This window comes from Pedobacter sp. AK013 (assembly GCF_014205835.1).
Classification (GTDB): Bacteria; Bacteroidota; Bacteroidia; order Sphingobacteriales; family Sphingobacteriaceae; genus Pedobacter.
On record NZ_JACHCQ010000020.1, the window covers coordinates 57,672 to 115,342 of the forward strand.

Consider the following 57,671-nt stretch of genomic DNA (forward strand, 5'->3'; position numbering starts at 1 on the left):
AACTTGTCTGGTAGTTTTACGAGCAATAAAGAGGTTACCGATATTTTGGTTTATATGGATCCTAACGTAAACAACGAAGGAACAGGGGTGAATAAAGATTATAATGCCGTTACCTGGAGGTTTGCACCTGGAACAGGAAATACCATTGCCGGTAGTATTCCACTAAGCGAACTTTATTATAAAGCTAATGAGCCGTACGAGTTAAAGGCTAAACTTTTACTTAAAAATGGAAACGTAGTTACTCAAACTTATACTTTCTCATTTTTAAACGGAGTGCCGCAGATCGGTGCAAACGGTTCTGCTAAATTTTTCCAGAATGCCAGTTACGGAGGTTATGGCGTATCATTACCTGTTGGGCAGTACACAACAGCCGATCTGATCAGCCGTGGCATTAGCAATAACGATGTCTCATCTGTTAATATAGGTTTAGGGGTAAAAGTAATTATGTATGATGGTGATAATTTTACCGGTAGCAGTATCGAGTTAACCTCATCGAGTAGTTACGTTTCTACTTTTAACGATAAAGCATCATCTATAAAAGTGATTGCCCTGTAATCATTATCTTTAAAACAGACTTAATGATAAACATTTCAAAATATAATCAAAAATGAGAAAATCGCTTTTTTTTAGTCTGTTTTTTGTACTGTTTGCCCAGCTTCTGTTTGGGCAAACAGTGCAAAATAATGCATTAGAGCAGTTTAAAGATGAAAAATTTGGTATGTTTTTACATTGGGGATTGTATGCGCAAACTGCTGGCGATTGGCAAGGCCATAAAGTTAAAGGAGGTGAACATTTTATGCTGTACGAGCGCATTCCCGTAAACGAATATGCAACCATTGCCAACCAATTCAATCCAATTCAATTCGATGCAGATCTCTGGGTTAAACAAGCCAAAGAAACAGGTATGAAGTATATTGTTTTTACGGCGAAACACCATGATGGTTTTGCGATGTACAATTCGGCCAGTAGCGATTATAACATTGTAAAAAGAAGCCCCTTTAAGCGAGATCCAATTTCAGAGTTGGCAAAAGCCTGCAAAAAATACAAAATCCAACTTTGCCTTTATTATTCTTTAGGAAGAGATTGGCAAGATCCCGATGTGCCAACAAATTGGCCTGTAAAAGCGGGCAGAAGTAATACCTGGGATTACCCTAATGAAGATGCAAAGGTTTTTAACCGTTATTTTGAAAGAAAAGTTAAACCGCAGTTAACTGAACTTTTAAGCAACTATGGCCCAATTGGTGCAATTTGGTTCGATACGCCCGAACTGATCAGTAAAATGGAGAGTACAGCACTTAAAGCGTTAGTTAATAAATTACAGCCAAATTGCCTGATTAACAATATAATTGGAAATGGCTATGGTGATTTTTCAATTTCTGAGCAGTCTTTGTCACCATCATCAAAAAAAGCGTGGGAATCTTGTTTAACCATTGGCCAAAACTGGGGCTACAACAAACACGATAGCGTTTGGAAATCGCCAGAAATGCTGGTAAGGCACTTGGTAGAAGTAGTGGCTAATGGTGGCAATCTGTTGTTAAATGTTGGCCCTAAAGGCGACGGTACATTTCCAGATTGGGCAATAGCCCGATTAAAAGCGGTAGGTAAATGGATGGATATTAATCACGAGGCCATTTACGCCAGCCAACCTTGGTTAGCTGTAAAAGAAAATAGTACCCAAAAGAGCGATAATATCTCCATCGAAGAAAGTAAAAATGCCATTAAAGATGCTGTTTTTGATGGTACACCAAAATCTGTAACACCAGATATTTATTATACTGCAAAAGATAAGAACGTATATGTTTTTTTAAGAAGCTGGCAAAAGCCAGGTGTACTGTTAAAACAGATAAACAAGAGCAGATTGTCTGTTAAAAATATTGAGCTCCTGGGAAACAGTAAGAAAATCAAATGGACAATAAACAATGAGGGACTTAGCCTTGATTTGCCAAGTGATTATGACAAAGGAATTCAAATTCCTGTTTATGTACTAAAAATAACAACCAATTAATGAGGTTACTATATATATTATCTGGGCTGCTTATTTATTCAACAGCATTAGCACAGCAACCTGGAATTATCCCGGTGCCACTGCAATTTGCAAAAGGCAATGGCTATTATACCCTAAATAATTACAGTAGCATTAGTTACAATAACGAAGCGCTAAAAACGATTGCTTATTATTTTCAGAATGAATTATTAAGCCAAAAAGGAATTACCCTTCAGCAGAAAGCAAAGTCGGCAAATATTGTGCTATTGCTAAAAGCCGGAAAGAAACATACAGATTCCTGCGCTTATCAGATCAGTATCAAACCCGAACAGGTTACTGTTTCCGCTACACATCCCAATGGTATTTTTTACGGAGTGGTTTCGCTGTTGCAATTGGTAATAACCAATAAAAATAACCAGCTTCCCGTTGCTGAAATAAATGATGCACCAGCTTATGGCTGGCGTGGTTTTATGCTCGACGAATCGCGTCATTTTTTTGGCAAACAAAAAGTAAAATCCATTTTAAACTGGATGGCTTTTTATAAACTGAATACCTTTCACTGGCATTTAACTGATGAACCTGCTTGGCGCTTAGCGATTAAGAAGTATCCTGATTTAGCCCTTATTGGTGGCATTGGTGATTATTTAAACCCCAATTTGCCAGCTCAGTTTTACACACAGGCCGATATTAACGAAATTGTGGCTTACGCTGCAGCGCGATACATTAAAGTAATACCAGAAATTGATATGCCTGGGCATGCTACCGCGGCCAATAAAGCCTATCCCGAATATTCAGGAGGAGGGTCAATAGGGCACCCAGAGTTTACCTTTAACCCTGGGCTGGAAAAAACCTATGGTTATTTAACCGATATCCTAAAAGAAACCAATGTGCTATTCCCGTCAGGATTAATTCATTTAGGAGGAGATGAAGTGAGTTATGGAAATGAAAAATGGAAAAGTAATCCGGATATTTTAAGACTCCTTGAGCGCGAAAAGCTAAAAGATGATGCTGCGGTAGAACATTATTTTATGAAACGCATGGTCGATTCGCTCTATCAATTAAATGCCAGAGCTATTTTTTGGGACGAAATGGCAGAAGCCGACCTCCCGAAAGAGAAAACCATTATATTTTGGTGGCGTCAGGAAAAACCTGCTCAGCTCCGCACTGCTTTAAGTAAGGGATATCAAACCGTTTTATGTCCACGATTGCCATTGTATTTCGATTTTGTTCAGGATAGTACCCATCAATACGGTCGGAAATGGAACAAACTGTACAGCCCCATTGAGCAGGTATACCAGTTCGATGCCCAGTCTTTTACCGAAAATGAAAAAGAAAAACAACTTATTTTAGGTATTCAGGCTAACCTGTGGACAGAAACAGTAGATAGTGAAAACCGTTTAGATTATTTACTTTTTCCGCGTATTGCTGCCCTGGCAGAAGCCGCATGGACGCCGCAAAAACACAAAGATTTTAAAGCATTCAGTAATAATTTAAATCAACATTTGGTGCTTTATAGTAAAGCAGGGCTTTATTATTATAATCCTTCAAAACCCTTACAAAATCCAGAAATTCCGGTTAGGAGAAAGAAACCATTAAATTATAAAGATTAAAAAGAACGAGAATAAATTTAAACAGATGAAAAATATATTAAAGTTTGCCTTGGTTACCCTTGCCACTATAGCTGCAGTAAACCCTGCAGATGCGCAGTGGACGGGACCAAAAAGCAAACCTACAAAAGAGGTTGAAGTTAAATACGGAAGCTTAACACCACCACACCGTACCGATGCGGATATGGAAGCCTTTCGCAGTTATGGTTTAGGGCAGTTTATCCACTGGGGAATTTATTCTATTGCGGGTAACGAATGGAATGGAGTAAGCGCAAGGGGAGGTGCAGCAGCATCAGAATGGATCCGCTCATGGGGTGGACCTACAGCGCCAAAAGATTGGACCGAAACTTACGATAACCTATACAAACAGTTTAACCCGAAGAATTTCGATGCCAAACGTTGGGCTAAACAAGCTAAAGATATGGGGGCTAAGTATGTGATTTTTACTACCAAACACCATGATGGTTTTGCAATGTGGCCTACAAAATATTCTGACTATAATATTTCTAAAACACCATATAAAAAAGATATCGTAAAACAGATTGTAGATGCCTATACCGCCGAAGGTATTGATGTGTATCTCTATTTCTCTATTTTAGAATGGAACAACCCAAATTATATGGGTAAAGCCCCAAAAACAGATGAAGAGAAAGAAAAATTTGGTAAATTTTTAGCTTATACCCGAAACCAACTTTTAGAGCAGCTGGATAACTATCCGAAAATTAAAGGTTTTTGGTTTGATGGTACTTGGGATGCCTCGTGGAAAAGCGCCTACGAGTTTACCTATAATCTAGAAAAAGAACTGCGCGAAAAACATCCCGGATTAATTATTGGCTCACGTTTCCGTAATGATGAACACGGCGCGCGCCACTTCGATTCGAATGGCAATATTTTGGGCGATTATGAACAAGGCTGGGAGCGTAAACTACCAGCAGAATTTGAATGGCTGAATGGTAATGATTGGGATGCGGTAATGACTATTCCACCAAACGGTTGGGGTTATATGAAAGATTGGTCGGGAATTTATACCAAAACTGCAGATGATTTATTGGACATGCTGATGCATTCGGTATCAATGAATGGCAATTTTGTATTAAATTTTGGCCCTGATGGTAATGGAAATATGCACCCAGAGGAAGATAAAATTGCAAAAGAAATTGGCGAATGGGTAAAACTAAATGCAGAGGCAGTGTATGGTGTGCGTCATGCTGCATTAACACCTTCTAAGTTGGGCTACTTTACACAAAAAGATGATAACCTTTATTTAACTGTTTTTAATCAACCTGTAAATGGAATGGTGCGCATTGCCGTGCCTAAAAACGCCAAACAGGTTCCGGGTACTGCCGCACTTTTGGTTAACAACAAAAATTTAACGCTAAAACAATCAGACATTGGCTTAGATCTCGATAAAAATACCTATTACGATGTAATGCTGCCAAAAGATTTTCAAGCCAACAAGGCATTTGTAATCAAAATGAAACTGGTAGTGCCAAAAGCCACAACAACAAAGTTAATGGATGCGAAAATGTAGCTAAGCTGATGCTTTACTTCGTTAATCTTGTGCGATTTAAAACAAACCTTGTTGTTATAAGCTATCAAAACCTGGTTTGATTTAAGAATTAAATGTAAACGATAGGGTAATGAATAGGTTGATTAGTGCCTGAATTATTCCGTCTATACTAAGTGTGTGCGTTAGACTGGTTATCTGATGTTACACCTGGTAAATACATTTACTTGGTTAGTTAGTGATTGCGTAGCGACGGATGTTTCTACGCAATCTTAATCCTAATCTAGTGAAGATGAACATCGATATTATAACTTACCAAACCAGATGATCTTAAGTGGTTGATATACTTAATGTTGGGTTAAAATTGCAGTGTAATTTTAACAATTTCATAATGCTAGCTAATCATCTTACTAATAACAGCTGTTCATCTTTGTTTAAAAGGCTTTAACCAAGTAATAAGACGATTTAAACACAATGATATGAGATTGATTTCTTGCGTGGCACTATTAATGGTTATACCAGCAATTGGGCTTTTAACCAAAGCGAATAAATTTACCGACAAAAAAAGGCCTGATATGCCAGTGCATGAGCAGCTTGTCAATGATTCTACTTCATTTAGTTTGTTTAAAGGAGTTGGTACAGCTGCTAAGTTTGATCAGAAGCCCGCTGTATTTACAACTAATAATCAATCGAGTTTTTTTAAGCCCGTATATCTTAACTCAGCCCCTTTATTTACCATTAATAAATGAAGGAATCTTAAAGCAAATTTAATTTATTTGTTATGTGATGTCAGATATTTCTATCTGACACCTGGTTAGTTTTATTCAATGTTTTTCTCTGTCAGATGGTAACATCTTACAGCAAATTAACTTTGATTTATACTATTGACTAACAACTTGGCACTTAGGACTCCAAACTCCCAACTATTTGCCTTCCCACCAAGTTAACGGAAACTTTATTTCATCAACAGAGCTTGCAACCATATCGGGTTTAAAAGCATAATGACCTAGGCGATCTTTGCTTGATATGCCCGAAAGTACCAGAATGGTTTTATATCCCATCTGAACGCCTCCTTGTATATCAGTTTCCATGGTATCGCCAATAACAGTAGTTTCACTGGTTTCCAACCCTAGAAATTTACGTGCCGAGCGCATCATCACCGGACTTGGTTTACCTGTAACAAACGCTTTTCTGCCGGTCGCTTCCTCAATCATTGCGGTGGTTGCTGCGATACCAAGGTTGTTCCATCCTGGTTTTTTGGGAGACGGATCTCTGTTGGTGGTAATAAATTTAGCTCCTGCAAGAATCATATCAACGGCGCGTTGCACCATTTCGAGCGTAAAGTTTCTACCTTCTCCTAGTACTACAAATTCGGGATCAGTGTTTACTAAAGTAATACCATGATCATGTAAGCTACTTAATAAGCCACCTTCTCCCAGTACATAAGCAGTACCATTTGGGCTTTGATCAGAAAGAAATTTTCCGGTAGCCATTGCACTCGTATAAACATGGCTTTCTTCTACTTTTATGCCCAGTCCTTTTAGTTTACGTACAACTTCTAAAGCCGTTCTTTGGCTGTTGTTGGTCATAAATGCAAAGGGAATATCTTCTTCAATTAAGTTTTTAATGAATTTATCAGCACCAAATATCAATTCTTCCCCACTATAAATCACCCCATCCATATCTATTAACAATCCTTGTTTCATATATTTTGTAGATTTAATCTGTTTATGTACAAACTTAATATTTTCTTGTTCAATCAATGTTAAAATTAAGTCTACTGGCCGTCAGTTTTAGAAATTAATTATCTGTTGTTTTATAGCGATATCTGCTGGCTTTTTTTGCGCAGAGGGTTGCTAGCGGAAGGATTGTAGACCATTATTACTATGGTTAAAGGAATATCGTTTCAGAACATTACGGAATGTTATAAGTAGAGATTAAAACATGATGTGAAACTAAGAAGTGATTTAGGATAAATACTAAATGTATATAGGTACCATTTTTCGCCAGTAATGGGGGCGGTGTGCATTGCTTTCCCAGGTGTGGAACTGATTGGGTACACCTTTTTCCCATAGTAAACTACTCAAATGTTGGTTTCCGGTTAAAAACGGATCGGTTTCGCCTACTGCCAAAATAATTTCCATACTTCTAACTGCCGATAACAACCGGTCATCATTTAGGTTGGCTATATACTGTGCTGGCATATTAAAGTAAACTTCATCGCTGTGAAATCCGTTTAACAGATCCCTAAAATCACCTATGTTGTCAGTAAGGTCATATCTTCCACTAATACCAACCGCTTTTTTAAATAACCAGGGGTATTTCATGGCCAGGTTTATAGCGTGATAGGCGCCCATACTACAGCCTGCAGTTTCTACATAATCGCCATCATTTTTCTGATTAATAAGCGATAGTACTTCTTCTAGCAGATATTTTTCGTACTGTAAATGCCGGTCTATCCGTACCGATGGAAATACCTCGTCGTTATAAAAGCTTTCTCCATCTATACTATCCACGCAGAAAATTTGAAGCTCTCCATTTTCAATCTGCATACTTAAAGAAGCTATAATTCCCCAGTTTTCGTAATCGTAAAACCTGGCCATACGGGTAGGGAAAAAGATTACTGCTCTTCCTGCATGTCCGAAAACCAATAGTTCCATATCCCGTTGAAGATTATGGCTGAACCATTTATGATATTCCCTGTTCATTAGCTTTAATTCTTTTGCGGAAAATTAAGGCATCTATGTTATCGGGATATTAATTAAGCGTAATGATTAACCTAATTTCTCTTTAACAGTACTTGTCCATAAACGATAACCCTCTTCACTTAGGTGAAGTCCGTCGTTATCGTAAAGCGTAGGGTTCGGATTACCTTCTTTGTTGAGCATTTTCTTAAAAACATCAATAAATTTCCAATGATTATTGAGTTTAATGATTTCGCTTTCGATAAGGTTATTGGTATATCTGAACTGATCGGCCATTTGCCAACGCGTAAGACTAGGTTTTAAGGAAATAAAATAACATGGCAGTATGCCAAACCGTTGGTTAACTTTAACCATCAACTGCAGGAAAAAAATAAATATCTCCTCTGGGTTTCTACCATCGCCAAGGTCGTTATCACCGGCATATACCACAAATGCCTTTGGCCTGTAGTCCATCATAATCCGCTCAAAAAACCATACACATGCTGCTAGTGTAGAGCCACCAAAGCCTAAATTGGTTACTTTCATGTAATCAAAATCATCTTCGAGACTATTCCACAACCGGATAGATGAGCTGCCATAGAAAATAACGCCCGGGTGCTCGCGATCTAAGCGATGTGCCCTTTCCAATTGTTTAACTTCTTCTTCGTACCAGTACATATCGCTAAAGATAAAAATATCTGCCTCTTGAAGAAATGTATTGTATGTTAAGTTTATGTTATGAGGTGCAGGTTATTGGTTCATTAGTCATTTGTTTATGGTTGATCGCCAAATTGTTTTTAGCGACCGTTTAAATCTTTTTTCTGTTAACTTCTTAATGGTAATGAGTATGGAAACTGGTTAATTGGTGATTTGTTCATTGGTACATTCATAAAAAGCCCAGACATAATGCCTTGAATTTCTTAATGGTTAGGAAATAAAAATGCAGAGAATAGAGTCAAGCTTATTTTTTTCCTGAGTCATCCCACTATTATAAGGAATGGCTAATCATTTAACAGAAAATTGCTAACTGTTAATTGGTAAACTGACTGTAGATTTTTTTAATTCATGCGCGTTGCCTCCCGAGCAATTTTCAGCTGGGATTTTAAACTTTAACTAGTTAAAGACTACTCACTGTAGTTCCTCTTATTAGCAGCATAAATATGGTACCAGATGTACAGAATCCATATTAACACCACTGTGCTATAAACCAATTCGGGCTCAAATGAATCCCTTGTAGTTAATAACGCAATGGAGGAGATCAGGGCAGCCAGGAAGAAATAAAGAATATTTTTCATAACGTACTGATTTAATGAATGTTGGATTTAGTAAATATAATAAAATATCTCCTTAGAATCAATTGTTTGTGGAAATAAATTACTAGAATATGATAAAATGACTTAATTATCTCTTTTATTTGGTGTTTTATGTTCATTTGTCTGTATTTTAATTAGTTAAGAGCTTAATAATTGATTGATTGTGGTGCTGAAATACTTGAATTTTAGTTTTGAACCGAATTTAAAACAAGCTTCAATTTAGAAGACGTTTGTAAAGCTGTTTTACTTTAAAATCAAGCGAAAAATTAATTTAAAATTGAGGATTATTATGCTGTTGATAGATCAAAACAGATAGTTGGTTTTAATTCGGTGAAAAATGAGGTAATTGGATAATAAGTGGGTAGAACATCATAAAATTGTGGCATTGGGAGATTTATAATTTTTTGTAAGTTTACCCGACACAACCAACCAAGAAACAAGAACACACACAAATGATTAAATTTTCTTTAAGCTTAATTTCTTTTACACTAGTTTTTTTTGGATTAAAAAACTTTTTTAGCGAACCAAAGATACAACGCGTATCACCTCCCGAATTAACGATAACCAACTTTGCCGGACCAGATGTTACACCCAGCCCAGCCTGTTTAGCGGTAGCACCAACCGGAGAAGTATATGTTGGTGTTGATATGATCGGCTCTTTAGGTAAAGATCCCGGTAAAGGACATATCCTTAAATTGATAGATAAGGATAACGATGGTAAAATGGACGAACATGTAGATTTTGCTGAAGTAGATAATCCACGTGGCATTATTGTTCAAGGCAATCAGGTTTACGTATTACATACCACTTTTTCTAAAGAAACAAAACAAGCTACGGGCATGAATTTGGTTGTTTTTGAAGATAAAGATGGCGACGGAAAAGCCGATGGACCCGAAAAACCGCTTATTGAGCATATTAGTAATGCCAAATATATTCGCGAACGTGGTACCGATCATGCTACGAATGGTATAAGGATGGGCATTGATGGATGGATTTACATTTCTGTAGGAGATTTTGGATTCCATGATGCGGTAGATCGTTCTGGTAAAAAATTAACCATGTTAGGCGGCGGGATTATACGTGTTCGCCCTGACGGAACTGAAATGGAAGTATATACACACGGTACACGTAATGTTTATGATGTAGCTATCGACCCTTACATGAACGTTTTTACGAGAGAAAACACCAATGACGGCGGCGGATGGAATGTTCGTTTCTCTCATCACATACAATCTGGCGAATATGGCTATCCGGTTTTATTTCAGAATTTTACCGACGAAATTATTCCGGCACTTGCCGATTTGGGTGGAGGTTCGGGTACTGGGGCATTATATATGGATGAACCAAACTGGCCTGAACAATATAACCATGTACCAATGATGGCCGATTGGGGCAGAAGCATGCTTTATATTCATCGAGTAACTACTGATGGTCCAACTTTTACGCAAAAAGACGAAGAATTTATTAAACTACCGCAGATAACAGACCTTGATGTAGATGGCTCAGGAAGACTATATCTGTCGGCTTGGGATGGTGCAGGTTATTCTGGCAGTCCGAATAAAGGCTACGTTGTTCGTGCAGTGCCAAACAATTGGACCTACAAAGCTTTTCCTGATGTTAAAAAAGCTTCAATTAAAAAACTAACTGAACTACTTAAATCCAATAGTGCAGTGGGCCGTTTAACGGCTTCGCAAGAATTGGTTTCGCGCAATGATAAACAAGCTGTTTCAGCAGCTTTAAAAGTTGCTTCCGATCAGAGTTTAGCACTCGATGTCCGTATAGCTGGCCTGTATACCTATGCACAGCTGACCAAAGAAAATGGTATTACAACCTTAGTTGAATTTACTAAAGATAAAGCAATTAAGGAATTTGCGTTAAAAGCACTTGCTGATCGTAAAGCCAATATAGATAAAGTGCCGGTTGAACCATTTTTAGAAGGATTAAAAGATCCTTCTCTTCGTGTTCAGGCAGCTTCTGTAATTGGTTTAAACCGTTTGGGCAGGGTAGAAGTTGCCAATGTACTTTTACAAACCAAGGTGCCCGCTTCATTTACAGCACCTGAAAAAGGTACCGAAGGACCGCATGCAACACCAAATTCAGCCATTATTTTACCCCATTTAGCGGTTAGGGCTTTAGTTGATCTTCAAGCAGTAGATGCTTTACTTGCAGCAGTTAAAACCGAAAATGCTACCCTGGCGCTTTGGGCATTACGTTATATGCATACCGAAAAAGTGGTTAACGGACTGATCGAAAACTATAAACAATCGTCTGATGAAAAATTAAAACAGCAGATCTTGGTTACCTTGGGCCGTTTGTATAAAAAAGAAATCGCCTACGATGCTACCTGGTGGTGGGGTACACGTCCCGATTCACACGGACCATATTTTAAGGCCGTTTCATGGGAAGGTTCTCCTATTATTGAGAAATTCCTGAAAGAAGAGGCTACAAAAGCCGGAGCGAAGGGAAAACAATTTTATGTTGATTTGAATGCCCGCCAAAGGATGGATATCCCTGAATTTGCCGAAGAAGAAAAAGTAGCTACAGCCGAAGAGCCAAAAATTGATCTGGATAAAATTAAAAACAAAAAAGGTCAGGTGGGTAAATCATCTATCGAAGATGTATTGCTGGCCATCAATAAATTACAGGGCGATCCCTTAAAAGGAAGAAACATCTTTAATAACCAGGGATGTATTGCCTGCCATAGTTTAAGTAAAAGCGAGAAAATGAAAGGTCCTTTTATGGGGCAGATTGGTTCTATTATGAACCGTGAGCAGATTGCAGAATCGATATTAAAACCCAATGCTTCTATCTCTCAGGGCTTTGCAACTGTAATGATTACTGCAAAAGGCGATCGTACCTATATGGGCTTTATTACGGAAGAAACAGCTGCTAAAGTAGTGGTTCGTAATATTGCAGGAGAAGTTTTTACCATTAAAGCGGGCGATATCCTGTCGAGAAAAGAAATGGAAACTTCGATGATGCCTGAAGGCTTAGCTAATTCATTATCGTACGAAGAACTGGCTTCGCTAGTTTCTTTCTTATCTGAGCAGAAGAAATAGTTTCACGTAGTTAAATTTGATAAGTATGGTAGCGCCTATTAAAAAAAATCAGCTTGTCACAATTATATTTACCATTATAACCTTGTTTTGCTCAACGCTTGCAGTAGGGCAAAACAAGGAAATTGATTCCGCTTTTCAGATGCCTTCGCATCCAAGGTTGTTGATGAGCTATGACCTTGAAAAACAGATATTAGAAAATGTAAAACACGATGGTAAGTTTAAACAAATCCATCAAGCCATACTATCAGAAGCAGATCGCGTTTTAAATAAATCGGTATTGGAGCGGGTAATGATCGGTAAACGTTTGCTTGATGTATCAAGAGAAGCACTTAAAAGGATTTATTACCTTTCTTATGCTTTTAGGCTTAGCCACAATAAAAAGTATGCTGCAAGAGCAGAAAAAGAATTGCTTGCGGTATCGGGCTTTAAAGATTGGAATCCAAGTCATTTTCTGGATGTTGGTGAAATGACAATGGCTTTGTCAATAGGCTACGATTGGTTATATCAGGATTTACCACAATCAACAAGAAATATAGTCGCCCTTGCCATTCTCGAAAAAGGAATACAGCCTTCAACAGACAATAAGTATAATAACTGGTTAAATATTACCAATAACTGGAATCAGGTATGCAATGCGGGCATTTCATTTGGTGCAATAGCTACTTTTGAAGAACACCCAGCCTTATCGGCTAAACTTATTAACCGGGCAATAAAAAGTGTAATCTTACCCATGAAACAATATGCTCCGGATGGTGCTTATCCCGAAGGCTATGGGTACTGGGAATATGGTACTACTTTTAATGTGATGTTTATCAGTGCATTGGAAGGTGTTTTTCATCAGGATTTTGACTTAAGCACTCAGCCTGGTTTTCTTAAAACGGCTGATTACCTGGATAATATGATGGCCCCTTCGGGCAGGCCTTTTAATTATTCAGACAGCGGACCCAATGCTGAATTTAATCCTGCACTTTTTTGGTTTGCATCAAAATTGAACGATCCTGGTATACTCTGGATAACCCAAAAACAACTTGATGAGCAAATGCCATTAAAGAATAGGTTATTGCCATCAGCAATGATATGGGGTGCAAAACTATCGCTGAACAACATTCGTCCTAAAAATACTAAATTTTGGATCGGAAATGGTCCAAATCCGGTTGCCTTGATGCGAAGTTCGTGGACAGATCCGCTGGCTACCTTTGTGGGCTTTAAAGCTGGTTCGCCATCAGTTAGTCATGGTCATATGGATGTGGGATCTTTCATCATGGAATCGCAAGGTATACGTTGGGCAATGGATTTTGGAATGCAGAATTATGAATCTCTCGAATCAAAGGGTATTAACCTGTGGGACAGTAAACAAAATGCGCAGCGATGGAAGATATTCCGTTATAATAATTTTGCACACAATACCCTTTCAATCGATAGTACTTTGCAAAATGTTAGGGGAGATGCTGCTTTTATCAGCTATTCAGATAATAACCAGTTTATGAACGCAGTTGCCGATCTGAGCGCCTTATATGCCGATAAACTAAAGAAATCGATAAGAGGCGTAGCCTTGATCGATAAAAAAACGGTGCTGATCCGCGATGAAATAACTGTAGGAAATACTGATGTTACACTTCGGTGGTCGATGGTTACGCCTGCAACAGTGCAAATTATTAACGAGCATACCATTGAATTAAGTTATAAAAACAAAAAATGTTATCTCACTGTGGATGCCGAAAGCGAAGTTAAAATGAAAACCTGGTCAACAGACCCAGTTACAGATTATGATGCTAAAAATCCGGGAACTTCTATTGCAGGATTCGAAGTAAGACTCAAAGCCGATAGTAAACAGGCCATATCTGTTTTTCTGGATGCAGGGAATCTACCAGAAAAAAACTTTTCTGCTAAACTAATTGTCAGCTGGGCCAAAAAATAAATAAGCGCAATTGCTAATGTGTTCCAGCGCTACGTGCTAAGGCTTGATTTACTGATAATTCTTTTTAAAAGTATACTAATAAATATTTTATTGTTATCGTCGAGCAATTTTTATCATAAAAATGCACCGGTTGTTTTGGTTTAAAAAAACAAAACTTACATTTAGCGATTAAATCTATATACCCAGTCGATGAGCAGATCGGGCAGGTATAACCACCAGTTATGGAAGACCATTTTTTTAAACAAATTATTAAGAATCCTCTTGAACAACCAAATATTCCGCCCAATGAAGTAATATCCCTATGGGCAGAAAAGCTAATTCAAGTACTTTTTCCTGAAAATTCCCCTAAAGTATTTTCGACGATTATAGAAGTAAAGAAATACATTACTGTTTTGGAGCTTGAGCTTTACGATATCATATCAGCAAGTTGTAAGCTTAAAAATAATGAATGTAAAAATGCAGCCGGTCAGTTTTTTGAAAAACTACCAGAGCTTTACCGTGTATTGAATACCGACATTGTAGCCATTTACGAAGGTGATCCGGCAGCACAAAGCAGGTTTGAGGTAATTAGAACCTACCCTGGATTTTATGCCATCTGTTTCTATAGGATTGCCCATATGCTTTATAATTTTAGTATACCGTTGGTTCCGAGGATACTTACCGAATATGCCCATTCTAAAACAGGTATTGATATTCATCCTGCAGCCAGTATTGGCGAGTACTTTCATATTGATCATGGAACTGGGATTGTTATTGGCGAAACCACTACAATAGGCCGTTATGTGAAACTTTATCAGGGGGTAACACTTGGTGCTTTGAGTGTTAAAAAAACATTGGCAGGTAGCAAACGTCACCCAACAGTAGAAGATAGAGTAGTTATCTACTCAGGTGCAACCATATTGGGGGGCGAAACCATCATCGGGCACGATAGTATCATCGGGGGTAACGTATGGCTTACAGAGAGTATCCCGGCTTTTTCTACGGCTTACCATTCTCCAATAATTACCATTAGAAACCATAAAGAAACCAATTAAATATTAAAATATGGCAGGAATAATCGATCTGATCGGAAATACACCAATGGCTGAACTTCAAAAGCTGAATATTAACCCCGCTGTACGGGTATTTGCCAAATTAGAAGGGAACAATCCGGGCGGTAGTGTTAAAGACAGGGCGTCGCTCAATATGATCAGAAGTGCAATAGAACGTGGCGATGTAGCTCCCGGAACTAAATTGGTGGAGGCCACAAGTGGTAATACCGGAATCGCATTAGCCATGATTGCAAGTTTATATAACTTAGAAATTGAACTGGTTATGCCAGCCAATTCTACGCGCGAACGTAAAGTAACTATGGAAGCTTTTGGCGCAAAAGTAACGTTGTTAGAAAGTATAGAAGAATGCAGAGATTATGCAGAAGAAAAAGGCATTTCAAAAGGGTATTTTTTATTAAATCAATTTGCAAATCCGGATAATTATATGGCGCATTATAAAACAACCGGACCAGAAATATGGAGAGATACCGAAGGGCAGGTTACACATTTTGTAAGCGCTATGGGAACAACAGGAACCATTATGGGCTGTTCGAGATTTTTTAAGGAAAAAAATAATAATATTCAGATTGTGGGCTGCCAACCTACTGAAGGGGCTTCTATTCCAGGTATCAGGCGTTGGCCTGAAGAATATTTACCAAAAATATTCGATCCGCTGAGGGTAGATCGTGTAATGGATATTGCGCAGGAAGAAGCAACTTTAATGTCGAGAAGAATGGCTAAAGAAGAAGGTTTATTTGCAGGTATGAGCTCTGGAGGTGCCTGCGCAGCTGCTTTGAAGCTTGCTGGCGAGCTGGATAAGGGAACCATTGTTTTTATCGCCTGCGATCGGGGAGATCGCTACCTAAGCAGCGATCTTTTTGGTTAAGCAAAAATTATTAATCTTGTTGGGCCTTTTTTGATAAAAGCATCCGAACCCTTTGAGTAATGGCATCCATTTCAAAGGGTTTTTCTATATAATCATCCCAATGTGTTTTGTAATAAGCGCTATTATGAATGCCATTGCGTGCCGACATGAGTAGGATAGGAATGGAACTATGAACAGATAGCTTTAATTCTGTACATATCGCCCTTCCATCGGTCACGCCAAGCAAAGTATCCATTAAAATAATATCGGGTTGGAAGGCAGCAATTTTGGCGTGTAAATCCATCGCATTGGAAAGATTCATGGTAATATAGCCCTCAAATTCGAAGATCATCTTTATGGCATCAAGTGTTGCAGGGTGATCTTCGATAATTAATATTTTTGGTTGGGATATTGAGAACATTTTTTTGTATTAGTAATTAAGGAAAGCTAAGATTACCTGTTCCTCGTTTTTTTAACAATAACTCAAATATTTTCGAGTCCGTTCTGGTAAGGCTATCAAGAGAATTACGCAAGCTCTGGTTCACCAAACTTAAATTGGTGAACATGGTTCTGAGCGTTTCGTTTTCATCCCTTAGTTCTAAAAGTTCATTGGCGATGCTGCCGAAATCTCTAATCCAGCTGTCGAAACAATTTTTATCAATTTCTAGAGCAATACAAATTTCCTCGGGATCTCTGCCGTTGTAAAATTCTTGGATGCTGCCAATAATTTTAGCAGGTGTGTTGTTCGGTTTCATGGTTGGTTTCTGGATGCTGTTGTGCAGAAGGCTAAACCGTCCCCTGTCTAGACCTCCTGCGGCACAGCATTTTATTTTAAAAATTTTCGTTAAGGGATAGGGACAAAGAAATATAGCGTTTAAGGCTTATCAAAATTTTTGTCTACGCAGTTATACGCATCAACTTTAAGTGTTTGTTTTTCAGTAAGAAAGATAAAATGTAATTGGTGTTTGGTTCATTATATATAGTTTTTGATGAATTAGCGTTCTAAATAAGCCATGCCGTCAGGCGTGTAACAAATCATCCCGGAAAAGACCGTTTCTGTCGACATGGCTAAAATATAAGTACAACCCAGACAAAAGCATTAAGTCTGTTCGGTTAAAAAACGGTATCGCACCGCGTGCACTCTATATAGCTATATGCAAAGAGGGTGCGGCAGGTTGTTTTGGTTGATACTCATTTCTACGCATGAGTATATAAGTTATTGTAATATAGGATGTTATATTGTTTTTGATATTTTTTTATTAAGATAATAGCAAGGAAAAAACTATTTATTTTTGTATATTATTTAGGACGATTGGTGAGGTCTAACATCCAAGTATACATATTTGTTTCGCCATCTATTCCCAGTTTTTTCCTGATTCTATATTTTCGGCTTTCTACAGCACGTACACTTAATTTACAGGTTCTGGCTATCTCTTTAGTATCGAAATTTAACCTGATGTAAGCACAAAGCGTTAATTCTGCGGGTAGTAGTTGAGGCGAAACCTGAAGAAGCCGCTCGATAAAGATAGATTCAGCCTCGCTAAATCGCTTCATAAATGATGGATCTCTGGCATGCGCAAGTTCGATTATTGCTTTTAAAGAAAGATGTTCAACAGGTTTTTCTGGTTTTGCATCGAGCTGTTTACGGTAACCCTCTACCTGTTCTTGGAGCAGGATACGTTGTCTCCTAAAATGCGCATTATGTCTTGTTAATAACCTTAACCTTTGTCCATAAAGACCAAGGCTAATGAGTATTGCTTCAATTATACTGGCCAAAGTGAGTAAATTAAAACTATAAGGTTGAAAGGGAATGAGCTTCGTTAGGCAAAAAACAAGGTAGATAGATGTAAGCGCCACAGGAATCCATCCAAATACGTAACACCAGATGAGCGTATTGTTTTTGGCATACCCGCGAATGATAATAACTTTAACACTACTGAACAGAAAAAGTAAAGAAGTTAATAAAAATAAAATTTGCGTAAGCATATTGGTAATGCTTCTGGCGTCCCATAACGAGCAGATTAGGATTAAACTCCATCCAAACATTATTGCCCTAAAGAATTTATAAAGTTGTGGGAGCTGCCGTTTGAGTTTTAAAAAATAACTGTTAAACAGAATGGTAGAAATATAGCCGAGAGCGATAAAAAAATGTGCATGAACTAAAATAAACCTGGCTATTGGTTGGCCCAGTAGCAAGCCATAGCCCTGAAGATAACAAACCATCACAATGAAATAAAGCAAAATAATCCGAGCTATATAAAGGGCAAAGAGTTTACTCCGTGTAACAACAAACATAAAAACATGGAAAATAAGGATCATCAGTGCAATACCCATATAAATAGGCTGTAAACTATGCGCATTAAATAGGGCATGGTTTAATACTGACTCAGTTACCAGTTTAACAGGCACAATTAAAGTATTCATCGCCCTCATCCGCACATATACTTCACCAATAGGGGTTTTTACTTGTTGTAAGGGAAACACATAGCCCGTACCCAGAATATTATCATCTCGTTTCAGGTTGAACATACCGGAGTTAATCTGGTTTATCTTCCCTTGTTCATCACGATAAAATACATCGATAGTATCGATATTTGCGTAGTCGATATACAGATAAGGAGTAGTTTGGTTGTTTTTTATAAAACTGAGTTTCATCCACCATAGTTTTCCACTGGTTCCGCCATTAAAAATTGCTGATTTACCTTTCGAAAAACGTTCTGCCTTAAATTGTTCTACCTTTTCAAAAGATGTTGTTCCGGAAGCGTCCTGCCAAAAGTATCCTGCTTTGCCAACGTTAACAAAAGTTTGTTTTTCTACCTGGATTAACGGTTGTGCCATGCAAAGGCTGCCTTCTATTAAGAAAGCAATAAGAATAAAAATGGTCTTCATTAATTAAACCAATGTAAAAGAGCTGGGATGACTTATTACAAGGGAGAAATTATAGTTTTATAATAGAAAATCCAAATTTTATCTGAAAAAAGAATACAATCTTAATGGCTTGGCATTCGCTTCAAATTTGTATTTTAGACCAAGCCCAAAATGATATGCACCAACTGATTATACAATACGCTTTCTTGCTTGCAATTATTCTATTTGTGGTAATGCTGGCACAAAAAATCCGTGTGGCGTATCCTATTTTGTTGGTAATTGCGGGTTTAGCATTGAGTTTTTTGCCCATACTTCGCAATATTGAAATTGAACCGGAGCTTATTTTTGTAATCTTTTTGCCGCCATTGTTATATGAAGCCGCATGGAATACTTCCTGGAAAGATTTCTGGAAGTGGCGCAGAGTGATCAGCAGTTTTGCTTTTCCAATTGTTATTCTTACTTCCAGTATCGTAGCTTTAATTTCTCAAAGTTTAATTCCTGGCTTTACATGGGCGTTGGGTTTTTTATTAGGCGGTATTATTTCTCCACCAGATGCGGTATCAGCATCAGCCATACTTAAAAGTGTTAAAGTGCCAAAAAGGCTTACCACAATTATAGAAGGCGAAAGTTTACTAAACGATGCATCCAGTTTAGTGGTGTTCCGCTTTGCATTAGCTGCAGTAATGACTGGTAGTTTCGTGTTTAGTAAGGCTGCAGGCAATTTTGTACTGGTTATTGTAATGGGTATTTTAATAGGGATTGCAGTGGCTTTAGTTTTTTACGCGTTACACCGATGGCTGCCCACCACTACAAATATTGATATTATTCTTACTTTTTTAACGCCATACGTTATGTACATCACCGCAGAGGAGTTTGAGTTTTCTGGTGTTTTGGCTGTAGTAAGTGGTGGTCTGTTTCTTTCAGCCCGCAGAGACCAAATTCTTACCCATCGAAGCCGCTTGCAGGGCGTAAATGTTTGGGAAGCCGTAGCTTTTGTACTGAATGGCTTTGTTTTTTTGTTAATTGGCTTAGAATTTCCAGTAATTATTCGTGGTTTGGGCAGCGATGGTCTTTTGCCGGCTATTCGTTACAGTGCCATTATTTGCCTGGTTTTAATCGTTACAAGGTTTGCGAGTACCTATGGCGCTTTGTATTTTACACGTTTCATTAGCCGCTATATTACTACGGCCGACCCCAATCCAAACTTGAAAGCACCTTTACTTTTTGGCTGGGCAGGAATGAGAGGAGTGGTTTCTTTAGCTGCAGCGCTTTCTATTCCGATAGCTTTAAAATCAGGTGAAGCTTTTCCTCAGCGTAACTTAATCTTGTTTATCACTTTTAGTGTGATACTGGTTACCTTGGTTTTACAAGGCTTAACATTACCTGCATTAATAAAATGGGTAGACATGCCCGATCCGGATTATACGGTTTCTTTCGAACAGCAAAAACAAATGGTAAGAAAGAAATTATCCATGTTATCGCTTAAAATCCTGGATGAAAAATACCACAAAGACTTATTGCATAACGATATGATCAGGTCGATAAAAATCCGCATTGAGGCAGAAATGGAATTGTTGAGAGATTGGGAAAAAGAAGAGAACATTTCAAGGTCTGAAGGATTTTATCACGACTATCGTGTTGCGCTTGAAGATATTATGGCCGAACAGCGTATTTTGCTGAAAGGATTAAATAAAAAAGAGCAGATTAATGACGAACTGATCAGAGAACAATTAGAGCTGCTCGATCTTGAGGAAGAAAAACTCCGCAGGCATTTTAGTCATAGAGATATATAGATACTCTTTTAGCACACTAAAACGGGCTAATTTATTCTATGTGCATAACTCACTATAAGTAACACCCGAAATGATTAAAATATAATGATATATTTGCTAATTAATTTAGTAATTATGTCGGTAAAGGTTAATATCACTTCGAAGGGAATACAAAAGGTACTTAAGAACTATAATGAAAAGCAGGCCATTGCAGAGTACATTTGGAACGGTTTTGATGCCAATGCAAATACAATCCACGTAGATTATATAACTAATCCACTTGGCCTTTTAGCACAGTTAACTATTGCTGATAATGGTTATGGAATTAATTTTGACCGCTTACAACAAAAATTCGATCCTTTTTTTGAATCTGAAAAATCCATTCAGATTGTAGCGCCCAAACATACCTCCAAAATGCATGGTCGTAATGGGGTGGGGCGGCTTACCTTTTTTACCTTTGCGCATGATGCCGTTTGGCGCACTACTTATCAATCAGAAAAAGGGTTCCGTTATGGCGAAATACACATTAACACGGGTGGTTTAAACAGTTATAGTCACGATTTTTCCACCGCTCAGAGCAATACTGGTGAGACTGGAACAATTGTTTCTTTTACTAATTTAAGGATCAGTCAACAAGACGTAGAAGAAACAGTACTTCCTTTTTTGATAAACGAATTCTGTTGGTTTATTGAATTGAATAAACACAAAAAATACTCGATTATTGTAAATGGAGAAGCATTAGATTTTAGCAGCAATGTTAAAACCATAGAAGAATTTAATCTTTTTTATCCTGATACCGCCGTTACTTTTAAGATTAAATATGTTCATTGGAAAGAAAACCTGCACAAAGAACTGTCTAAATACTACTTTTTGGCCGGTGGAGAAGAAATTTATAAAGATTACACCACCTTAAATAAAAAGAGCGACGATTATTTCCATAGCGTTTATATCGATAGTGATTTTTTCCGTGACTTCGATTTTAAGAGTTTCGAAAATGAAGGACAGGTGGCCATATTTGGTGCCGCTAAATCTTCGGCAGAGTACCGTTTTCTAATTAAAGCATTAACAGAATATCTTAAAAGCAAACGTAAACCTTTTTTAAAAGAATATGCTAACCGCCTGATTGAAACTTATGAACAGGATGAGATATTTCCGGTTTATGCTACCGAGAGAGAAAAGGAATTGAGGAAACCAGCGTTGGTTGATTTAATTAAGGCATTATATGAAATTGAGCCGAAATTATTTAGTAGTTTAAATACCGATCAGAAGAAAATTTTTGTGCGTTTGATCGATCTTTTAATGCACGCTAACCTATGTAATGAAATTTTTGAAATGTTCAATGGAATGATCGAATTAGAAGCCGAAGAACGGGATGAGTTATTGAAATTAATAAAAGGCCTTGAAGCGACGAAAAATTAGACTGATATTAATCAGTAATTTAGTAATTTGTTGCTGATAAAACAGCATTATATGACCTATTATCGAAATCTTTGCGATTGTGATAATATATAGCCATTTTTATAGCTGCAGTTTAGTTGTTAAGCCCGTTTTATGAAGATCATTTTTTATTAAATCTTACTGTTTTTGTATGAATGAGCAGGTAGGATATTTTGGAGCCAATATTCCGATAAAAATTTATGGGTTAAGCGAAAAATCGGTTACTATAACATTTGGAACGGCAATCGATAACGATTTGTTGGCACTGATTACCGATTTTAATCGATTACTGTTACAAAATCCTTTTTCTGGTTTAATTACCACGGTTCCAGCTTATGCTACATTAACTGTTTTTTTTGATCCCTTAAGTGTAATGTTATCAGATCTTCCTGGTGAAGTTTGTTTCGAAAAGGTATCCGCACATTTAAATAAAATTGCACAAACAAAAAGAGAAAAATCAAAGCTAATAGCTAATAAACTGGTTATTCCAGTATGTTATGGCGGGGATTTTGGTCGGGATCTTTTAACAGTAGCCCGCACTAATAAGCTCACCGAAGCGGAGGTAATCGATATTCATACGGCTGGGGAATATGTTGTCTTCATGATCGGATTTGTACCAGGTTTCGCCTATATGGGTGGAATGGATGCCAGGTTATCGACTCCTAGAAAAGAAGTTCCTGATGCTAAAATACCTACCGGATCTGTAGGCATTGCAGGCAACCAAACTGGTATTTATCCTATGGAAACACCTGGCGGATGGCAGGTTATTGGCAGAACACCATTAAAAATGTTTAATGTAAACCGTTTGCAGCCATCACTTTTAAAGGGAGGCGATACGGTTGTTTTTAAAGCCATCGATATAAATGAGTTTAATGCTTCTATCGGGATATGAGTATGAAGATCAGCATCATTAAGCCTGGCTTGTTAAGTACCATTCAAGATATGGGGCGGTACCGATATCTTTCGCAAGCAGTACCTGTTTCTGGCGCTATGGATGAGTTGGCTCACCGGTTAGCCAATAAGGCAGTCGGTAACGATGATAACAGTGCTACCATTGAGTTTACCTATGCTGATGCTTCATTTAAAGCAGAAACACCCATTCTAATTTCTTATTCGGGCGATGGTGCATTTTTAGTTTACAATAATGAGTTAATGCCTGCAGAAAAGCCACTGTTTTTTCCGGCAGGTTCCATTATAAAGTTGATTAATAATCCTATTGGGGTGCGTACCTATTTGGCTATTGCCGGTGGGTGGGATGTGCCAGATATAATGGAAAGTAAAAGCACTTATGTTACCGCTGCTTTTGGTGGCTTTAAGGGAAGAGCGTTACAAAAAGCTGATGTTTTGGTTGGCGGTACTTTACTTAGCGAAGTATCAAATAGAATATTGAGTCAATTGATCGAACAATCGTTAACCTATCCAAATTGGCGCATTTCGAGAGAAAGTTTACTGCCAGAAAAAAGACAAAGCATTAGAATTGTACTTGCTAATGAAATCAATTGGTTCGATGCAACATCCATTATTTCGTTTTTAACCGGTACCTACATGATAGATAGAAGGAGTAACCGCATGGGTTACCATTTATCAGGAAAGCCATTGGCAAGGAAAGTTAAAAAAGAATTGCTCAGCACGGCAGTAACGCCTGGGATTATCCAGGTAACTGGGAGCGGAGATTTGGTTATACTTATGGCCGACTGTCAAACAACGGGTGGTTACCCACGTATTGCTCATGTTGCAGCTGTCGATTTGCCTTTATGTGCCCAGTTTAAACCCGGCGATGCAATTCACTTTTCTGAAATTTCGAGAGATGAGGCAGAAGAACTTTATCTTGAACGTGAACACGATTTATCATTGATTACCATGGCAATAAGCCTTAAATATATTAAAACATGAAGATGATCGATCTTAATTGTGATATGGGAGAAGCATTTGGAAACTATGCCATGCCCAATGATGAAAAACTGATGGATTATATTTCATCGGCAAATATTGCCTGTGGTTTTCATGCCGGCGATCCGGCTGTAATGCAACAGACTGTAACTTTAGCACTAAAAAAAGGAGTTGCCATAGGGGCGCACCCCGGTTTGCCTGATTTGCAAGGTTTTGGCCGTAGAGAAATGAAAATTAGCCCAAATGAGGCCTATCAGCTTACTTTATACCAAATTGGTGCATTAAGCGGTTTTGTAAAAGCCGGGGGTGGTAAATTGCATCATGTTAAGGCGCACGGGGCATTATATAATATGGCTGCAAAAGATACCGCTTTGGCAAAAGCCATTGTACGGGCCATTTTCGATTTCGATCCAGGTTTAATTTTATATGCCTTAGCAGGAAGTAAGATGATTGATGAGGCTGAAAAACAGGGGATTGCAACCGCATCAGAAGTTTTTGCCGATCGTAGTTATCAGGATGATGGTTTACTTACGCCACGATCAGCAGACAATGCGTTAATTACCAATGAAGAAGATGCCATCAATCAGGTGTTGGGATTTGCTTTAAACCAGGAAGTAAATAGCATCAATGGAAATCGCATTGCGGTTAAAGCCGAAACCATTTGTTTGCATGGCGATGGTAAACATGCTGTTGCTTTTGCTAAATTGATAGCCGGAAGATTAAAAAAAGAAGGTATTGTAATTAAAGCCCCGGTAATATGAAGTCAAAATATAATTGGAGCGTACTTTTAGGTGCGGCTTTTTTAATGGCTTCATCAGCTATTGGTCCTGGATTTTTAACACAAACTGCTGTTTTTACCCAACAGTTGGGTGCAAGTTTTGCGTTTGTAATATTGCTATCCATCATATTAGATGCCATTGCACAGTTAAATATCTGGCGGATTATTGCAGTTGCGGATAAACCCGCTCAAGATATAGCCAATAAGGTATTTCCGGGGCTGGGCTATTTTATTTCTTTTCTGGTTTTTTTAGGTGGTTTGGCTTTTAACATAGGTAATATTGCTGGTGCTGGCTTAGGGCTAAATGTACTATTTGGCATCAGCGTAGGGCAAGGTGCTGTAATAAGCGCTATTATGGCAATAGGGATCTTTATTTACAAAGAAGCTGGTAAAGCAATGGATGTTTTTGCTAAAACCATGGGGCTGATTAAAATTGTACTCGCCTTGATTATAGCTTACACCAGCTCACCGCCATTGGCAGAAGCAGCACTAAGGGCTGTAAATCCTACGCAGTTTAGTTTTACGGCAGTATTAACCATAGTTGGTGGAACAGTGGGTGGTTATATTACTTTTTCGGGTGCTCATCGCTTACTGGATGCCAGGCAAACCGGAATCCAGAATTTGGGTGCCGTAAATAAAGGTGCATTAAGCGCCATCGGATTGGCATCTATTATGCGTTTATTATTGTTTATTGCTGCTTTAGGGGTGGTGAGTAAAGGTTTTACTTTAGATCCATCTAATCCAGCAGCTTCGGTTTTTAAATTGGCCAGCGGCGAAATAGGATATAAGATTTTCGGTGTAGTGATATGGGCTGCGGGGATTTCTTCGGTTGTGGGCTCGGCCTATACTTCCATCTCTTTTATTAAAAGCTTTCATCCACTCATATTAAAGTTTAACAGAGAGATTATCATTGCTTTTATATCTATTTCCTGTATTATTTTTATACTTATCGGTAAACCCGTTAAAATACTGCTTGCTGTAGGCGCCATAAACGGTTTTATTTTGCCTATAGCGCTAGGTATTATGCTTATTGCTGCTTATAAAACCAAAATTATCGCAAATTATAAACAACCCTTTTGGTTAACCTTAACAGGCTTAGCTGTGGTATTAACCATGGTTTGGATGAGTTATGGCACTATTATACAAATGATAAACGGGGAATAAATTTTTATAAAATGAATAGGATTACCAAATACTTTTACTTTTTGCAATTATTGAGTGCAACCTGTTTTGCGCAACAGCATACAAGTCCCGTAGCCATTGAACCCGGAGTTTCTCTTGCGCTGGCAAACTCCAGAAGTGCCGCCATAAGTAATATTCAATATCAGCTTCATTTTACCATTCCAGTAGAGCAGACAGCTCCAATTCAATCAACTGAAAGTGTTGATTTTAAGTTGAATAATTTAATTTACCTACAGATAGACTTTAAGCAAAATGCCGATCATTTAAAACGGGTATCGGTTAATGGAAAAGCTTTACCTATCGATTTTAAAGTGGAACATATCTTGGTAAAACAGGATTATTTAAAGGTGGGGAATAACCATATAGAAATCGACTTTATAGCTGGTAACGAATCGCTAAACAGAAATAAAGATTTTTTATATGCACTCTTTGTTCCTGATCATGCCAGAACGGTATTCCCCTGCTTTGATCAGCCCGATTTAAAGGCTAATTTTTTACTTTCGTTAACCGTGCCAACTGATTGGAAAGTAATGGCTAATGCGGTTAAAAAAGATTCGCTTATGCAAGGGAATTCAACTACCTATCATTTCAATAATTCGGATAAACTACCCACTTATTTATTTTCCTTCACTGCCGGAAAATACACCCTTGTAAATTGGGAGATGAAAAATAATAAAATGGAATTTCTGCACCGCGAAACTGATTCTGCTAAAATTAAGCTCAGCGTAGATTCTGTTTTTGTAGCACATCGCGATGCCATCGATTTTTTGGAAGACTGGACAGCGATAAAATATCCCTTTCAGAAAATAGGTTTCGTCAGTATTCCGGATTTTCAGTTTGGCGGTATGGAGCACCCTGGCGAGGTACAATATAAAGCGTCAGCATTGTTTTTAGATCAGGGTGCAACTAAAGATCAGTTCATTTCACGTTCAAACCTAATTTCGCATGAAACAGCACATATGTGGTTTGGCGATCTGGTAACCATGAAGTGGTTTAATGATGTTTGGATGAAAGAGGTTTTTGCCAATTTTATGGCCGATAAGGTAACGGAGAAGTTAATGGGCAAAAATACTTTCGATCTTAAGTTTTTACAAGATCATTATCCGGCAGCTTATGGTGTAGATAGAACACTAGGTGCTAATCCCATTCGCCAGCAATTGGATAACTTACAGGAGGCCGGATCTATGTATGGAAATATCATTTACCATAAGGCACCGATTATGATGCGCCAATTGGAACTATTGATGGGTAAACAGAATTTTCAGCAGGGAATAAGGGAGTATCTGAAAAAATACAGTTATGGCAACGCAACATGGAATGATCTGATTGCTATTTTAAGTAAATACAGTAAAAGTGATCTCCTGAGTTGGAATAAAGTTTGGGTAAATGAGCCAGGAAGGCCAGTTTTTAGTTACAATGTTAAATACAATGGCGATAAAATAAGCGATTTAAGTTTAAACCAAAATGGTGAGATGGGAGAAACCCGGGTTTGGCCACAAACTTTTACAGTTAAGCTTGTTTACCCTAGCTATAGTAAGATTTTGGTGGTAAATGCCAAGAGTGCTAAAACCGATTTAATAGAAGCAAGGGGCTTTCCAAAACCACAGTATATTCTATTTAATGCAAACGGTGCCGGATATGGCCTTTTCCCGATTGATAAGGTTGCGATGGCAAATCTTTATCATATTGCTGATCCGTTAGAACGGGCATCGGCTTATATCAATGCCTATGAAAATATGCTTTCGGGTAAAAGCAATAAGCCTAAAGAACTTTTAGATATATTTTTACAGGGATTAGTTGTTGAGAAAAATGAGATGAACCTTAGGCTGATTACGGGGTACCTTACTAATATTTACTGGACTTTTCTTGCCGCTAATGTACGGAATGCCATGTATGAAAGTATGGAGAAAACAATATGGACTGCAATGGAGCAACAACAAATGCAAAATAACAAGAAAATTTTGTTCAATGCTTATCAAAATGTGTATCTGAGTGCCGATGCCGCGAAACGCATGTATAATATCTGGCTTAAGCAAACTGCGCCAAATGGAATTAAATTGTTAGAAGATGATTACAGCGCGCTTGCTTTAACATTGGTACTTAAAACAGATACTACAAACACGATCTTAAAAGATCAGTTAGCACGCACCAAAAATGAAGACCGTAAAAATAGGTTGATTTATTTAATGCCCGCATTATCTTTAGATGTTAAGGAAAGAGATCATTTCTTTAATGGTTTGAAAGAACGTAATAACCGCCAGAAAGAAGCTTGGGTAACTACGGCTTTATCTTATTTGCATCACCCCATCAGGCAAAAAACATCAATTCGTTACCTGAAAGAAAGCTTAGATTTATTGATAGAAATACAGAAAACAGGAGATATATTTTTCCCACAATCATGGTTAGCCGCTATATTTACGGGTTATAACAGCAAAGAAGCAAATGCCGTTGTACTCGATTTCTTGAAATCACATCCCGGCTATAATCCAAAACTAAAAGATAAGATTTTGCAAACTACAGATAATCTGAGGAGGGCACAGCAGATTGTGCACTAATATTTAAGCCTTTTGTAACTGAATTTGTTACATACGGGTTTAAGAAGAATTTATACTTTTGTCGCGAGAGCGTTAATTTAGATTTGAAAAGGGTAAGCATTAATTTGTTTGCCCTTTTCTTTTTTAGTTATTCGTTTTAATGCCAGATACTTTCTCCACCATTAAGAGATTAAGGGCATTAAAAAATACGTTAATAAGGTTTCAAATTTCACCTGACAAAACCAAAATTAAAATAACCTTAACTTTCTTAACTTATTAATGGTCAGGGTTTAGTCTAAAAAGTAAGAAACAATTATTATTAATTAAAAGACTCTGTTTGACTATTCAGATCGTCTAACAAACTGTTTAATAAAATTTCTCTTTTATCTTCAATAGAAATATCATCCTGGATATAAACAGTTAGGTTCGTGTTTTCTGTAGCTTGGGTATGCATATTGAACTGGTTTGTGTTTGTCAATTAAATGTCTATAATTATTTAACGTCGCTTTTTAAATATAGTTTGTAACTTTTTTATTCGAACTTGTAATAGTTCAACTGAGCATAGCATTAAATAAGTATTAACCAAACATTGGGCTAATATTTAGGTTATACCTTTCAAGACAAAACAAATTCTTTTAACCAGGAAATCTATGGAACACTACGACGCAATAATTATAGGCGCAGGGCAGGCAGGAACACCTCTGGCTAAAAGACTTGCCGAAGCAGGTAAAAAAACGGCGATTATTGAAAAAAGATATGTTGGCGGTACATGTATTAATGATGGCTGTACACCAACAAAGGCAATGATCGCATCGGCAAGGGCAGTATATCAGGCCAGAAAAGCAACTGAATTGGGCGTAGAAGTTGGAGCGATTAAAATTAATTTTGAAAAGATAAAACAACGGAAAGACGATATCGTCAACCAGTTCAGGTCATCATCTGAAAAAGGCCTTAAAAATACTAAAGGCCTTGAACTTATATTTGGAACAGCCAGATTTAGCGATAAAAAAGAACTGACCATTTCACTCAACAATGGTAGCGAAAAAAAAGTAACTGCCGAATGGATTTTTATTAATACTGGTGCAAAAACCGCTGCGCCGGATATTGAAGGATTAGCAGAAATTAATTATCTTACATCGACAACAATTTTAGATCTTGAAACAGTTCCAGAGCACTTAGTGGTTATTGGTGGAAATTACATTGGGCTTGAGTTTGGGCAAATGTTTAATCGATTTGGCAGTAAAATAACCGTTTTGGAAAAATCATCAGGCATATTGGCTAAAGAAGATCAGGATATCTCATCAGCGCTTACTGAAATTTTAACTGACGAAAAGATCGAACTGATCACTGATGTTAAAATCAATAAAATAGCGCAGGATAAAAAACACATTAACATTACGCTGACATCAGGGAAAACCTGGAAAGAAATAACAGCGAGTCATATACTGGTAGCTACAGGCCGTACGCCTCAAACTGCAGATTTGGGCCTTGAAAACTGCGGTATAAAATTGGATGATAAGGGGCACATTCTTGTTGATGAAAAGCTGGAAACCAATATTAAAGGGGTTTATGCGCTTGGTGATGTAAAAGGCGGCCCCGCATTTACACATATTGCTTATAACGATTATGCTATCGTTTACAGAAACCTAATAGAAGACACAAATTATACTATTCACGACCGGCCGGTGCCATACTGCATGTTTACCGATCCTCAGCTTGGGCGTATAGGTATTTCTGAAAAAGAAGCTAAGGAAAAGAAATTAAATTATAAAGTTGCCGTTCTGCTGATGTCGTATGTTGCGCGCGGTATCGAAACAAACGAAACTTTAGGGCTGATGAAAGCAATTGTTGATGCCGATAGTAAAAAGATTCTGGGTGCCGCTGTCCTGGCATCGGAAGGCGGAGAAATCATGTCTGTTCTGCAAATGGCAATGGAGGGTGATATTACCTATGACCGGATCAGATACTGTGTATTTGCGCACCCAACTTATTCCGAGTCGTTAAATAATCTATTTATGAATCTCGATAAATAATTATGATCGAATTAAAAGAGGTAAGTAAGAAATTTGGCGATACCCAAGCGGTAAACCTGGTCTCTTTTAAAGTAGACGAAAAGGAAACACTGGTGTTACTGGGTACTAGTGGCTGTGGCAAAACTACTACTCTAAAAATGATCAACCGGTTAATTGAACCTGATGAGGGACAGATTTTGATCAATGGAGAGGCTATCACCAATCAGGATCCTGATACTTTACGAACAGGAGTTGGCTATGTGATGCAGAATATAGGCCTTTTTCCTCATTATACTGTTGCAGAGAATATTGCCGTTGTACCGAAGCTTTTGAAATGGGATAAGGAAAAAATTAAAACCAGAACACAAGAGTTGATTAAAAAGCTCCACCTTCCCGAAAATAGCTTATCCATGTTTCCGCATGAGTTGAGTGGTGGGCAACAGCAGCGTGTAGGTCTTGCCCGTGCTTTGGTTGCAGATCCTGCTGTATTGTTAATGGATGAACCATTCGGTGCTTTAGACAATGTAACGCGAACCAGTATCCAAAAAGAGTTTAAGGGATTAGAAGAGTTAAAGAGGAAAACCATTGCGATGGTTACACATGATGTTCAGGAAGCTTTTGAATTGGCAGATCGTATTTGCTTAATGGATAGGGGAAAAATTATCCAGATTGGAACACCAAAAGAATTGCTTTATCGCCCGATAAATGATTTTGCAAGGAAGTTTTTAGCCGGACAAAGACTAGCCTTAGAATTTAAAGTAGTTAATCTACAGGATATTTGGTCTTATTTACCTAAAGGAACACTACAAGACGGAAAAAGCCTGTCTGATGATTTGAATATATGGGATGCGATGGAATTGCTGCGAAGTTCTGATAGGAGCCAACTTCTGGTTTCTGGAGCAAATAATGAACGCAAATCAGTTAATTTCGAACAGTTAACCAAAGGATTTAACGAATTTCAAAATACACAGGCACATGAATGAGCACCAGCAAACTTTATGGCAGTTTATGTTCGAGCAATCTGATAAATTGTTTACTCAAACCATGCAACATGTTGGTTTAACCTTTATTTCCTTACTTTTTGCCATTGCTATCGGCTTACCACTAGGTATATTGATAGCCAGAAAAAGAAAACTCTCTGGAACGGTTTTAGGAATTGCTGGTGTACTTCAAACAATTCCAAGTATTGCCTTATTGGGTTTTATGATCCCAGTTTTAGGGATTGGTGCAAAACCTGCTATTGTAGCACTGCTCATTTATGCCTTATTACCAATTATCCGAAATACTTATACAGGCATTATTGGCATCGATCAGCATGTTAAAGAAGCGGCCAGAGCAATGGGGATGAGCAAGAGCCAGGTACTATTAAAAGTAGAATTGCCTTTAGCTATGCCCATTATTTTGGCAGGCATCCGTACGGCAACGGTTATCAATGTTGGGGTAGCCACCTTGGCCTCTTTTATTGCAGCAGGCGGATTAGGAGAGTTTATTTTTGGAGGAATCTCGCTCAATAACACCAATATGATCTTAGCTGGTGCTATTCCTGCTGCGTTATTAGCCATTATTCTTGATGCGCTACTTTCCCTGGTTCAGAAAATGGATTTTAAGAAGCTGAGAAAAATGTTATATATTTTACCCTTTGTAATAATAATATTGAGTGGATTTTATGCTCTTCCATCAGCTTATGGTTCTACCTTAACTGCTGGATTTACACCCGAATTTATGGGCAGGCAAGACGGTGATCTTGGATTGAAATCTACCTATGGCTTGAAAATTCATACTATAGTAATTAGTGATGCGATAATGTACAAGGCCGCTTTTTCGAAAGAATTGGATGTAATTAGCGGTTATTCTACTGATGGCCGTTTAAAAGCTTTCGATCTGAAAATTTTAAAAGACGATAAAAGTATTTTTCCGCCGTACTATGCTGCACCAATAGTTAGAAATACTGCATTGAAGCAATTTCCTTTGTTAGCAGAAACCTTGAATTTACTTGCCGGTAAAATTACTGATTCGGTTATGACCGACCTTAATTATAGGACCGATTATTTGCACCAAACTCCGGAACGTGTAGCAAAAGATTTTCTCATTAGTAATGGTTTGTACAAAGCACCTAATAATGGACACAAGGGTATGGTAAGGATAGGATCGAAGATTTTTGGTGAACAATATATATTGGCCGAAATGTACAGCATGCTGATTAAAGGAAATACAGATTATGAAGTATCAACAAAAACAGGACTTGGTGGAACAAAAATCTGTTTCGATGCACTGATGAATGATCAGATCGATTTTTATCCCGAATATACCGGAACAGGCTTACTGGTTTTATTACAGCCCGACCCAAAAATTGCGAAGGAAATGGCACATGATAAAGATAAAACTTATGATTATGTCTACACTGAATTTGAAAAAAAGTTTAAGATCAAATGGCTTAAACCAATAGGTTTTAATAATTCTTATGCTTTGATGATGCGGCAAAAACAATCAAAAGATCTGAATGTTAATACCATCACAGATCTTAAAAACTATCTAGATAAAAATTAATGACACTGGTAGAAGAATACTTGCAAATTAGGAAATACTCCGAACAAATTTGTGAACCGCTGCAAACAGAAGACTATGTAGTCCAGCCAATTGTAGATGTTAGCCCACCGAAGTGGCATTTGGGGCATACCACCTGGTTCTTCGAAACCTTTATATTAAAGCCTTTTTCCGTTAATTATCAGGTATATAATGAGGAATATAACTTCGTTTTTAATAGTTATTATGAAACTGTTGGTAATCGGGTAATTCGTACAGATCGTGGTAATTTAAGTCGACCTGGTGTAAATGAGATTTACCAGTATAGGGCCTATGTGGATGAAGCCATGGTGAAATTTTTATCTGCTTCGGTAACGAATGAGGCAACCGAACTGTTGATTTTAGGTTTTAACCACGAACAGCAACACCAGGAACTGTTACTTACTGATATTAAGTACATTTTAGGAAACAACCCACTTTTTCCCGTCTATTCGAAAGCTAGAAAAGAAGTTTTAGCTATAAATAAACAAGAGACCGATTTTATCAATATTTCTGAAGGTGTTTATGAGATTGGTTATGATGGGGAAGGTTTTAGTTTTGATAATGAATTAAACAGGCATAAAGTTTACCTGCACGATTTTTCAATCAGTAAAACATTGGTTAGTAATGCAGCGTTTATCGAATTCATTAATGCAGGGGGATATAAAAACTTTAATTACTGGCATGCCGAAGGATGGGACTGGGTGAAAAACAATAATATTGTTTCACCCATGTACTGGTATTTAATTGACGGAAAATGGTTTAATTATACTTTAGCTGGCCTTTTACCTATTGATTTAACTGCACCGGCAAGCCACATCAGTTATTACGAAGCTTATGCTTTCGCAAGCTGGAAAGGCATGCGTTTACCGACAGAATTTGAATGGGAAATAGCAGCAGAGCACTTTAATTGGGGCGAACGATGGGAGTGGACCGAAAGTGCTTATTTGCCATTTCCTGGGTTTAGTAAGGCGCCAGGTGCCATTGGTGAGTATAATGGAAAGTTTATGGTTAATCAGAAAGTGCTTCGTGGCGCATCAATTGCCACCCCCGAAAATCATTCGCGCATTACATATAGAAATTTCTTCCACCCACATTTAAGGTGGCAATATACAGGCATCCGATTAGCAAAATAGTATAAATATGACCACCACCACTATTGAAACAGCAACAGACAATAAAACACAGTTCCTTAATGAAACCTTAGCAGGCTTACGGTCTGAACCAAAATTTATGCTTTCCAAGTATTTTTACGATGCTACCGGAGACCGTATTTTTCAGCAGATTATGGAAATGGAGGAATATTATTTAACCAACGCCGAAATGGAAATTCTGCAATACCAGGCAGACCAGATCTCTCAGGCGATATCTGCCGATGGAAGCAATTTTGATTTAATTGAACTTGGCGCCGGCGATGCAACAAAATCCATTCACTTGCTCAAATCATTAATGCATAATCAGTTGGAATTTAATTATTTCCCGATTGATATTTCTGCACATGTGATTTCAGATCTGGAAGAAAATTTGCCTAAAAAACTTCCCGGACTGAATATGAAAGGTTTAAATGGCGATTATTTTGATATGCTAAAAAAGGCTACAGAACAATCTAATCGTAGAAAAGTGGTGCTTTTTATGGGGGCAAATATTGGAAACATGAGCATAACAGATGCCGGAAAATTTTGCTCATCATTAAAAAAACTGCTTTCCCCTAAGGATTTATTAATAATTGGATTTGATCTTAAAAAAAATCCGCAACAGATCCTTTCTGCATATAATGACAAAGGTGGAATTACCAGATCGTTTAACCTTAATTTGCTTCATCGCATTAATAAAGAATTGGATGGCAATTTCGACCTAAATAATTTTGAACATTATGCCAGTTACGATCCCGCATCCGGTGCCTGTAAAAGTTACCTCATCAGTTTAAAAAAACAAATTGTTAATATTGGACAAAATGCCATTCATTTTGCAGAAAACGAATATGTTTTCATGGAAATATCACAAAAGTATTCGGTTGGTGATATCGATCGGCTTGCAGAAAAAACAGGATTTAAACCCCTTCATCGTTTCTTCGATCAGCATCAATATTTTGTAGATGCCGTTTGGAAGGTAGATTAGCTATGGTTATCCAAAACCTGGAGCAATTGATTTAAATCTTCTTCTGTGTTATAATAGTGAAAGGAAATCCTCGTACCTGCTCCTCTTGGTGAGCAAAGGATTTTAGCTGCAGCAATTTTGTCGACCATTTTTTGATCCAATCGCATGCTCATAATGGTAGATTGATATTTTCGTTCCAATGTCCAATCTGCAATTAATCCCCTCGAATTTAATTCCAGCCTGGCTTTGTTGGAAATCGCCTGTGCGGTTTTTTCAATCCAATCGAAGCCAATTGAATTAAGATAATTTAAACTTTCGTTTAATGTCCCAAAATTTAAAGTGTCTAAATGCCCGGGTTCGAAGCACATCGATAAATGGTCTTTGCCCTTTAAAAAAGGCGCTGTCGGTAATTCGGCCAGTTTGTTTTTATTGTAAATGGCATCTTTCATCTGATCGGAAAGAAATGCGTAACCGTTTCCATATCCAGCTAAAAGCCATTTGTAACCACTTCCAATCAAAGCATCCATGCCTGATTTTTCAAAATTAAACTTGGTTGTACCTAAAAACTGGGTGCCATCACCGATTAGTAAAAGATTAGGATATGTGGTTTTTAGTTTCTGGATAAATTCATCATCCATCCTTAGTCCACTAATGTATTGCACCATGCTAAATGCCAATATGGTAGGTTTAAATTTTTGAATGGCACTAATGATGTTTTCTTCTAAATTTTCGTCAATGGCTATGCTACAGTATTCGAAACCCATACTGATTACAGGATAACTCACTGATGGATAATCCTCCTCCAATAATAGAAAACGATGGTTTTTGTCTAATCCGCCCAATAAAGTATTAAAACCGACAGAGAAATTCTGAACCAGGTAGGTGTTCTCTGGTTTTGAATTGAAATGTTTAGCAATGTTATTTCTGACGTCGGTAATGATGGGCAGATTTTCCATTCTGAAAATACTTCCTCCGGCAATAAAGTCTTGATCATGTTTAGTTCTCCATTCGGCCAGATTGGTAGATAAAATGCCTGAATTAGCAGTATTAAGATAGGTATATGTTGCGAGGATCGGAAAAGATAGGTTCATGCCCAAAATTAAGAGAATTGTCCATTAAAAAAATAAATGCTGCCCTGAAATTGAATTTTATACAAACCTATGAGAATCACGTTTGTTAAGTTTATACAATTTGTTCATGTTATTATGGAAAATCAAACATCGATACTGGTTACAGAACTTAAAAAATTATTAAATGGGGGTGGAGCACATGTGGGGTTTAACAATGCAGTTGCCAATTTACCCTTTAACCTTTTAGGTGAAAAGCCACACAATTTGCCTTACAGCATTTGGCAATTGGTAGCGCATATCAAAATAGCCCAGTGGGATATGCTCAAATTTAGTAAGGATGGATTGCATCAATCGCCAAAATGGCCCGAGGAATACTGGCCTAAAGAACTGGCACCTAAAGATGAACAAACCTGGAACAATACAATAAAGCAGATTGATGCTGATTTGAAAGAATTTATTGCTTTGTTAGATACTTCAGATTTGTATGCACCAATTCCGCATGGCGATGGACAAAGTATATTACGCGAAGCTTTACAGATTGCCGATCATAATGCCTACCACATTGCCGAAATTGTAGTTATCAGACGTTTATTGGGCGCCTGGAAAAGCTAAAGAAAATTGTCTCGTTTGGGCCTGTACTTTGCCGCTTATGCAGCCGGTTACTACTGCCTTTATCAGCTAAATTTAACTGTTCGTTCTCATGGAAATTTGATTAAAAAAAAAAGACCTATGTTACAAAACTCAAAAGCATTCAGCTCGTTTTCTGTAGATGATGTACAGAAAGCAAAAGATTTTTATCAGGGCGTATTGGGTATCGAAGTTAAAGATAACCCAATGAGCGTGATTGAATTGGTTATTTCTGGTTCCGTAAATGTATTGCTTTATCCAAAGCCAAATCATGTTCCGGCAACTTTTACAGTGCTTAATTTTCCTGTCGAAAATATAGATCAGGCCGCCGACGAACTTATGGACAAGGGAATAAAGTTCGAAATTTACAACGAAGAACATCTCAAAACAGACAGTAAAGGCATCTCTCGTGGAAATGGAGGACCTAATATTGCCTGGTTTAGAGATCCTGCCGGTAATATTCTGTCTATTTTAGAAACGTATTAAGCCCTGGTTACACTTCCGAAGCTGGCAAAGCGCAAAGGCCATAGTGCAAACTTCGGAAGTTTTGCAGCTAGTCTATAAGCCCAAAACATTGATGGGCAATTTCGTATTCCTCATTAGTAGGAATAACCAATATCTTAACCTTTGAATCTGCTGTGTTAATCTCCTTTAGTTCACCTTTATAGGCTGTATTTAGGTCTGGATCTAGTTCAATGCCCAGATAATTCAGGTCTGAACATACCGCTTCGCGCATGTTGCTATCGTTTTCGCCAACACCTGCAGTAAATATAATGGCGTCAATACCGTTCAAAACAGCCGCGTAGGCACCAATAAATTTTTTAATCCTATAAGCATATAGGTTAATGGCTAAAGCTGCAGCTGCATTTCCTTCGTTTACCATTTTTCTGATATCGCGCATATCACTCGAGCCACCTACACCCAAAAGTCCAGATTGTTTGTTAAGCAAGGCACTCAGCTGTTCTAGCGTATATCCAGAATGCTCCATTAAATGGAAAATAACCGATGGATCTATATCTCCAGAACGTGTGCCCATCATTAATCCACTTAATGGCCCAAAGCCCATACTGGTATCTATCGATTTGCCATTTTTAATAGCCGTTATACTGCAGCCATTTCCTAAGTGAATGCTGATTATTTTGGTGTCTTTTTTGTCTAGCCAATTAATCGCCTGTTCGCTTACATATTTATGGCTGGTGCCATGAAATCCGTATACCCTAATGCCTTGCTCTTTATAATACCATTCTGGAATGGCATAACGATAAGCCTGTTCTGGTATAGTTTGATGAAATGCTGTATCGAATACGGCAATTTGTTTAGCATTTACAAAAGTCTGCTCAGCCACTTCAATACACTTATAATTAACGGGGTTATGCAATGGCGCAAGTGAAAACAGCTTTTTGATCTGATGTTTCACATCGTCTGTAATAATTGTTGGACCAGAAAAATGTTCACCGCCATGCACTACACGATGACCTACAGCAGCAATATCATCAGGACTCGCGATTACTGCGTATTCTCCCTCGGTTAATAATGCCAAAACCTGTTTTAATGCTTCTCCATGGTTAGCAATAAAACTTGTTTCTTCTATACTGTGTTTTTTATTATTGGTATAAACCGTATGTTTTATAAAAGAGCCCTCAATGCCAATCCGTTCTACCAGCCCACTACAAACCGGTGATTTTTCGGGCATTTTAAAAACTTGGTATTTTAAGGAACTGCTTCCTGAGTTGATTACTAAAATGTTCATATTAAATATCCTGGCATTGAATTGCTGTAATAACAACGGTGTTAAAAATATCATCTACAGTACAACCGCGGCTCAAATCGTTTATCGGTTTGTTTAATCCCTGCAACATCGGGCCAATGGCCAATGCCCCGGTTTCTCGTTGTACTGCTTTGTAGGTATTGTTACCGGTATTTAAATCGGGGAAAATCAGTACACTTGCTCTACCTGCCACCTCAGATCCCGGCAGTTTTTGTTTACCCACTAGTGGATCTACAGCAGCATCGTATTGTATGGGACCTTCAATTTTTAATGCTGGATGCCGTGCTTTAACTATGGCAGTGGCTTCTCTTACACGTTCAACATCTTCACCTTCGCCTGATGTACCAGAAGAATAAGATAACATGGCAATACGCGGCTCAATGCCGAATTTGGCACTGCTTTCTGCAGAGGAAATAGCTATTTCGGCTAGTTGTTGGGCAGTAGGATTGGGGTTAACCGCGCAATCGCCAAATATGGCTACACGCTCCGGCAAGCACATAAAGAAAATAGAAGAAACTACAGATACCCCGGGTTTGGTTTTAACAAACTGCAAAGCTGGTCTGATGGTATGTTGCGTGGTATGTACGGCACCCGAAACCATTCCATCTGCATCACCTTTATAAACCATCATGGTACCGAAATAAGAAACATCGGTCATCATATCTCTGGCCATTTCCAGGTTAACATTCTTGGTTTTGCGCAATTCATGCAAGGTATCTACATAATTGTTGTAATGTGCCGAATGTGCTGGGTTGTGTATTTTTAAGGCATTGGCATCTAAATTTAAACCAAGTCTTTTAATGCTATTGGTAATTTCGACCGGATCGCCTAAGAGTGTAATATCTACAATATCTTGAGTAATGAGTTTTTCAACAGCTTTTAGAATACGTTCGTCATTTCCCTCCGGTAAAACGATATGTTTTTTATCTCGTTTGGCCCATTTAACCAATTGATATTGAAACATATGAGGTGTAATACCCTGGTAGCTGAAGGTGATGATTTTATCATCAAGCGCTTTTATATCTACATACTTTTCGAAAAGTTCTATGGCTAGCGCAATTTTTTTCTTGTTTTCTATCGTGATTTTTGAATGGATGCTGCCAATAGTTGTAGTGGTTTCAAAAGTTCCTTTTTGTACTGCAATGATGGGGATAATGGTTTGTAAACCTTCAATCAATTTAATAATCGGTTCATCGGGTAAACTACCTGCTGTTAAAACAATACCTGCTATTTTTGGGTAATTGGCTGATAAATTAGCTTGGAGTGCACCAATGATAATATCGCCTCGATCACCTGGGGTAACAATAAGGAGGTTATCTTTAATGTGCCTTAAAAAATTAGGCAGCATCATGGCCCCGGTTACAAAATTATCAACCTGATTATCCATCAGTTCAGCACCGAAGAGTACCTCGCCACTAAGAGCTAATGTAATTTCTTTCATTGTTGGACTTTGTAAGCCAGTTTCGGTTGGAATCACAGCAATAAGTAATTCTGCCGGCAATTGATTGGTTAAAGCTTGTTTAATACGCTCTGCCTCCTCCGGGTTTACCATATTGGCCACTACACCCAATACCTGTACATCGCGCAGCAGGAAGTTACGGTAGATATTGATGGCTGATTTAAAAAGCTGACTTGCTGTTTTATTCTTTCCTGATACCACTATTAAAACAGGTGCACCTAAGTTTTTCGCCATTAAAGCGTTCGATTCGAACTCAAATGCCATACCTTCGCCTAAAAAATCGCTTCCTTCAATTACGGTGAAATCGTAGTTATCTTCGAGCTTTTTATATTTACTGATGATGGTATTGATAATTGCGCCACTATCTTCTGATTGGTGAAGCATTTCTTGCCGGGTAAAAGCAAAGGCATCCTCATAGTTAACGGGGAGCGAAAAATAATCTAACATGGCTTCTACATGCTCATCTTTTTTATTCTGATCGTCTTGTGCAATAATGGGCTTAAAATAACCTACTTTTTGGGTTTTTGCCAATAACATGTTGATCATCCCAAAAGCAATTACTGATTTTCCGGTATAGGGTTCGGCCGAAGCAATAAATATATTTTTAGTCATAATAAGGAGCAATGTATAGGAATAACCAATTATGCCCAATATAGTTGGAAATATTTATTTTAAAAACTAAAGCAGGTTAAGTTTTAAGGGCAATATAGAAATACTTGTTAAAATTACTTTAAAGAAAGCAATTTGAAATGGGACCAATATTTCAAAAAAAATTAATCGAATTGTTTTTGCACTGTTTTCTTATCCGTTTGATTCGATTAATAATTTTAATATTTTCAGCCTGTGTATAAGCGGTAGGTTCACTTTTGCATCAGGATTGAGTCTTAACGGCATAAAATGGCTTTCCAGGAAATGAGCATAATCCGTAATTATAGTAGCTTGATTAAGATAAATTGGAACCTGCTGCTTTCCGGCTTGGGCAAAAAAATCTTCTAACTGCTGTACTTCTAGGATGGTCATACTGCAAAGTTATCATTATGTAATGAGTTGGACTAAACAAAATGAAGCCTGAACAAGTATCTCTCTCACGTTCAATATAAATAAATTTTAGCGGCTGCTATAAAATGCCCTAAGATGGCAGATTAGTTTTCCATTGCATAATTCAATGTCTTATCATTTCCTTTTAATAAATCTGATAAATTTTTCTCGATTTTAACATCGGGTACAAGCGGCCCATCGTGCCCTTTCCAATTTTCCCAATACTGGGTAGAGTAATTTACCTGTAATTTAGTGTTTGGTAAATTAAATGCGCGTACTTCGCCATAATGGTTAATGGTGCCTGCGGTAGTTTCTCCAACTAAAATGGCTTTGGTTTCTTTTTTAAGTTTAATTGCATTCATAATGGCAGAAGAAAACGTGGCCCGACCAATCAAAACGAAAATCTTTCCCTTTTTATTTAAATCATGATTTTTAATCTTTTCGATAAAGGGCTCTAATATTCCGCTGTTCCCGCCACCATTCATTCTTAAATCAATAATAATGCGGTTAGGTTTTTGCTTTTCAATCTCTTTAAATAAGTTATCATTAAAGGCCTCAAAGGGTTTCTTAGGGTCATCTTCGCATTTGTTGTAATTGAAGTACAAACTGCCATTTTCCATTAAATACCAGTAGTTTTCTTTATGGGTATTTGCAAGTAAACTGCCATAAACAGGTGCGTATACCATATCTACCTGCTTGGTTTTTGGTACGGCATCTAATTTTACCTTTAACGTTTCTCCGGTAGGACTTAAAAGTTCAAGTTTTAGCTCGTTTGGACTGGTACTTAGATTTAATGCATAAAGTAGACTTGGACTTGCCAGATAACTTGCTTCAGCAATATTAAAATAAGAGGTATTGCCAGAGATAATCACAGATGAAACAGCTTTTTCTGCTTCTGACAAAGTTTTATCACCTACTCGGATTACCTTTGAAAGCAGGAGCTGCTTATTTGCTTCATCAGTTGAAGTGATTACAAGCCCATCATCAAACCGCTCAAATTTTACTGGATATTTAGTGGTATAAGGAGGGATTATCGTGCTGTGTTCATCACCAATAGCGGCCTGTATTTTCATAATTTCCATATAAAATTTTTCAGCTGAAATGCCAGTTGTCTGCGCTTCAAGATGCGTTATCATTGCATAAAATTCTGATTTAGAAAGCTTTGCAAAAAGATTCTTGTGCTTAACAGGAAGACTGTCTTTATAGAACTTTAAATCCTCGCTAAAAATGTTTTTCGAAGTTTGTGCGTAACTATAAGTGGCACATAATGATAAAATTATAAAAAAGAAACGGCGGATGTTTTTCATGTATCTATTGTATGCGTAAAAGATGTAGGAATTATAAAAAAGTTGCATGAAGGATTAACTTTTTTATAATTATCCAAAATATATTTCTTTTTGGCAAGATTTAATTTTTATGCTAAAAAATTTAGTTTAAATTTGTGTTTCCCTAATGAATTGTTTTTCTATCGTACAGCAGGAGAATGGATAATAGTGAAATAAGAAAAGATATCCACCGTGTTGAAATTGTTCCGGATGTTTCTTCACTTAAAAAGGAATATTACCGAAAAGAAACGGTGTGGCACCGAGATTGGAAGTTGGCTTTTCCTCCATCCTTTAGAGAGGTTGCTTTTTATGATGCTGCCAATTCTGGTATTCATAGAGCTGATATATTTACACCATCAGGTTATACCATCGAGTTTCAAAATTCTCCGATAACGCTTGCCGAACTCAACAGCAGGGAGGCTTTTTATCCAAATTTGATATGGGTATTAAATGGTAAAAAATTCAAAGGCTTTAAAATATTGAAGCATCTGCCTGATGTGGATGATCCGAAACTAAAGGATTATGAGTTCTGTCATTCCGATCACCTTTCTATGGTTAGGAAAACGGAGCTAATACAGGAGGTACCCCATCCAAAAATACTTAATTTTTACCATCCAGAACTTCAAGGGGTTAAATTCACTTCTAACTTATATTCTTTTTGTTGGAAACAACCGCATAGTGTATGGTATCTAGCTACGGCTAAAATTATTGTCGACTTAGGTGGACATTTTTTATACGAACTAAAACAGCGCAAACAATTAAATGGAAATTATGCATATCTAAAAATGTTGAAAAGAAAAACCTTTATCGATTGGCATACCCCGCCAGAAACTTAAGATAAATAAAGAATTGTGAATCCTAAGGGATAATTTATTGCATAAAAATTAATATGAATAACAGGAGGATATTGATCTCCTCGAGAAATCGTCCATTGCGAGAAAGCTTTTTCAGCCGATGGAGCAATCTTTATAACAAGGATTGCCTGTATGAAAGATTGCCTCGTCGTTCCTCCTCACAATGGCGACATCTCTTTTTTTAAAATGCTTTACAATTTTACCTTTTTAGCTTTTGGCTCAGGTTTTTCTGGTAATTGTATCGATAAAATTAAATCTATGCTTTCTGAATTGGTTTCGTAATCGGTTGCAATCTTTTCCCATCTTTTTAATTCTGCCTGTAAAGTTTCGATTTCCTTACCTAATGATTCGATCTTATTCTGGATTGATTTTCTAACGTTTGTATTTGCCATAACACAAAATTATGATTTGAGGATGTATCTTTAAACTCCTTTATGCAAAGCCTGCGTATAAAAAATGCTAAGTGTTCTAATTCAATGAGTTTTATTCTCATAAAATTTTCAACAATAGTGAAGAACTGCCAAATTTGTTTGCGATAAGGTAAAATTATCTAATCATTTGTTACTTTTACCCAACATCCCTTGTAAATATGAAGAAAAATAGTAGCTGCGATCTTAAAACCTGCTTTATGTGCAAGCTCACATTAAAAGAGTGGCATCCTGCTATCGAAAGCCATAAACGAAATTTTATCGCTAAAAAGGGGGAAGTAATTATCAAGGAGGGCGATCCGGTTAGTGGTGTTTATTTTGTTACTTCGGGTAATGTAAAAGTGCATAAACAATGGGGCGATAAGGAACTGATTTTACGTTTTGCAAATGATGGAGCCATAATTGGACATAGGGGAATCAGCAGCAGCATTTCTACCTACCCAATTTCAGCAACTGCTTTAGAAACCACCAAACTTTGTTTTGTAAATATCGATTTTTTTAAAACCACCATAAAAGTAAACCAGGAATTTGCCTACGGTTTATTAATGTTTTATGCTGATGAACTGCACGCTTCAGAAAAGAAAATGCGTAATTTAGCTTTAATGTCGGTTAAAGGAAGGCTTGCTGTGGCTATTTTAGGATTGAGAGATCAGTTTGGATTAGATGCCGAAGGATTTTTAAATTTAGCACTAAGCCGTCAGGATCTGGCCGCTTTTACCGGTGCCACTTATGAAACCGTTTTTAGGACCATGAACGAGCTGTTAGCAGAAAAGTTAATAATAGTGAAAGGAAAGCAAATTGGTATTTTAAACGAGGCTGGACTAACAGATTTGAGTAGTAAATAATTAAGGTTTATAATTTTAATTTTTTAAGATTCGTTGTGGTCAGACTGAGCGTAGTCTAATTGTCTTTTAAAAACATTTATTTCGCTCGGCTTAACTCATAAATAGTTTTTTAATTATTGATATTATATGTTGGGAATCATTTTATGTGGTGGACATAGTTTACGGATGGGCACTGACAAAGGTTTGCTCAATCACAAAGATAGATTATGGGCACAAGCAGCCTGCGATAAGTTAAGCTCGCTTGATCTCTCGATAAAATTTTCAGTTAATCCATCGCAGCAAGAAACCTATACAGGTTATTTTGGGTATGAGCAGTTGATTGTTGACGATTCTTCGCTTGATATCAAAGGACCATTATTGGGGGTGCTTTCTGCGCACTTATCAAATCCTGAGGAAGATCTATTCTTATTAGCCTGCGATATGTTGTTGATGGAAACCAAATTGCTGGAAGAGCTAATCCATTCGTTTAAGACTGACGACGCTTTCCAGGCTTATATTTTCACTAAAGATGATCAGCAAGAACCCTTATGTGGGATTTATAAAGCTGAAGGTTTGAAAAATATTATACACCTGCTTCAAACTGACGGTTTGGTCAAACACAGCATGAAATACATTTTAAGTAATTTACAGGTTTGCGAAATTGCCATTGAGGATCAGGATTATCGTTATTTCGGTAATTTTAACTCCCATACTGAAATAAATGACTTATAACAATTGCAGGGCCGATTGATCAATTTTAGTAAAATCCTCTTTCTCTCCTTCACAAAGCACGCAACAATAATCTTCTGGTAAATCTTTAAAAGCCGTACCTGGGTTAATATTATTATCAATTTCGCCTATGCGCTCGTTGTATACCGTTAAACAATTGTTACACTGGTATAAAAACTCGCCATCTTTTTTTATCGTTTCTTCAGTTTGAAAGTGCTGTTTTTGATTACCTGTTTTAATTGTATTTAAACGGTATTTATAAAATTTAAATATCGAACGCCTTACTTGTTCTGGTAATAAAAAGCCAGGATTACTCCTGCTAAAAATTTCACCCGTACGCTCGTTGGGGTTAAAATCCTTCGCACAGAGGATATCGTAAACAGGGAGTAGTTTTAAACCCAATATATTAATCAAATGGCGTTTCTGGATCAGGATGCTACTGAAAACCTCACTTTTTTTGCGCGTTTTAATGCCAAAGCAGATTCCAAAGGTCCTGGTATCATCAATGCTTAAATGTTTAACAAGGAAATTTTTTAACGCTAAGCCCTCGCTACAATTGTCTTCCACCTGAAAGTTAAGTTCGTTGGCCGCATGTCGCATATTGATCTCAAATTCTTCGAGCAGGCCATTCCAAAGACTTTTATCTTTTTCATCAATTCCTTTTATAATAATGGTTTTCCAGGAGGTGCAGCACAGCTGACCGAGTTTGGTATCTAAACAAAGCAGGCAGAGTTTCTTTAAAAAAGCAATGCTGAATAACTCATCGCGCCTATAAATGCCCAACCAATATTTGTTGTTGTACCGGTTTAAGCCTTCGTAATAAGGCAGGTTAAACGAAGATAGGGATACGGTGTTTTCGGCAGTTTTAAGAATGAAATTGTCTTGATCTAAAAGTGCAAAGAGCTCTTCACCGTTGGCTTGTGGATTATCTACAAACTGTGACTGATTGTTTTTGATAATACCCTCCAGCGCTTTGGTAACCTGTGCAATATGGTTGGTGTAACAAAGCTGATTCCATTCATAAGTTACATTGGTTTTTGGAAACCGGATAATCAAATGCCAATAATGTTCAGATTGCGAAGAGGCAATCCAGTTGATATTACCCGTTAACATGGGAGTAAAACTTTGATCGCTATCACAGATATTGACTTTAACGGAAGGTTTAAAGTCAATATCATCTAAAATATCTTTGTATACCCCTTCCGTAAGCCAGGTTTTACGGATAAAGATCTCTTCAGCAGGATAAGAACTGATAATATTCGGGAAATTATTAGTGTCTACTTCATAATCAACCCCTAGCTTATCCATTTCGTCTGTAAATATAGCAATATTGTAGGTTGTAGTATCAATCAATAACTGTTGGCGGAGGCCAAAACGAACATATTGGATCCTCGCTTTTGTTGCCGCAACCAGGATGTTATACAGATTGCCTGGTGATATGATGCCGCCTGGAAAGTTAATGATGATAGTTTGATACATGGTTTAACTATTTAGAAGTCCAAATTCTGCTACTGCCTTTGGGAAATTTTTGTTTTCGTGCCCTGGTCTGCATAGTTTTAAAAGCGCAAACCTTTGGATATTAGTGAGTTTTTGCCATTGGTTTAAGGAGAGCTGCAAAGCTAATTCTGTCGCCTTTTCTCTTAGCATTGTAGGGATTTGATGTAGGTTTCCCCAATCAGGCAGCGGGTCGATAGCTAGCGTGGTAGCTTGATTTCCTGTATATTTGGTAATCAGGCCAATCAGAAATTGATGGTACTTATCTGTTTGTTCCTGAGTTGAAACCGGTAATAAGGCCAATTGGATTCTTTCTGATGGATGAAATTTGCTCCATTCAGCCAATTTTAATTTTATTCCTGCTGCATCCATTTTAAAACGCACAATCATCGGGATACAACGCACATTTTCTTCAATAAAATCTTCTTCGAACTTAAAATATTCAATCCCTTTAAGGTTTTTAAATTCTGAAGGACCAAGTTTAACTTTCATCACTTTGTTTAATTTTAAATATTCTTTAACAATCTGTCGTCATTCCCGAGCAGGCGAGAATCTTAAAGCTTATTGTATTACAATTCCCAGTTGTTTACTAATGACAATTTTCAAAAATCGATCGTCATTGCGAGGAGGAACGACGAAGCAATCTTTCCAACCTATGATAAAGATTGCTTCGTCGGCTGAAAAAGCCTTCTCGCAATGACGACCTCCCTAAAAAAACCTGTCATCAGAACCCCTTTATCTTTTTCTTAAAACTGACTGCAAGGGATCACGAACTGCCAAAATCTATCATTTCTCTACTAAAACCTGCTTAGGTTCCGTTTTTAATACATTTACAAAAGAATCTAATATGGCTTTCACCTCGGGCCTGCAACTACCACAGCCCATTCCGGCACCTGTTAACTGGCAAAGCTGCAAATGATCTTTACAGCCATCCTTAATTTTATTGATCAGGTTGCCTTCGCCAACATTGTTGCAGCTGCATACGGTTTTGCCGATAATAGGTTCGGTTGCTTTGCCACTTCTTAATAATTGAAGCCGCTTTTCGCTTAGCTCCATTTTATTTTCGATCAGGTTGCGGAACTCCAAAAAATCACTTTTATCGCCAATTAATATGGCCCCAACCAGCTTATCGTTGTGTACTATACATTTTTTATAGTAGCGCTTGGCTTTATCGATAAAAACAATTTCCTCATAAGTAGGGTCGTTGTTCGGTATTTCGGCCAAGCCTAATGAACAAAGTTCTAAACTGTGCATTTTAAGGATATTCATGAGTAGGCTTCCCTGGTAAAATTTAGCAATATCTCCACAGAGAAACCGCGCTACTATTTCAGCCTGTTGTTCTGCTGCTGCGGTAATGCCATATAATTGACCCTTAAATTCGGCAATTTCCCCAATGGCATAAATGTCTTTTTCGTTGGTTCTCAGGTACTCATCAACCACAACACCTCTTTTACATTCTATACCTGCTTCTTTAATCAGTTCGGTATTCGGAACAGTGCCTATGGCAATTACTAAAGATTCACAATCGATTAATAAACCGCTTTTTAAGCGGATGCCCGAAATGCTTTTCTCTCCAATAATGCGGTCTACTTCATCATTATAAAAAATCTCAATGCCTTTACTGATCAGTTCTTCGTGTAGTAATTGGCTGCCCAATGCATCCAACTGGCGACCCATTAATCTCGATATCCGTTGGATAATCGTCACTTTTGATCCGGTTTCAGCCAAAGATGTAGCCAATTCAATCCCCAATAAACCGCCACCAACAATTACTACTTTTCCATTTGTAGTATCCACATGTTTTTTAAAACTGTCGGCATCATTCCGGCTGCGCATGGTAAATATGCCGTTTAATTCCGGGATATCTTTAAGCACAAAAGCCCTGCTTCCAGTGGCCAGAAGCAGGATATCGTAATGGTGGGTTTGGCCATCGCTGTCGGTAACTGTTTTATTTTCTTTGTTGATTTTTTCGATACCTAGTCCCCGGTGTAGTTTAATTCTGTAATCGGTTTCCTCGCTATCACTCATTTTAATGAGGTTATGCCAGGGCAAAGTGCCAATAATATAATCGGGGAGAAGCACCCTGTTGTAAAAAGGGAAATTTTCTTTGCTAAAGATCTCAATATCATCTTCGTTATTTAAAGCCCTATAGCTTTTAACAAAACCACAGGCACCAGCGCCAGCTCCGATAACAATTATCTTTTGCCTGGCTTTTTGGTATAATTTTACTTCTACAGCACTAAATTTAAAATCGGGTTCTTTGCTTTGCGGATCAACGAGGTTATTGGTGAGGTTATTCACCCGGTTTAAGTCACTTTTTAAGATTTTACCCCAGTGCATGGGCATAAAAACTACGCCGGGTTTAATATCTTCCGAAAATTTTGCTTTTACACGAACATTTCCACGTAAACTGGAAATTTCGATGATGTCATTGTCTTTAATATTCCGGGTTCCGGCATCAATTGGGTTGATCTCTAAAAAAGATTCGCTAATATGCTGGTTTAGTTTATTTACCTTGCCTGTTTTGCTTCGGGTATGCCATTGATCTCTGATTCTTCCGGTGGTTAAAATCAGTGGATATTCTGGTGTTAAAGCTTCCGATTGATTTTGATCATCAAATGATAAAATATTGGCTTTTTTATCAGGTGTATAAAACCGGTGATCGGTAAATAACCGGGCTGTTCCGAATGCTTTTTCTTGTTTAGGATAGGGCCATTGAACGGCTCTTTTTTTCTTTAAAATCTCGTAATTAAGTCCGCTGATATCGATATTGGTGCCTTCGGTGAGGGCTGCGTGCTCATTGTATATTTCGGCTGCGCTTTTAAAATCAAAACCATGATAGCCCATTTTTTTTGCAAACAGGCAGATGATCTCCGAATCTGGCAAGGCTTCTCCGGGCGCTTCTGTTACTTTGCTGAGGTAGGAGATGTATCGGCCCGCATTGGTCATGGTACCTTCTTTTTCTACCCAGGCAGCAGCGGGTAAAACTACATCAGCGTATTTTAGCGTTTCTACTTTGTTGCTAATGTCCTGAACAACTACAAACTTCGCTTTTTTTAATCCTTCTTCAGCTACACGAACATCTGGCAGGCTAATCAGCGGATTAGTACATAAAATCCATACCGCTTTGAGCTTTCCGGTATTCAGTTCATCGAACATCTCTGTTGCTGTTAAGCCCGGTTTGGATTGAATGGTCCCTAATGGGATCTTCCAAAATTTCTCAACCTCATTCCTGTGGCTTTCGTTAGCTAAAACACGGTGTGCAGGCAATAAATTACTTAAACCGCCAACTTCTCGTCCACCCATGGCATTTGGTTGCCCGGTGAGTGAAAATGGTCCGCTCCCGGGTTTGCCAATATGGCCGGTAATCAGGTTTAAGTTAATTAATGAAAGGTTTTTATTGGTACCTACCACACTTTGGTTAAGCCCCATAGTCCACATGCTGATAAAACCTTTTGCATTGCCGATGTAAGATGCAGCCAAGCGGATATCACTTTCTTCGATGCCGCAAATAACTGCTGCTTCGGCCAGTGAGGTTTCGAAAACGGTAGCATGGTATTTTTCATAACCATTGATGCTGTTGATGATAAAATCAGTGTCGATTTTTCCATCTTCAATTAAACATCTGCCAATGGCATGGTGAAGGGTAATATCGGTGCCTGGATTGAGTTGCAGATGGACATTGGCAAGCGAGCAGGTCTGCGTTTTTCGCGGATCGCTTACAATGATCTTTAGGTCTGGATTTTTTTGCTTTGCGGCTTCAACACGGCGCCAAAGGATAGGATGGCACCATGCTGGATTTGCGCCCGCAACAAAAATACAATCGGCTATCTCAATATCATCGTAACTAATGGGTACGGTATCTTCCCCTAAGCTCATTTTATAACCAACAACCGCACTGCTCATACATAAGCGGCTGTTGGTGTCGATATTATTGCTGCCGATAAAACCTTTAATCAATTTATTTACAACGTAATATTCTTCCGTTAAACATTGTCCGCTTGCATAAAAAGCCACACTATCGGGTCCATGTTTTTTAATCAGTACTTTGAAAACGGCTGCTGTTCTTTCTAGTGCGGTATCCCAGCTTACCCTTTGGAGCGGCATGTTTTTATTGTAGCGCATTTCGGGGTAAAGCAGCCTGTCGCTTTTGTCATTTGCCGTGTAATGAAGATTCATGCCTTTACTGCACAACATGCCCTTGTTTACAGGATGGTTTTTGTCTCCTTCAACAGTTATCCGTTCATGGACATCTTTATTTACCACAATACCACAGCCTACGCCACAATAGCAGCATGTTGTTGTATTATTTAGCGATATATTCTTTTCTTCTTTCAAATGATCAACGATATTTTAGGTAGATTTTTACTTTTTGTATGGCTATTTGCTCGGTGTAAGTACAAGATCTTCTATCTCCGCGCTTTTCTGTGCCATAATGGTTCTGAAAATAAAGACAGCAATGCCAATTCCGAGAATGATAAAACCAAGAAAAGTAAAAGCACTGGTATAATCGATCAGGTCTTTTTGAATAGTATGCCCGTTTTCGATTATATTTTTAGTAGCATGACCAGCTTTGGCTTTAAACATAAATGCAATAAGCATAGCGCCGATATTTCCACCAGCACCTACAATGCCTGCCACACTGCCAACTGCAAGTGGGTTAATGAAAGGAACAAGGCTGTAAGTTGCTCCGTTAGCCATTTTTAAACTTAGCCCAAAAACGAACATCATAAAAATAGCCATTCCGATATTGCCTGATTTTGCGAACCAGATCAGGCCAATTCCTTCTATCAAAAGCAATAGCGCAAGTAAAAGTGTTTTGCCGTCAAATCCCCAGATTTTACCGATTTTATCAGCAACAATTCCACCCAATGGTCTGGCAAAAACATTGATCCAGCCAAAAATACCTGCAACCATTCCTGCTATGGCAATAGTTGCGCCGAATGAATCGGTAAAAAAGATCGGCGCGAAGTTATCTACTGTGATTTCTACACCAAAACATGCGGCATAAGCAATGGTTAAAATCCACGTGCGGTAATCTTTTGCAGCGATTAAGAATGTGTTTTTGGTGCTTTTTATGTTTTCATCTTTTAAATCCTTAAAATCTCCCTGTGGGGTATCTAAAGTATAGCGGTGATATAAAAAAGCACAGATCAAAAGCATTACACCAGGAAAAATCATAGCATAACGCCAACTGTCTTCAGTGCTACAAAACCCCAAAGCGGTAATGCCTGATGCAATTAATGGCATAAATAAATTGGCAGCACCACCGCCTGCATTACCAAAACCACCTGCGGTTGCATTTGCGGTTCCTTTAATATTGGCTGCAAACATAATAGAAGTATGGAATTGGGTGATTACGAATGATGCGCCGATTACGCCAATGGCCAGGCGGAAAAGTAAAAACGAAGTATAAGAATGGCTGGTTCCGATTAACAGTACCGGAATGGCGCACAGCACCAAAAGCCAGGTGTAAATAAGCTTGGGGCCAAATTTATCAATTAGCCGTCCGATCAGTAAACGGGCAATTATAGTGGCTGATACAGATGCAATCTGGATGTTTCCCACCTGATCTTTGGTAAGGTGAAGCTGCTCTCTTGCAATCTTCATTAAAGGTGCCATGCCGAACCAGGCAAAAAAGCAAAAAAAGAAAGTTAGCCAGGTGATGTGAAAGGTTTTCATCTGAACACCTTTGAGCGAAAATATATTTAATTTATCTAGCGGTTTAGTAATGGAGTTTAGTGTCATGATGGTCTGTTTAAGCGTAAATAAATAAATGGTTTCTTTTAAAATTTATAGCCTAAACCTACGCCGACGTTCCATTCGCCATTTTTGACTGCGGTTTTAGGGTTGTAGTATAAGGGTACCTGCAAAGCTACATGGCGAAATGCCGTTGTTAAGCCAAAACCAAGGTTAGGGGTGAGGGCTGCATTTTTTGGCGCTCCGGCGGCAACTTTATCTTCTTTGATTCTTAAACTGGGTAACAATCCTAATAAAACGGTGTAAGGTTTTTTGCTGAATTTAATGCTCGGGCCTGTACAGTTTATAAAAGCGCCGTGATCAACATATCCGGCAACGATAGTACCATCGAATAAAACGGCTTTAGTTTGCGATTTAGCAGAAAAAAAGAACAAGGTAAGTGCAATGCAGCCTGTTATGGCTACATAATTAGAAATCTTCATGTCGGTTTGGTTTGGGTTAAATTTTTTAATCAGGAAAGTTTAAATCTTACTGGGTCAGGTTAAGATTTTGGTGTTGTACCAATGTAAACAGTTCCGTTTTCTATCTTTACAGGATAGGTTTTTATTGCGCATTCATCGCCGCTTAAGCATTCTCCGGTGCTCAATGAAAATGTTTTTTTGTGGAAAGGGCAGGCTACCTTAGGTTCATCGGTAGTAGACCCAATCATTCCGCGGCTTAATGCCATCTGTTTTTTATGCGGGCATTCATTTTGTGTGGCGTACCACTCATTTCTTCTGGTGAAATAGAAAAGTGCAATCTGATCTTCACCATGTTTTACGCATACGCCACCGTTCTCAATGGCATCCTCGACTCGGCAGGCCGCTAGCCAATTTGATTGTTCATTCATAATTTTTGGGTTTTATAAGGTTTGTAAATATTATTGACTAAACTGTTTTCCATTCTGCGGTTCTTTTTTGTCCACGCATTTCAACAAATTCTATAGTTGGATCTTTGTCTTCTGGTGCATTTACAAAATGAGAGAAACGTTTTCTGATCGCAGGATTTTCTACAGCTTCCTTCCATTCGCATTTGTAAGCGGCGATTAAGTTTTCAATTTCATTTTCCCATTGGGCAGCCATTCCCAAGCTATCGTTAATGATTACATTCCGCAGGTAATCAATTCCACCTTCCATTTTGTTCAGCCAGGTTGCTGTTCTGGTAAGTGGATCGGCAGTGCGGATGTAAAACATCAAAAATCTATCGATGTATTTAATGCATGTTTCACTATCTAAGTCTGTTGCCAGTAAAAGGGCATGTTGCGGTTTACTACCCCCATTGCCACATACATATAAGTTCCAGCCTTTTTCGGTGGCGATAATGCCGAAATCTTTACTTTGGGCTTCTGCACATTCTCTGATACAGCCACTTACAGCTGATTTGAACTTGTGCGGTGCACGGATGCCCCTGTATCTTTCTTCAATCTGGATGGCGAAACTTACGCTGTCATGCAAGCCAAATCTGCACCAGGTACTTCCAACACAGCTTTTAACCGTTCTTAAGCCTTTTCCGTAAGCATGTCCGCTTTCAAAACCTGCAGCGATTAATTCTTCCCAGATAATAGGAAGATCGTTCAGGTGTGCACCGAACATATCAATACGCTGACCTCCGGTAATTTTGGTGTAGAGGTTGTATTTTTTAGCTACTTCGCCAATTACTATCAATTTATCAGGTGTAATTTCGCCGCCCGGAACCCTTGGTACCACAGAATATGAGCCGCCTTTTTGAATGTTGGCCAGAAAACGGTCATTACTATCCTGGGCAACATCATTTCCTTTTTTAAGGATCATTTCGTTCCAAAGACTGGCCAGGAGCGATGATACTAATGGTTTACATACCTCACAGCCATCGTTTTTACCTAAGGCATCCAATACTTCATCGTAACTTTTTAGTTCGTGGATGTGAATAAGGTCAAAAAGTTCCTGTCTGCTATAGTTAAAGTGTTCGCAGATTACATTTTTGATATACTTACCTTGTGATTTTAAGGTATAAGTCATCAAGTCTTTAACCATTGGCAGGCAGCCACCACAACCTGTACCTGCTTTGGTGCATTTTTTTAGGTCGTCGATGTTTTCGCAAGATCCATCTGCAACTGCCGAGCAGATATCGCCTTTGCTAACACCTTCACAGCTACAGATCAATGCACTGTCTGGTAAACCTGTAATTCCGGCTCCACCGGCAGGTTCGCTTCCGCCACGTGCACCCAGAATCAGTTCTTCAGGGTTTTCTGGTAATACAATCCGGTTATTAGAGGTTTGCAACAGCAGGTTGTAAGCTGTTGCATCTCCAATTAATATACCTCCTAAAAGGTATTGCCCGTCATTACTAACATTTATTCTTTTATAAACGCCTTTGTGTTTGTTTTCGAAGATGATGGTGCGACAATCGGGTTCGGTAATAAAATTATCACCAAAACTGGCTACATCGATACCGATCAGTTTGAGTTTGGTACTCATATCAAACCCTGTGAAAGTTTTATCGCCTTCGCAAAGGTTTGCAGCCAGCACCTCGGCCATTTCGTAGCCAGGAGCAATTAATCCGTAAATCATTCCATCGTACAAAGCGCATTCGCCGATGGCAAAAACAGCTGGATCACTGGTCTGCATTTTTTGATCAACAACAATTCCTCCGCGTGGACCAACCTCGATACCGCAGGCCTTTGCCAGTTCATCACGTGGTTTTATACCTGCAGAGATAACAAGCATATCTACATCTAAAGCGGTATCATCGCTAAACTTTAGCGCGGTAATACGGCCATCGCCTTCAATACTTATAGTATTTTTGTTTAAGTGAATCTGTAAACCAAGATCTGCGAGTTTAGATTTAAGCATATCGCTACCTGCAGCATCAATTTGTCTTGGCATTAAGCGTGGTGCAAATTCGATAATGCTGGTTTTTTCGATACCCAGATCTATTAATGCTTTAGCAGCTTCCAATCCAAGTAAACCACCGCCGATAACCGAGGCTGTTTTGGCTTTTTGGGCATAACCGCTGATTAGGTCAAGATCCTCAATGGTACGGTAAACAAAAACACCTTCTTTCTCGATACCAGGGATATTGGGAACGAAAGCACCCGAGCCGGTTGCAAAAACAAGAATATCGTAATGATAATCAAGGCCATTGGCTGTGTAAACTTTTTGAAGTTCACGATCTATTTTAACGATTGGATTATTTAGGAAAAGGGTAATATTTTGCTCTTGATACCAGTTTTCAGTAGAGAGAGAAAGATCATCAGCAGTTTTTCCGTTAAAATATTCACTTAAATGAACACGGTCATAAGCTCTGCGAGGTTCTTCGCCAAAAACGATAAGATTAAAAGAAGAGGTTTTTGATCTCAGCTTTTCGCAGAATTTATATCCCACCATTCCATTTCCTATTACGATTATTTGTGGTTCTTTCATAAATCTTAAAGGTATTTTGTGTTTTGTTGGTTTGTGTTGGTTGTTTTTTGTTTTGGATTATTTGTTTTGTTGTTTTTTGTTGATGATAATCGATTAAAAAGTATATGTTTTAATATTTATATGATTTTTGATATTCAAATATAGGTTATAATTCAATTAAAAGTTGTTATTGTGTGATTTTTATCATAAAATATTTAATTTTTTAATAAATTTTCATCACTTTTATGTTTAAATAGTTAAATCATTAAAATTATGAATCAAAAAACTAACGATTTTGGACTTTTTATAATGGGTGGAGGTCCTGGAGATCCAGAATTAATCACCATGAAAGCTTTTAATGTGCTAAAAAGAGCAGAAGTTATTCTGTATGATAACTTAAGTAATGAAAAATTACTGGAAATTTCACCGAAAAGCTGCAAAATGATCTATGTTGGCAAACAACCTTATGGAAAATACACACCACAGGAGAAAATAAACGAATTAATTGTCGAAAATGCCCAAAATTATCAAGTTGTGGTGCGCTTAAAGGGTGGAGATCCCTTTATTTTTGGCAGAGGATTCGAAGAATTGATTTATGCGGAGGCCAGAGGCATCAAATGTCATTACATTCCGGGTATAAGTAGTATGCAGGGCGCAGGTTTTATTGATGTTCCTTTAACACATCGTGGAATCAGTGAAAGTGTTTGGATACTTACCGGAACCAAGAAGGACGGAAGTTTAACCAATGATTTAAAGTGTGCCATGAAAAGTTCGGCTACAGTAGTTATATATATGGGTATGAAAAAAGTTGGCGAAATTTCTAAAGCCTATTGCGATGCTGGTTTAGGAGATATGCCTGCAGCAATTATTCAGCACGCTACCTTGCCCAATCAAAAACAAGTGGTATGTTCAGTGCAAAATTTACAGGAATCTGCAGAACAAGCAGGCTTAACTTATCCTGCTATTATTATTATAGGTAATGTGGTGCAGGCTAAAGCTTATGCTAACCTAAATCAAGGAGAACTTTTATCAGCGTAGAAGGGCTCATTAGTTCATTTGTCTCTGATCATTACCACATTGGTTAATAGTTTATAGATTCACAGTTGATTGCATACGCGATAACTAAAATCATAACTCCCTTTAATCTTAATGGTCAGCCAAATAGATTACTGTCTAAATGTTGCCAATAAAAAAGCCCGCAAGGTTTAACTTGCAGGCCAATAATTAATATGGGTAGATTAATTTAAGCTTAATTCCATTACCGGGATTTCGAAGTCGGGTTTTTTCTTTGGTAGTTTTAATACCAAGGTGTTTCCAGTCGATTTTTCTGTATCAATCAGTATTTCAGAGTTGTCATGTAAAAACTGCGCATATTTCACCTTGTCTTTATATCCATCCAGAGTAATATAGCCCGTATTCGGATATTCGAACAAATGCACATACAGTTTTTTGGCGTCGTTATTGTAAGTGAGTTTTACTCCTTCGGGCGCTTTAAATTCGGTTGGCGCGAAAGTGCAATGGTAAATAGATTTTGAATTGGCGTGCATCCAAAGACTCAGACTATCTAAGGCTGTAACAGCTCGATTATCAAATTCGCCACGGGCAGTAGGACCAACATTTAATAATAAATTACCTCCATTGGCCACCGAAGTAATTAATAAATCCAATAATTTTCTATTGCTTTTCCAGGTGTTTTCATCACGATGGTATCCCCACGATCCTGAAAAGGTTTGGCATGTTTCCCAAACTTTTCCACGGTATTTTTCTAATTCTTTCGGACTCACCTGTTCGGGTGTTTCGAAATCTGTACCGTCTTCGTAATCGTTAAGATCCAGG

At 38.0% G+C, this 57,671-nt stretch carries 49 protein-coding genes (2 of these 49 cut by a window edge); 27 read left to right on the top strand and 22 right to left on the bottom strand.

Translation table 11 applies throughout. From position 1 onward, the window contains the following. From HDC90_RS14305 to HDC90_RS14325, 5 genes are all read left to right on the top strand, one after another. Nucleotides 1-555, top strand: partial view of a hypothetical protein gene (locus tag HDC90_RS14305; RefSeq protein WP_184467479.1) — the final stretch only. The gene continues 882 nt to the left of window position 1, outside the view; only the last 555 of its 1,437 coding nucleotides appear in the window; its start codon lies off the left edge, out of view; it ends in the stop codon at nt 553-555. Between the two features lie 52 nt (nt 556-607). After that, nucleotides 608-2,005, top strand: coding sequence for an alpha-L-fucosidase (locus tag HDC90_RS14310; RefSeq protein ID WP_184467481.1), 1,398 nt, complete (start codon nt 608-610; stop codon nt 2,003-2,005). After that, nucleotides 2,005-3,594: a beta-N-acetylhexosaminidase gene (locus tag HDC90_RS14315; RefSeq protein ID WP_184467483.1), complete on the top strand. Its 1,590-nt coding sequence runs from the start codon at nt 2,005-2,007 to the stop codon at nt 3,592-3,594. Before HDC90_RS14310 ends, HDC90_RS14315 begins: the two co-directional genes overlap by 1 nt. 25 nt (nt 3,595-3,619) lie before the next feature. Beyond that, nucleotides 3,620-5,122: an alpha-L-fucosidase gene (locus HDC90_RS14320; RefSeq protein ID WP_184467485.1), complete on the top strand. Its 1,503-nt coding sequence runs from the start codon at nt 3,620-3,622 to the stop codon at nt 5,120-5,122. Nucleotides 5,123-5,577: 455 nt separating this feature from the next. Beyond that, nucleotides 5,578-5,847: a hypothetical protein gene (locus HDC90_RS14325; protein ID WP_184467487.1), complete on the top strand. Its 270-nt coding sequence runs from the start codon at nt 5,578-5,580 to the stop codon at nt 5,845-5,847. Nucleotides 5,848-6,021: 174 nt separating this feature from the next. Here the strand turns inward: HDC90_RS14325 and HDC90_RS14330 are convergent, their stop codons facing one another. The 4 genes from HDC90_RS14330 to HDC90_RS14345 form a co-directional block, all read right to left on the bottom strand. After that, nucleotides 6,022-6,804 carry an HAD-IIA family hydrolase gene (locus HDC90_RS14330; RefSeq protein ID WP_184467489.1) on the bottom strand — a complete coding sequence of 261 codons (783 nt, stop codon included), beginning with the start codon at nt 6,802-6,804 and terminating at the stop codon, nt 6,022-6,024. Nucleotides 6,805-7,077: 273 nt separating this feature from the next. Then, nucleotides 7,078-7,806 carry an esterase family protein gene (locus HDC90_RS14335; RefSeq protein WP_184467491.1) on the bottom strand — a complete coding sequence of 243 codons (729 nt, stop codon included), beginning with the start codon at nt 7,804-7,806 and terminating at the stop codon, nt 7,078-7,080. 66 nt (nt 7,807-7,872) lie between these two features. Continuing rightward, the gene (locus tag HDC90_RS14340; protein ID WP_184467493.1) at nt 7,873-8,460 is read right to left on the bottom strand and encodes a GDSL-type esterase/lipase family protein; all 588 of its coding nucleotides are present in this window, start codon (nt 8,458-8,460) and stop codon (nt 7,873-7,875) included. A 446-nt stretch (nt 8,461-8,906) separates the two neighbouring features. Beyond that, complete coding sequence (locus HDC90_RS14345; RefSeq protein ID WP_167294575.1) at nt 8,907-9,077, bottom strand: hypothetical protein; 171 nt, start codon at nt 9,075-9,077, stop codon at nt 8,907-8,909. 470 nt (nt 9,078-9,547) lie between these two features. Here HDC90_RS14345 and HDC90_RS14350 point away from each other — a divergent pair, with 470 nt between their 5' ends. The 4 genes from HDC90_RS14350 to cysM all read left to right on the top strand — a co-directional run bounded on the left by HDC90_RS14350 (nt 9,548) and on the right by cysM (nt 15,989). Next, on the top strand, nt 9,548-12,154 hold the full coding sequence (locus tag HDC90_RS14350) for a PQQ-dependent sugar dehydrogenase (protein ID WP_184467495.1): 2,607 nt from the start codon (nt 9,548-9,550) through the stop codon (nt 12,152-12,154). 25 nt (nt 12,155-12,179) lie between these two features. Further along, nucleotides 12,180-14,072 carry a heparinase II/III family protein gene (locus HDC90_RS14355; RefSeq protein WP_184467497.1) on the top strand — a complete coding sequence of 631 codons (1,893 nt, stop codon included), beginning with the start codon at nt 12,180-12,182 and terminating at the stop codon, nt 14,070-14,072. Nucleotides 14,073-14,293: 221 nt separating this feature from the next. Beyond that, nucleotides 14,294-15,106, top strand: coding sequence for a serine O-acetyltransferase EpsC (gene epsC / locus HDC90_RS14360; protein ID WP_184467500.1), 813 nt, complete (start codon nt 14,294-14,296; stop codon nt 15,104-15,106). Between the two features lie 10 nt (nt 15,107-15,116). After that, complete coding sequence (gene cysM / locus HDC90_RS14365) at nt 15,117-15,989, top strand: cysteine synthase CysM (protein ID WP_184467502.1); 873 nt, start codon at nt 15,117-15,119, stop codon at nt 15,987-15,989. A gap of 10 nt (nt 15,990-15,999) precedes the next feature. Here cysM and HDC90_RS14370 read toward each other — a convergent pair whose 3' ends face one another. The 3 genes from HDC90_RS14370 to HDC90_RS14380 all read right to left on the bottom strand — a co-directional run bounded on the left by HDC90_RS14370 (nt 16,000) and on the right by HDC90_RS14380 (nt 18,857). Next, nucleotides 16,000-16,389, bottom strand: a complete 390-nt coding sequence (locus HDC90_RS14370; protein ID WP_184467504.1) for a response regulator transcription factor — start codon at nt 16,387-16,389, stop codon at nt 16,000-16,002. Between the two features lie 16 nt (nt 16,390-16,405). After that, nucleotides 16,406-16,723: a hypothetical protein gene (locus HDC90_RS14375; protein WP_184467506.1), complete on the bottom strand. Its 318-nt coding sequence runs from the start codon at nt 16,721-16,723 to the stop codon at nt 16,406-16,408. A 544-nt stretch (nt 16,724-17,267) separates the two neighbouring features. Next, complete coding sequence (locus HDC90_RS14380; RefSeq protein ID WP_184467508.1) at nt 17,268-18,857, bottom strand: 7TM-DISM domain-containing protein; 1,590 nt, start codon at nt 18,855-18,857, stop codon at nt 17,268-17,270. Between the two features lie 155 nt (nt 18,858-19,012). Between HDC90_RS14380 and HDC90_RS14385 the strand changes: the two genes are divergently transcribed. From HDC90_RS14385 to HDC90_RS14415, 7 genes are all read left to right on the top strand, one after another. Next, nucleotides 19,013-20,629, top strand: a complete 1,617-nt coding sequence (locus HDC90_RS14385; RefSeq protein WP_184467510.1) for a Na+/H+ antiporter — start codon at nt 19,013-19,015, stop codon at nt 20,627-20,629. 114 nt (nt 20,630-20,743) lie between these two features. Next, entirely contained in the window at nt 20,744-22,027 is a 1,284-nt protein-coding gene (locus HDC90_RS14390; RefSeq protein ID WP_184467512.1) for an ATP-binding protein, read from the top strand. A gap of 169 nt (nt 22,028-22,196) precedes the next feature. Further along, nucleotides 22,197-22,937, top strand: a complete 741-nt coding sequence (pxpB, locus tag HDC90_RS14395) for a 5-oxoprolinase subunit PxpB (protein WP_184467514.1) — start codon at nt 22,197-22,199, stop codon at nt 22,935-22,937. Further along, on the top strand, nt 22,934-23,938 hold the full coding sequence (locus HDC90_RS14400; protein ID WP_255497665.1) for a biotin-dependent carboxyltransferase family protein: 1,005 nt from the start codon (nt 22,934-22,936) through the stop codon (nt 23,936-23,938). Before pxpB ends, HDC90_RS14400 begins: the two co-directional genes overlap by 4 nt. A 2-nt stretch (nt 23,939-23,940) precedes the next feature. Next, nucleotides 23,941-24,696, top strand: a complete 756-nt coding sequence (locus tag HDC90_RS14405) for a 5-oxoprolinase subunit PxpA (protein WP_304622237.1) — start codon at nt 23,941-23,943, stop codon at nt 24,694-24,696. Next, entirely contained in the window at nt 24,693-25,877 is a 1,185-nt protein-coding gene (locus HDC90_RS14410) for an NRAMP family divalent metal transporter (RefSeq protein WP_184467518.1), read from the top strand. The genes HDC90_RS14405 and HDC90_RS14410 overlap by 4 nt, the downstream gene beginning before the upstream one ends. Before the next feature lie 11 nt (nt 25,878-25,888). After that, nucleotides 25,889-28,450 carry a M1 family aminopeptidase gene (locus tag HDC90_RS14415; RefSeq protein WP_184467520.1) on the top strand — a complete coding sequence of 854 codons (2,562 nt, stop codon included), beginning with the start codon at nt 25,889-25,891 and terminating at the stop codon, nt 28,448-28,450. A 298-nt stretch (nt 28,451-28,748) separates the two neighbouring features. Here the strand turns inward: HDC90_RS14415 and HDC90_RS25545 are convergent, their stop codons facing one another. After that, nucleotides 28,749-28,883, bottom strand: a complete 135-nt coding sequence (locus HDC90_RS25545) for a hypothetical protein (RefSeq protein WP_255497669.1) — start codon at nt 28,881-28,883, stop codon at nt 28,749-28,751. Nucleotides 28,884-29,079: 196 nt separating this feature from the next. Between HDC90_RS25545 and HDC90_RS14420 the strand changes: the two genes are divergently transcribed. From HDC90_RS14420 to HDC90_RS14440, 5 genes are read left to right on the top strand one after another with little or no spacing between them, the layout of a single operon-like run. Beyond that, nucleotides 29,080-30,462 (top strand): mercuric reductase, encoded by a 1,383-nt coding sequence (locus tag HDC90_RS14420; protein WP_184467522.1) that lies wholly within the window; start codon nt 29,080-29,082, stop codon nt 30,460-30,462. A 2-nt stretch (nt 30,463-30,464) separates the two neighbouring features. Continuing rightward, complete coding sequence (locus tag HDC90_RS14425) at nt 30,465-31,424, top strand: ABC transporter ATP-binding protein (protein ID WP_184467524.1); 960 nt, start codon at nt 30,465-30,467, stop codon at nt 31,422-31,424. Then, nucleotides 31,417-32,988, top strand: a complete 1,572-nt coding sequence (locus HDC90_RS14430; protein ID WP_184467526.1) for an ABC transporter permease/substrate-binding protein — start codon at nt 31,417-31,419, stop codon at nt 32,986-32,988. The genes HDC90_RS14425 and HDC90_RS14430 overlap by 8 nt, the downstream gene beginning before the upstream one ends. Further along, complete coding sequence (egtB, locus tag HDC90_RS14435) at nt 32,988-34,139, top strand: ergothioneine biosynthesis protein EgtB (protein WP_184467528.1); 1,152 nt, start codon at nt 32,988-32,990, stop codon at nt 34,137-34,139. Before HDC90_RS14430 ends, egtB begins: the two co-directional genes overlap by 1 nt. A 7-nt stretch (nt 34,140-34,146) precedes the next feature. Beyond that, nucleotides 34,147-35,121 (top strand): L-histidine N(alpha)-methyltransferase, encoded by a 975-nt coding sequence (locus HDC90_RS14440; protein WP_184467530.1) that lies wholly within the window; start codon nt 34,147-34,149, stop codon nt 35,119-35,121. On the opposite strand, the gene HDC90_RS14445 is transcribed toward HDC90_RS14440, so the two are convergent. Continuing rightward, nucleotides 35,118-36,191 (bottom strand): aminotransferase class V-fold PLP-dependent enzyme, encoded by a 1,074-nt coding sequence (locus HDC90_RS14445; protein WP_184467532.1) that lies wholly within the window; start codon nt 36,189-36,191, stop codon nt 35,118-35,120. The two genes, HDC90_RS14440 and HDC90_RS14445, sit on opposite strands and share 4 nt — an antisense overlap. Nucleotides 36,192-36,305: 114 nt before the next feature. Between HDC90_RS14445 and HDC90_RS14450 the strand changes: the two genes are divergently transcribed. Further along, complete coding sequence (locus tag HDC90_RS14450; protein WP_184467534.1) at nt 36,306-36,782, top strand: DinB family protein; 477 nt, start codon at nt 36,306-36,308, stop codon at nt 36,780-36,782. Nucleotides 36,783-36,899: 117 nt separating this feature from the next. After that, entirely contained in the window at nt 36,900-37,283 is a 384-nt protein-coding gene (locus HDC90_RS14455) for a VOC family protein (RefSeq protein WP_184467536.1), read from the top strand. Nucleotides 37,284-37,350: 67 nt separating this feature from the next. Here HDC90_RS14455 and HDC90_RS14460 read toward each other — a convergent pair whose 3' ends face one another. From HDC90_RS14460 to HDC90_RS14475, 4 genes are all read right to left on the bottom strand, one after another. Continuing rightward, a complete protein-coding gene (locus tag HDC90_RS14460; RefSeq protein WP_184467537.1) occupies nt 37,351-38,547 on the bottom strand; it encodes an acetate/propionate family kinase in 1,197 nt (398 codons plus the stop codon). A gap of 1 nt (nt 38,548) precedes the next feature. Continuing rightward, nucleotides 38,549-40,636 carry a phosphate acetyltransferase gene (pta, locus tag HDC90_RS14465; RefSeq protein ID WP_184467539.1) on the bottom strand — a complete coding sequence of 696 codons (2,088 nt, stop codon included), beginning with the start codon at nt 40,634-40,636 and terminating at the stop codon, nt 38,549-38,551. Nucleotides 40,637-40,825: 189 nt separating this feature from the next. Further along, nucleotides 40,826-41,044 (bottom strand): hypothetical protein, encoded by a 219-nt coding sequence (locus HDC90_RS14470; RefSeq protein ID WP_184467541.1) that lies wholly within the window; start codon nt 41,042-41,044, stop codon nt 40,826-40,828. A gap of 122 nt (nt 41,045-41,166) precedes the next feature. After that, nucleotides 41,167-42,369: a S41 family peptidase gene (locus HDC90_RS14475; protein WP_184467543.1), complete on the bottom strand. Its 1,203-nt coding sequence runs from the start codon at nt 42,367-42,369 to the stop codon at nt 41,167-41,169. A 176-nt stretch (nt 42,370-42,545) separates the two neighbouring features. Here HDC90_RS14475 and HDC90_RS14480 point away from each other — a divergent pair, with 176 nt between their 5' ends. Beyond that, a complete protein-coding gene (locus HDC90_RS14480; RefSeq protein WP_221451856.1) occupies nt 42,546-43,223 on the top strand; it encodes a competence protein in 678 nt (225 codons plus the stop codon). A 209-nt stretch (nt 43,224-43,432) separates the two neighbouring features. Here the strand turns inward: HDC90_RS14480 and HDC90_RS14485 are convergent, their stop codons facing one another. Then, on the bottom strand, nt 43,433-43,633 hold the full coding sequence (locus HDC90_RS14485) for a hypothetical protein (protein WP_184467546.1): 201 nt from the start codon (nt 43,631-43,633) through the stop codon (nt 43,433-43,435). Between the two features lie 236 nt (nt 43,634-43,869). Between HDC90_RS14485 and HDC90_RS14490 the strand changes: the two genes are divergently transcribed. Together HDC90_RS14490 and HDC90_RS14495 are read left to right on the top strand one after the other, a co-directional pair. Beyond that, complete coding sequence (locus HDC90_RS14490; RefSeq protein ID WP_255497670.1) at nt 43,870-44,514, top strand: Crp/Fnr family transcriptional regulator; 645 nt, start codon at nt 43,870-43,872, stop codon at nt 44,512-44,514. Between the two features lie 126 nt (nt 44,515-44,640). Then, complete coding sequence (locus HDC90_RS14495) at nt 44,641-45,225, top strand: molybdenum cofactor guanylyltransferase (RefSeq protein WP_184467550.1); 585 nt, start codon at nt 44,641-44,643, stop codon at nt 45,223-45,225. On the opposite strand, the gene HDC90_RS14500 is transcribed toward HDC90_RS14495, so the two are convergent. From HDC90_RS14500 to nirB, 7 genes are all read right to left on the bottom strand, one after another. Further along, on the bottom strand, nt 45,220-46,701 hold the full coding sequence (locus HDC90_RS14500) for a rubredoxin (RefSeq protein WP_184467552.1): 1,482 nt from the start codon (nt 46,699-46,701) through the stop codon (nt 45,220-45,222). The genes HDC90_RS14495 and HDC90_RS14500 overlap by 6 nt on opposite strands. A gap of 3 nt (nt 46,702-46,704) precedes the next feature. Beyond that, nucleotides 46,705-47,208: a nitrate reductase associated protein gene (locus tag HDC90_RS14505; protein WP_184467554.1), complete on the bottom strand. Its 504-nt coding sequence runs from the start codon at nt 47,206-47,208 to the stop codon at nt 46,705-46,707. A gap of 294 nt (nt 47,209-47,502) precedes the next feature. Beyond that, complete coding sequence (locus HDC90_RS14510; RefSeq protein ID WP_184467556.1) at nt 47,503-51,054, bottom strand: nitrate reductase; 3,552 nt, start codon at nt 51,052-51,054, stop codon at nt 47,503-47,505. Between the two features lie 42 nt (nt 51,055-51,096). Next, nucleotides 51,097-52,464 carry an MFS transporter gene (locus tag HDC90_RS14515; RefSeq protein ID WP_184467558.1) on the bottom strand — a complete coding sequence of 456 codons (1,368 nt, stop codon included), beginning with the start codon at nt 52,462-52,464 and terminating at the stop codon, nt 51,097-51,099. Between the two features lie 38 nt (nt 52,465-52,502). Continuing rightward, nucleotides 52,503-52,898 (bottom strand): hypothetical protein, encoded by a 396-nt coding sequence (locus HDC90_RS14520; protein ID WP_255497671.1) that lies wholly within the window; start codon nt 52,896-52,898, stop codon nt 52,503-52,505. Nucleotides 52,899-52,957: 59 nt separating this feature from the next. Further along, a complete protein-coding gene (gene nirD, locus HDC90_RS14525) occupies nt 52,958-53,305 on the bottom strand; it encodes a nitrite reductase small subunit NirD (RefSeq protein ID WP_029276048.1) in 348 nt (115 codons plus the stop codon). Between the two features lie 37 nt (nt 53,306-53,342). Further along, nucleotides 53,343-55,856, bottom strand: coding sequence for a nitrite reductase large subunit NirB (nirB, locus tag HDC90_RS14530; protein ID WP_184467560.1), 2,514 nt, complete (start codon nt 55,854-55,856; stop codon nt 53,343-53,345). A 252-nt stretch (nt 55,857-56,108) separates the two neighbouring features. Between nirB and cobA the strand changes: the two genes are divergently transcribed. After that, nucleotides 56,109-56,873 (top strand): uroporphyrinogen-III C-methyltransferase, encoded by a 765-nt coding sequence (cobA, locus tag HDC90_RS14535; protein WP_184467562.1) that lies wholly within the window; start codon nt 56,109-56,111, stop codon nt 56,871-56,873. Between the two features lie 200 nt (nt 56,874-57,073). Here cobA and HDC90_RS14540 read toward each other — a convergent pair whose 3' ends face one another. Further along, nucleotides 57,074-57,671, bottom strand: the end of a protein-coding gene (locus HDC90_RS14540; RefSeq protein WP_184467564.1) for an alpha-L-fucosidase. The gene runs 752 nt beyond the window's last position; only the last 598 of its 1,350 coding nucleotides appear in the window; the start codon falls outside the window, past its right edge; it ends in the stop codon at nt 57,074-57,076.

Excerpts from the sequence above, each read along its gene's own strand:
- HDC90_RS14415 (WP_184467520.1), top strand. The coding sequence starts at position 25,889 with ATGAATAGGATTACCAAATACTTTTACTTTTTGCAATTATTGAGTGCA.
- HDC90_RS14390 (WP_184467512.1), top strand. The coding sequence starts at position 20,744 with ATGTCGGTAAAGGTTAATATCACTTCGAAGGGAATACAAAAGGTACTT.
- nirB (WP_184467560.1), bottom strand. The coding sequence starts at position 55,856 with ATGAAAGAACCACAAATAATCGTAATAGGAAATGGAATGGTGGGATAT.
- HDC90_RS14450 (WP_184467534.1), top strand. The coding sequence starts at position 36,306 with ATGGAAAATCAAACATCGATACTGGTTACAGAACTTAAAAAATTATTA.
- HDC90_RS14495 (WP_184467550.1), top strand. The coding sequence starts at position 44,641 with ATGTTGGGAATCATTTTATGTGGTGGACATAGTTTACGGATGGGCACT.
- HDC90_RS14400 (WP_255497665.1), top strand. The coding sequence starts at position 22,934 with ATGAGTATGAAGATCAGCATCATTAAGCCTGGCTTGTTAAGTACCATT.
- HDC90_RS14320 (WP_184467485.1), top strand. The coding sequence starts at position 3,620 with ATGAAAAATATATTAAAGTTTGCCTTGGTTACCCTTGCCACTATAGCT.
- HDC90_RS14425 (WP_184467524.1), top strand. The coding sequence starts at position 30,465 with ATGATCGAATTAAAAGAGGTAAGTAAGAAATTTGGCGATACCCAAGCG.
- nirD (WP_029276048.1), bottom strand. The coding sequence starts at position 53,305 with ATGAATGAACAATCAAATTGGCTAGCGGCCTGCCGAGTCGAGGATGCC.
- epsC (WP_184467500.1), top strand. The coding sequence starts at position 14,294 with ATGGAAGACCATTTTTTTAAACAAATTATTAAGAATCCTCTTGAACAA.
- HDC90_RS14410 (WP_184467518.1), top strand. The coding sequence starts at position 24,693 with ATGAAGTCAAAATATAATTGGAGCGTACTTTTAGGTGCGGCTTTTTTA.
- HDC90_RS14460 (WP_184467537.1), bottom strand. The coding sequence starts at position 38,547 with ATGAACATTTTAGTAATCAACTCAGGAAGCAGTTCCTTAAAATACCAA.
- HDC90_RS14455 (WP_184467536.1), top strand. The coding sequence starts at position 36,900 with ATGTTACAAAACTCAAAAGCATTCAGCTCGTTTTCTGTAGATGATGTA.
- HDC90_RS14385 (WP_184467510.1), top strand. The coding sequence starts at position 19,013 with ATGCACCAACTGATTATACAATACGCTTTCTTGCTTGCAATTATTCTA.
- HDC90_RS14345 (WP_167294575.1), bottom strand. The coding sequence starts at position 9,077 with ATGAAAAATATTCTTTATTTCTTCCTGGCTGCCCTGATCTCCTCCATT.
- HDC90_RS14355 (WP_184467497.1), top strand. The coding sequence starts at position 12,180 with ATGGTAGCGCCTATTAAAAAAAATCAGCTTGTCACAATTATATTTACC.
- HDC90_RS14325 (WP_184467487.1), top strand. The coding sequence starts at position 5,578 with ATGAGATTGATTTCTTGCGTGGCACTATTAATGGTTATACCAGCAATT.
- HDC90_RS25545 (WP_255497669.1), bottom strand. The coding sequence starts at position 28,883 with ATGCATACCCAAGCTACAGAAAACACGAACCTAACTGTTTATATCCAG.
- HDC90_RS14475 (WP_184467543.1), bottom strand. The coding sequence starts at position 42,369 with ATGAAAAACATCCGCCGTTTCTTTTTTATAATTTTATCATTATGTGCC.
- HDC90_RS14490 (WP_255497670.1), top strand. The coding sequence starts at position 43,870 with ATGTGCAAGCTCACATTAAAAGAGTGGCATCCTGCTATCGAAAGCCAT.
- HDC90_RS14470 (WP_184467541.1), bottom strand. The coding sequence starts at position 41,044 with ATGACCATCCTAGAAGTACAGCAGTTAGAAGATTTTTTTGCCCAAGCC.
- HDC90_RS14330 (WP_184467489.1), bottom strand. The coding sequence starts at position 6,804 with ATGAAACAAGGATTGTTAATAGATATGGATGGGGTGATTTATAGTGGG.
- HDC90_RS14485 (WP_184467546.1), bottom strand. The coding sequence starts at position 43,633 with ATGGCAAATACAAACGTTAGAAAATCAATCCAGAATAAGATCGAATCA.
- HDC90_RS14310 (WP_184467481.1), top strand. The coding sequence starts at position 608 with ATGAGAAAATCGCTTTTTTTTAGTCTGTTTTTTGTACTGTTTGCCCAG.
- HDC90_RS14420 (WP_184467522.1), top strand. The coding sequence starts at position 29,080 with ATGGAACACTACGACGCAATAATTATAGGCGCAGGGCAGGCAGGAACA.
- cysM (WP_184467502.1), top strand. The coding sequence starts at position 15,117 with ATGGCAGGAATAATCGATCTGATCGGAAATACACCAATGGCTGAACTT.
- HDC90_RS14445 (WP_184467532.1), bottom strand. The coding sequence starts at position 36,191 with ATGAACCTATCTTTTCCGATCCTCGCAACATATACCTATCTTAATACT.
- HDC90_RS14350 (WP_184467495.1), top strand. The coding sequence starts at position 9,548 with ATGATTAAATTTTCTTTAAGCTTAATTTCTTTTACACTAGTTTTTTTT.
- HDC90_RS14335 (WP_184467491.1), bottom strand. The coding sequence starts at position 7,806 with ATGAACAGGGAATATCATAAATGGTTCAGCCATAATCTTCAACGGGAT.
- HDC90_RS14440 (WP_184467530.1), top strand. The coding sequence starts at position 34,147 with ATGACCACCACCACTATTGAAACAGCAACAGACAATAAAACACAGTTC.
- HDC90_RS14370 (WP_184467504.1), bottom strand. The coding sequence starts at position 16,389 with ATGTTCTCAATATCCCAACCAAAAATATTAATTATCGAAGATCACCCT.
- HDC90_RS14405 (WP_304622237.1), top strand. The coding sequence starts at position 23,941 with ATGATCGATCTTAATTGTGATATGGGAGAAGCATTTGGAAACTATGCC.
- HDC90_RS14480 (WP_221451856.1), top strand. The coding sequence starts at position 42,546 with ATGGATAATAGTGAAATAAGAAAAGATATCCACCGTGTTGAAATTGTT.
- HDC90_RS14340 (WP_184467493.1), bottom strand. The coding sequence starts at position 8,460 with ATGTACTGGTACGAAGAAGAAGTTAAACAATTGGAAAGGGCACATCGC.
- HDC90_RS14520 (WP_255497671.1), bottom strand. The coding sequence starts at position 52,898 with ATGAAGATTTCTAATTATGTAGCCATAACAGGCTGCATTGCACTTACC.
- HDC90_RS14430 (WP_184467526.1), top strand. The coding sequence starts at position 31,417 with ATGAATGAGCACCAGCAAACTTTATGGCAGTTTATGTTCGAGCAATCT.
- pta (WP_184467539.1), bottom strand. The coding sequence starts at position 40,636 with ATGACTAAAAATATATTTATTGCTTCGGCCGAACCCTATACCGGAAAA.
- pxpB (WP_184467514.1), top strand. The coding sequence starts at position 22,197 with ATGAATGAGCAGGTAGGATATTTTGGAGCCAATATTCCGATAAAAATT.
- HDC90_RS14380 (WP_184467508.1), bottom strand. The coding sequence starts at position 18,857 with ATGAAGACCATTTTTATTCTTATTGCTTTCTTAATAGAAGGCAGCCTT.
- cobA (WP_184467562.1), top strand. The coding sequence starts at position 56,109 with ATGAATCAAAAAACTAACGATTTTGGACTTTTTATAATGGGTGGAGGT.
- HDC90_RS14500 (WP_184467552.1), bottom strand. The coding sequence starts at position 46,701 with ATGTATCAAACTATCATCATTAACTTTCCAGGCGGCATCATATCACCA.
- egtB (WP_184467528.1), top strand. The coding sequence starts at position 32,988 with ATGACACTGGTAGAAGAATACTTGCAAATTAGGAAATACTCCGAACAA.
- HDC90_RS14505 (WP_184467554.1), bottom strand. The coding sequence starts at position 47,208 with ATGAAAGTTAAACTTGGTCCTTCAGAATTTAAAAACCTTAAAGGGATT.
- HDC90_RS14515 (WP_184467558.1), bottom strand. The coding sequence starts at position 52,464 with ATGACACTAAACTCCATTACTAAACCGCTAGATAAATTAAATATATTT.
- HDC90_RS14375 (WP_184467506.1), bottom strand. The coding sequence starts at position 16,723 with ATGAAACCGAACAACACACCTGCTAAAATTATTGGCAGCATCCAAGAA.
- HDC90_RS14315 (WP_184467483.1), top strand. The coding sequence starts at position 2,005 with ATGAGGTTACTATATATATTATCTGGGCTGCTTATTTATTCAACAGCA.